The organism is Plantibacter flavus (assembly GCF_051487245.1).
Classification (GTDB): Bacteria; Actinomycetota; Actinomycetes; order Actinomycetales; family Microbacteriaceae; genus Plantibacter; species Plantibacter flavus_B.
In genome coordinates this window covers 1-57,671 of record NZ_JAHVDH010000007.1, presented here as the reverse complement: position 1 = coordinate 57,671, position 57,671 = coordinate 1, and the positions used below count along the sequence as shown (strand labels likewise).

The window sequence follows — 57,671 nt, the reverse complement described above, 5'->3', positions numbered from 1 at the left end:
CGGAGGTGAGCGACCGGGTGTCGGTGCCCTTCTTCAGGTACGGACCGTATCGGCCGTTCTGAGCGAGGATCTCGTCGCCGGACTCGGGGTCGGCGCCGACGACGCGCGGCAGGTCGAGCAGTTTGAGTGCGGTGTCGAGGTCGATGGTCGCGAGGTCCATCGACTTGAAGATCGACGCGGTGCGTGGCTTCTCAGCCGCGGCCTTCTTCTTCGCAGGGGCCTTCTTCGCCGGCGCCTTGGCGTCGGTCACCTCACCGGTCGCCGAGTCGACGACGATCTCGGCTTCGGGCTCGGGGTCGACCTCGGTGATGTACGGACCGAAGCGGCCGTCCTTCGCGACGATCTGCTTGCCGGTGTCGGGGTTCAGTCCGATGACGCGGTCGCCGACGACGGGTGCGTCGATGAGCTCGTGGGCCTTCTCGGGCGTGAGTTCGTCGGGAGCGAGGTCTTCCGGCAGGTTGACGCGACGAGGGGTCGGCGCTTCCTCACCCTCGGCCGGCGGCGGGCCGTCGGGGGTGACCTCGAGATACGGGCCGTACTTGCCGATGCGCAGGGTCACGCCGTCGTCGATGACGATCGAGTTGATCCGACGGGCGTCGATGTCACCGAGGTTGTCGATGACCTGGCGGAGGCCGCGGCCCGCTTCGTCGCCGAAGTAGAAGCCCTTCAGCCAGTCGACCCGGTCGACCGAGCCACCGGCGATGCGGTCGAGGTCGTTCTCCATCTCAGCGGTGAAGTCGTACTCGACGAGTTCTTCGAAGTACTCCTCCAGCAGCCGGACCACGCTGAACGCGACCCAGCTCGGGATGAGCGCCTGGCCACGTTGCGTGACGTAGCCGCGGTCGATGATGGTGGAGATGATCGACGCGAAGGTCGAGGGGCGGCCGATGCCGAGCTCCTCGAGTCGCTTCACGAGGCTGGCCTCCGTGTAGCGCGGCGGCGGGGACGTCTCGTGGCCCTTGGCCTCCGGGTCCTCGATGCCGAGCTGCTGACCTTCCGTCAGCGGCGGGAGCTTCGCGTCGGACTGATCGTCGCTCGCGTTCCGGTCTTCGTCCTGACCTTCCTCGTAGGCGGCGAGGAAGCCTCGGAAGGTGATGACCGTTCCGGAGGCGGTGAACTCCGCACGCCCGACCTCGGTCGCGGCCTCCAGCGTGATCGTCGCGGTGGAACCCTTCGCATCACCCATCTGGCTGGCGACGGTGCGCTTCCAGATCAGGTCGTAGAGCTTGAAGTCGTTGCCACGGAGCGTCGATGCGAGCGAGGACGGCGTGCGGAAGGTGTCACCGGAGGGACGGATCGCCTCGTGCGCCTCCTGCGCGTTCTTGCTCTTGCCCGAGTACAGACGCGGCTTGTCGGGGACGGTCTCTGCGCCGTAGAGGTCTGCCGCCTGCTTGCGTGCCGCGTTGATCGCCTGTTGGCTGAGCGACGGCGAGTCGGTACGCATGTAGGTGATGTAGCCGTTCTCGTACAACGACTGGGCGACGCTCATCGTCTGGCGCGCGGAGAAGCGCAGCTTGCGGCCGGCCTCCTGTTGCAGCGTCGAGGTCGTGAACGGTGCGGCCGGCCGCCGCGAGTAGGGCTTCGACTCGACCGAGAGCACGGTGGCCTTCGACTGCTCGAGCGCTGCGGCGAGCGCCGTGGCTCGCTGTTCGTCGAGGGTGACGGCGCTGCCCTTGAGCTTGCCGAGGTCGTCGAAGTCGCGGCCGGTGGCGATGCGTTCGCCGTCGAGGCGGACGAGGCGCGCGCTGAACGGCGCCCCGGTGGCGTCGGCGCCGGGCAGGAAGCGGGCGATGACGTCCCAGTACGAGGCGGCGCGGAAGGCCAGGCGCTCGCGTTCGCGGTCGACGACGAGACGGGTCGCAGCGGACTGCACGCGGCCGGCGCTGAGACCTGGGCCCACCTTGCGCCAGAGCACCGGCGAGATCTCGTAGCCGTAGAGGCGGTCGAGGATGCGGCGGGTCTCCTGTGCGTCGACGAGGTCGGTGTCGAGCGGACGGGTCTTGTCCTTGGCGGCGAGGATCGCGTCCTTGGTGATCTCGTGGAACACCATGCGGCTCACGGGGACCTTCGGCTGCAGCACCTGGAGCAGGTGCCAGGCGATGGCCTCGCCTTCGCGGTCCTCATCAGTCGCCAGGAGGAGTTCGTCGGCGTTCTTGAGGGCCCGCTTGAGGTCAGCGACGGTCTTCTTCTTCGCGTCGGAGACGACGTAGTACGGTTCGAAGCCGTTGTCGACGTCGACCGAGAACTTGCCGAGAGAGCCCTTCTTGAGCTCGGGCGGAAGGTTCTTCGGCTCGATGAGGTCGCGGATGTGACCGACCGAGGACAGCACCTCATAGTCATCGCCGAGGTATCCGGCGATGGACTTCATCTTTGTCGGTGACTCTACGATCACGAGTTTCTTGCCTGCCACGAGGCTCCTTCCATCAGCCACACCATACACACGTGCACAGCAGGCTTGTCCAATCGGGTGTGAGTCGGGACGGGTGTCCATCCCCTTGCGTTCTGCGGTGTTCGGAGCAGAATGTGTGCCATGAGTACCCAGACGAGCAGTTACACCGTGAAGTTGACCGACGGTCCGCTGGAGGGCAAGACCATCTCCGCCCAGCTCTCCGATGCCGGTTCGCCGACGCCGACCGTCGACGTACCGAGTGGCACGTCCGGCAAGGTCTACCGCTATGCGCGGACCACCGGGCAGGAGTACGACGACTCTGGCGCGCCGAGCGCGGTCGACTACCGCTTCTTGGAGGCGGTGTTCACCTCCTCGGAGAGCAGCTGACGATCCGTCGCCACTACCTCTTTATATAGGGCGGCTCCGGGCACGCTGACCAGCGCCGCTGCTTCACGGCGGTGGTCCGGCCCTCGCAGCGACAGTGATCGAGCCCCAGTGGGTGTCGACCGAGGCATCGACGCGCACCGTCGGCCCGTCGACGACACAGGTGTCGAGGACGGCCCGATTGCGTGCGGCGACCCTCCAGGCAGTCTCGCAGGGGAAGCCTGGGAGTCGGCCCGACACCGTGTCTGCTGCGGCGAGCGCTGCGGCGTCTGCGGCGTTGGCCGCCTGCTGGTGTGCGGCGAACAGCGAACAGACCGGGATCGCCGCCAGCAGCAGTGCGACGAGGGCCCCGAGGACGCCGATCGCGAGGATCGAACCGGACCCGCCCTCGTGATGCAGCGAACGGGTCGTCATCGTCCGGCATCCATGGCGCAGGCCTCGGCTTGCACAGGGATCCATGCGGCCGCTCCGGAGGCGGCATCCGCGCTGACCCGGACACAGACGAGGTCGCCCTCCGCCCCGCTCGTCATGCTCGCGCCGGGAAGCGCCCGTTCGACCCGGGCCGCTGCGGTCCCGTGATCGTCGCCCCGCCCGAGACTGCGTGCTCCGTCGGCGGCGGCATCGGCCGCCCGCAGCTGCAGCACGCCGAGTTGCAGGGCTGACAGCCCCATCGCGAGCACGAGGACGACGGCGGGGACCACGACCGCGAACTCCGCGGTCACCGCACCGTCCTCCGAGGCGGCGGCCATCCGTCGGATCCGCACGGTTCAGCCGTTCGCGGTGAGGGCACGGCGGATCAGGTCGGTGAGGATGCCCCGCACCTCGTCGCCTCGGAGGATCGCCACGAGGAGCCCGGCGAAGCCCACGGCCGCCATCGTCGCGACCGCGTACTCGGCCGTCGCCGAGCCTCGCTCGTCGTGCAGCAGACGCTGCAACGCGCTGCCCGCTTCCCGCCCCATCCCCCGGATGCTGATGCTCATGGTGTTCCTTCCTCGGCACCGAAGTGCACTGCTCGTGGCACGAACCCTTCCATGGTGACCGCCCCGCCGCGCTGCTGGCGTCGACTCCGGCCGATCCGCGAAAACAGACACGCGGGATTGCTCTGTGGAGGACGCTCCGGCGGCGCACACGCTCAGAACCCCAGGGCCGTCGAGCTGAGCACACTGAGCAGGAGCGGTGCGACCCCGACGAGCAGGAACGCCGGGAGCACGCAGACACCCAGCGGGATCATCAGTCTCGTCGCGAGCACAGCCGCCGCGCGCTCACCATCGGACCGCGCCTGATCACGCAGTTGTTCCGCCTCGCTCCGCAGGAGTTCCCCCGCTGGGATTCCCGCACGAGCCGACAGGGCGATCACCCGGGCGACCACCCGGTCGTCGTGCGGGACGGCGAAGCGTCGGCAGGCGTCCTGGACGAGTGCCTGCGCGGCCGACGCGGAACCGCCGCCGGCCATCGCGACCGCGACGAGGTCGAGCGACAGCCCTGGCGCCGGGTCGCGCCGTGCCGCGCGCGCGGTGAGCGCGGCACTCCACCGACCGCCGGCGACGAGGAACCCGATTCCGAGTGCCGAGCAGCACAGACCGGGCACCGTGGTGAGCAGGGTTCCCACCGTGTCGAAACCGAGCATCATTCCGAGGACGATGGCGACGAGGGGCAACCAGAGCACGAGGCGGGCTGTGGCGGCCGGTCCCGCCATCGCCGTGCCGACATCGCGGCCGATGCGGTCGAGCTCCCGCAACGAGCCGGCCAGGTCTCTGAGGCACACACCGAGTGGCGCTCCTGACGCCGCGGCGACCTGCCAGGCGGCGGCGAGCGCAGCCCAGGCCGTCCGGACGCCGTCGCCTGCCTCCCGATCGACGACCATCTCGATGGCCGCAGCGACGTCGCCGCCCTCCGCTGCAGCAACGGCCACGGCGTGCAGACTCCGGGCATCCTCGTGGCGATCGTCTGTTCCACCCGGGTCTTCCTCCGATGCCGCGTCATCCCCTGTGCCCGTTGCCTCCTCGGCGAGGTGCGACCAGGCGCTCGCCGGTGCGACGCCCGCGCCCAGGAGGACGGCGAGTCGTCTCGTGAGGAGTGCGACCCGTGCCGCACCGTCGTCGTCGGGCGGCTGCGCCCCGGGGAGCGATGAGCGGACCCTCGCCAGCACCGCGAGCGGCGTCACTGCAGCTCCGCCACCGAGAGCCGCCCGTGCGCATCGAGGACGAGTCGTCCGACCGCGTCTACGCGCCGACCGGCGGGCGTACGAGCGAGGTGCACGATCAGTCCGATGGCACTCGTCGCCTGTCGGGCCACGGCCTCCTGGCTCATTCCGGCAAGCGCACCGAGCGCTTCCAGTCGAGCGGGCACGTCGGTCAACGAATTCGCGTGGAGGGTGCCGGCGCCGCCGTCGTGGCCGGTGTTGAGCGCTGACAGGAGCTCGCGCACCTCCGGTCCACGGCATTCCCCCAGGACGAGTCGGTCGGGCCGCATTCGCAACGCCTCTCTGAGCAGACGCTCGAGGTCGATCCCGCCCGCTCCCTCGAGGTTCGCCTGCCTCGACTGCAGCGCGACGACGTGCGGGTGGAGGATGCGCAGCTCGGCGACGTCCTCGATGACGACGAGGCGCTCGGCCGTCGAGGCGAGCCCGAGCAGCGCACCGAGCAACGTCGTCTTCCCCGAGCCTCCCGCGCCGGTGATCAGGATGTTCGTTCGTGCCGCGACAGCTTCGCGCAGGAGTTCCGCCACAGCAGCAGGGAACATGCCGACGCGCTCCAGGGCGTCGAATCCGAGCGCCTCGTCACGTGGCACGCGGATCGACAGGAGGGTGCCGCGCGAGGACACCGGTGGGAGCACCGCATGCACTCGGACACCGTCCTGCAACCGGACGTCGACGCAGGGTGTCGCTTCATCGACGTGCCTGCCGCCCCGGGCGACGAGACGGGTCGCCAGCGCACGGATCGTCGCCTCATCCGAGCACCACCCGGCCTCGCGCACGAGCCCGGCACCATGGTCGAGCCACAACCCGGACTCACCGTTGACGAAGAGGTCGGTCACGCCCGGGTCGGCGAGGTACGGGGCGAGCGCACCGAAGTCGGCGAGCGCAGCGGGGCCTCGGGAGGGCTGGTCCCCGCCTCCGGCTTCCGCCGGGTCGACGTCGTCCTCCTCCTCCGGTGGGCACGGCGGACGGGCGGCGACGAATCGATCGGACATGCTGGCGAGCGTAGGGCGCGGTGCGGCACCCGAATCCGCCGGCGCCGGTCATCGACGACAGACGAAGCGGTCGAGCATCCTGTGGAGGACGGTCGCGCCTAGCGACCGATCGTGGAGGCGCGGACGATGAGGTCCGCACCGATCACCGGCGCTGCCTCGATCTCGCGCCCCTCGATCCGGGCGAGCAGCTGAGCGGCTCCCGCGCGCCCGAGGGCCTCGCCCGGCAGTCGCACACTCGTCAGCGGCGGGTCGCTGATGACCGACGACGCGAGGTCGTCGAACCCCGCGACCGCGAGTTCCCCTGGCACCGGCATACCCATCAGTCGCGCCGACTGCAGCACGCCGTATGCGTGGGTGTCGGTCGCGCACACGATGGCGGTGACGCCGACGTCCCGCCACCGCGGCCAGCTGTCGACGAACGCGGCCGACGCCGCATCGACGTCGATGATGCTCTCCGCACGGTCGTCGACGTGCACGCGCATGCCACGGACGGCGGCCTCGCGCTCCAGCAGGAGGCGTCGGAGGAGGAAGGTGTCCGTCGCCGTCCGCCCGCCGAGGTAGCCGATCTGGCGATGGCCGAGCACGTGGAGATGGTCGAGGAGCTGCCGGACCCCACCGAGCAGGTCGAAGTCCACCGATGCAGCCCGGTACCGAGCCGACGACGCGGACGGCGCTGCTGCGGTGGCCGAAGACGGCTCGACGGCCTCAGCAGCGACGTCCGGCAGCCGCGGGGCGTCGAGCAGGACGAGGGCGGCATCGAGTCGCAGCTCGTCGAGGAACGCCTCACTCGGCGCGTCGACGACGACACCGGCCGGTCGCAGCGCCGCCAGCCGGCTGAGCGCGGACACCGTCGGGACGTCGCCCTCGCCGGTGACCGACACGAGGAGTTGATACGCGTCGCCGAGGCCCGCCCGCAAGCCACGGATGACGGCACCGAAGTAGGGGTTCGAAGCGTCGGGTGTGACGAACACGACGAGGTTGCTCGAACCGCTCGCGAGCGCACTGGCGGCATGGTCGACGACGTAGCCGAGATCGGCGATCGCCTGACGCACGCGTTCGGCGTTCTGCGCCGACACGTGCCCGGCCTCCTTGCCGTTGGCGACGAGCGAGACAGCGGCGACCGAGGTCCCCGCGCGTTCGGCCACCATGGCGGCCGTCACGCGGCGAGGGCTGCGCGGGCTGGGTTCGTTCGTCGCTGCTGGCACCTGTCGATCGTATCGGCAGCACCGGAACCACCTGTGGAGCATGGTCGATTGGCGAACCTAAAGCGCTTCACGTATGCTGCCAGCAGCGAACCTGAAGCGCTTTACGCACTTTGGGCGAGAACCCCCGCAACCCCAACGATGTGGAGAACCATGCCCCGCAAGATCATCCTCGACTGCGACCCAGGACACGACGACGCGATCGCCATCCTGCTCGCCCACGGCAACCCCGAAGTCGAACTGCTCGCCGTGACGACCGTCGTCGGCAACCAGACCCTGCCGAAGGTCACGAGGAACGCCCTCGCCGTCGCGCGCATCGCCGGGATCACCGACGTGCCCTTCGCCGCCGGCGCAGACCGCCCCCTCGTCCGCCCGCTCGAGAACGCGCCGGACATCCACGGGGAGTCCGGCATGGACGGCCCCGTCCTGCCAGAGCCCGCGATCGAGCTCGACGGACGTCACGCCGTCGACCTCATCATCGACCTCGTCATGTCGCACGAGCCGGGCGAGATCACGCTCGTCCCCACCGGCGGCCTCACGAACATCGCCCTCGCCGCCCGCAAGGAACCACGCATCGTCGAACGGGTGCGGGAGGTCGTCCTCATGGGCGGCGGCTACCACGTCGGCAACTGGTCTGCAGTGGCGGAGTTCAACATCAAGATCGACCCGGAGGCCGCCCACATCGTCTTCAACGAGGCGTGGCCCGTCGTGATGGTCGGCCTCGACCTCACCCACCAGGCTCTCGCGACCCCCGCGGTGGCCGAACGGATCGCCGCCATCGGCACCGGCCCGTCGCGCTTCGTCGGCGAGCTCCTCGAGTTCTTCGGCACCACGTACAAGGACGCACAGGGCTTCGACAGCCCACCGGTCCACGATCCGTGCGCCGTCGCCTACGTGATCGACCCCACGATCGTGAAGACCGTCAAGGTCCCGATCGACATCGAGCTCACCGGCACCCTCACCCTCGGCATGACCGTCGCCGACTTCCGGAGTCCGGCTCCGGACGACTGCTCGACGTGGGCGGCGACGGAGCTCGACGCCGACCGCTTCTGGGCCCTCGTCACCGACGCCCTCGAGACCATCGGGGAGGTCGAGCTGTGAGCACCGAGTCGACTCAGAACCGTCTGAGCTCCACGAAGCCCGCCGTGCGCGTCGGCGCCCTCATGACCGCGCTGCTCGCAGCCTGCGTCGCCTTCCAACTGAACGCGAGCATGCTGAGCCCCGCGCTCGTCAGCATGGCCCGTGAACTGAACACCGACGACGCCACCATCGGCCTGTCGCAGACGATGTTCTTCACCACCGCGGCATTGTTCTCCGTGTTCCTCCCCCGACTCAGCGACATCATCGGCCGTAAGCGCGTCCTCACCGCGATGCTCGTCATCATGCTGGTCGGAACCGTCGTCGCAGCGCTCGCCGTGAACGTCGAGATGCTGTTCGTCGGCCGCATCATCCAGGGCGTCTCCGGGCCCGTGGTGCCGATCACGCTCCTGATGCTCCGCGCCGAGGTCACCGACCCGAAGCGCTACGGCGCGATGATGGGCCTCATCACGGCGGTCAACGGCGGAATCGCCGGGATCGACGCGCTCGCCGGCGGCTGGCTCGTCACGAACCACGGCTTCCGTTCCGTGTTCTGGACGATGGCCGTGGTTGCGGCCGTCGCGATCGTCTTCGTCATCCTGTGGGCGGCGAACTCGCAGCCGTCCAAGGGGACCCGGATGGACTGGTGGGGCGTGCTCCCGTTGGTCGTCTCGATCGCGGCGCTGCTCACGGCGTTCAACGAAGCCGGCAAGTTGGCAGCGGCGAACTGGCTGCTCGTCGGCGGGTTCATCGTCCTCGCCCTGGTCGCCTTCGGCGTCTTCTGGACGATCGAGAACCGCGTCGCCGAGCCGCTGGTCGCGACGAAGTACCTGCGCCAGCGCAGCACCTGGGCGCTCCTGCTCACCACACTGCTCACGATGACCGGCGTCTTCGCGGTCGCCAACGGTCTCGTCACCTCGATCGCGCAGAACGCCGACGCAGGGTTCAGCATGGAAGCCGACCTCGCGTCGCTCGCCTTCCTCACGCCGTACGCGCTCGTCGGTTGGCTCGTCGGACCGTTCGCCGGCCGCCTGGCACCCACCCTCGGCTACCTGAACGTGCTGCGGATCGGACTCATCGGTTCCATCGTCTCGATCGTCATCATGGCGCTCGTCGGCGTGCACTCGCTGCCCGTCCTCATCGCGACGACGGTCCTCATCGGCGCGACCTACGCGGGCATCGGCAACATCATGTTGAACGGCCTCGGCATCGTGCTGTCGCCGAAGGACAACCCCGGGTTCCTCCCGGGCCTCAACGCCGGCGCGTTCAACCTCGGCGCCGGCCTGAGCTTCGTGGTCCTCCCCGCGGTCCAGATCGCCGTCGCCCCGGCGGGCGGCACTACCACCAGCGGCTACACGAGTGCGATGCTGGTGGGCGCAGGCATCACCGCGGTCGCCCTGCTGGTCTCGTTCCTCATCCCGAAGCCGGTGAACGCCGAGGTCGGATCCGCCGACACCGTCGACGCGACCCCCGCCCGCGCAGAGAGGTAGCAATGCAGAGCTCACGCATCGTCGTCGTCGGTTCGTTGAACGCAGACCTCGTCGTCAGGACACCCCGATTCCCGCAGCCGGGTGAGACGCTCACCGGCTCGGAACTCGTGGTCATCCCGGGCGGCAAGGGCGCGAACCAGTCGGTCGCTGCCGGCCGATTGGGTGGCGACGTCACGATGATCGGCGCGGTCGGCGACGACGCGAACGGAACCCTCCTGCTCGGTTCGCTCTCCGAGGCCGGTGTCGACGTGAGCCGCGTCGCGAAGCGCACGGACGTCGCGACCGGCACCGCCGTGATCACCGTGGACGACGCCGGGGAGAACACGATCATCGTCTCCCCCGGCGCCAACGGAACGCTCAGCACCGAGCGCATCGGCGACGCCTGGCAGGCGCTCGACGGCGCGGGCGTGCTCTGCCTGTGTCTCGAGGTGCCGTTGCCCACGGTCCTCGAGGCGGCACGGCGAGGCGCTTCGGCCGGGGCGCTCGTCCTCCTGAACCTCTCGCCCTACGGCGCGGTGCCGACGGAGCTGCTCGCATCGACCGGTGTCCTCCTCGTCAACGAGCACGAGGCCACAGACCTCGCGGGAGTCGATCCGCAGACCGCGGGCTGGCCTGCCACCGCGGAGGCCCTGCGCGAGCGCGGCATCACGAGGGCCGTCATCACCACGGGCGCGGCCGGCAGCATCGTCGTGGACGGCGATGCGGCAGTGGTCGCCGTGCCGTCGCCGAAGGTGGACGCCGTGGACACCACGGGGTGCGGCGATGCGTTCATGGGGTCGCTCGCGCTGCGACTCGCGGCCGGCGACGCGCTCGTCGAAGCGGCACGCTACGCGTCGACGGTCGGCAGCTACGCCGCGACCGGCGAGGGCGCGCAGGCCTCGTACCCCGACGAGGCCCAGCTCACAGCGTTTCTCGAGCAGCACCCGGTGGCCGACGCGTAGCCGGCAGCAGGAGCGCAGCAGAGCGCCCGCGACGGCCTGGAGACAGGTCGCGGGCGCTCTGCGTCGCAGCCTCCCGGCCGTGTGGCCGTCCAGCCTGCAGACAGAAGAAGGCGGCACCCATTGGGGGGAATGGGTGCCGCCTCTACGGTGCCGGATTGGGGGGAATCGCTGGCACCGCACGCACGAATGTGTATTCGGCCGAATGCAAGTCTACGCCAGTCGACCTGGATTGCAAGACACGTGGTGACCCCAGATCGAGTGGTTTCCCTACCATCCCCCAGTGCGCTCCCAGCTTCACCCCTGGTTTGTATGGACGAGTGACAAACCTGCAACGCAGAACGCGCTACGCTCGTGCATGGCACGGACGCGGCCACCTCGGGGTGGACCGGGCCGGACCGCGGATTCGCAAAGGAGCGAGAGACACACGATGAGCACTCAGATCGACAGCCTGCTGCACGAGGACCGACGATTCCCACCCTCCGAGGAGTTCGCAGCGGGCGCCGTCGCGAACGCCGAGCTGTACGAGCGGGCGGCATCAGACCGCGTCGCGTTCTGGGCTGAGCAGTCCCGCGAGCTCCTGCACTGGGACACCCCCTTCACGAAGACCCTCGACTGGTCGAACCCGCCGTTCGCCACCTGGTTCGAGGACGGCTCGCTCAATGTCGCCTACAACTGCCTCGACCGCCACGTCGAAGCCGGCAACGGCGATCGCGTCGCCCTGCACTGGGAGGGTGAGCCGGGCGACTCCCGCTCCGTCACGTATGCCGAGCTCACGGCCGAGGTCAAGCGTGCCGCGAACCTCTTCACGAGCCTCGGCGTCGAGGCGGGCGACCGCGTCGCGATCTACCTGCCGATGATCCCCGAGGCGATCGTCTCGATGCTCGCCGTCGCGCGGATCGGTGCCGTGCACTCGGTCGTCTTCGGAGGCTTCAGCGCCGACAGCCTGCGCTCCCGGATCGACGACGCTGAGGCGAAGCTCGTCATCACTGCCGACGGCGGCTACCGCAAGGGCAAGGTGTCCGCACTGAAGCCTGCCGTCGATGCCGCGCTCGCGAGTCGGGGCGACCTCCCCGTCCAGGCGACCGTCGACCACGTGCTCGTCGTCCGTCGCGGCGAGAACGACGTCGACTGGACCGAGGGTCGCGACCTCTGGTGGCATGAGGCGATCGCCGATGCCGCCCCTGAGCACGAGGCGCAGGCGTTCCCGGCCGAGCACCCCCTCTTCATCCTCTACACCTCGGGCACGACCGGGAAGCCGAAGGGGATCCTGCACACCTCGGGCGGCTATCTCACGCAGACGGCGTTCACCCACAAGAACGTCTTCGACCTCCGTCCCGAGACCGACATCTACTGGTGCACCGCCGACATCGGGTGGATCACCGGCCACAGCTACGTGACGTACGGTCCCCTCGCCAACGGTGCGACGCAGGTGCTCTACGAGGGCACGCCGGACGCGCCGCACCCGGGCCGCTGGTGGGAGATCATCGAGAAGTACGGCGTCAGCATCTTCTACACGGCACCGACGGCGATCCGTTCGTTCATGAAGCTCGGGCGCAAGATCCCGAAGCAGTTCGACCTGTCGTCGCTGCGCCTGCTCGGCTCGGTGGGTGAACCCATCAACCCCGAGGCCTGGATGTGGTATCGGAAGATCATCGGCGGCAAGCTCGCACCGATCGTCGACACGTGGTGGCAGACGGAGACCGGTGCGATCATGATCTCCGCTCTCCCCGGCGTCACCTCGACGAAGCCCGGCAGCGCGCAGGTGCCGATCCCGGGCATCTCGATCGACGTCGTCGACGACGCAGGCGACCCGGTCGGCGCCGGCGGCGGTGGACTCCTCGTCGTGACCGAGCCCTGGCCCTCGATGCTCCGAGGGATCTGGGGCGACCCCGAGCGGTTCAAGGAGACCTACTGGGAGAAGTTCTGGGACGTCCCAGGCGGGCCCTTCTACTTCGCGGGTGACGGCGCCCGCCTCGACGGCGATCGCGACGTCTGGCTGCTCGGCCGCGTCGACGACGTCATGAACGTGTCCGGGCACCGGCTCTCGACCGCCGAGATCGAGTCGGCGCTCGTCGCGAACGAGATGGTCGCCGAGTCCGCCGTGGTCGGCGCTGCGGACGAGACGACCGGTCAAGCGGTCGTCGCGTTCGTCATCATCAAGGAGTCGCACCTCGAACAGGCCTCCGGCCTCGCCGACATCACTGGCGCGCTCCGCAGCTGGGTGGGCGAGCAGATCGGCCCGATCGCCCGACCGCGCGAGGTGTACATCGTCAACGAGCTCCCGAAGACCCGCTCCGGCAAGATCATGCGCCGACTCCTGCGAGACGTCGCAGAAGGCCGTGAGGTCGGCGACACGACGACCCTCGCCGACACGACCGTCATGCAGATCATCACCGACAAGATGGTCAAGAACGCGTAGTTTCGCGTTGAACGCACGAGAGCCGGATGGAATCCCTGATCCCATCCGGCTCTCGTGCGTCCGGCCTCTGCTCCCCACCTCGCGGCGCGCCGGCACTTCTCCACATCCATCGTGCTGCCGCCTCGGAGGCGCGCTGCCCTGCGGCAAGCTGCAGCCATGGACCTCATCAGCTGGCTGGAGAGACGCGACGGCATCGCCGAACGACGGGAAGCGATCGAACTCGGCGCGACGCGTTCGCAGATCGACTCGACCCTCCGCGATGGAGCGATCCGACTCATCCGGCGCCGGTGGCTCGCGACATCGTCCGCGCCGGCGGATCTCACGGTCGCGGCCACGCACGGCGGTCGCCTGACGTGTCTCAGTGCGGCTGCGCGGCTCGGTCTCTGGACGCTCGGCGATGGATTGATCCACCTCAGCGTGAGGGCGAGTTCATCGGAACCGTGCCCGCCTCGCGTCAAACGCCACTGGATGAACACGCCGAGCGGCACGGTCGGACGCCGCTTGATCGAACCCGTCGAGACGGCCCTCATCCACCTCGCCGCCTGTCAACCGTTCGAGTCGGCCCTCGTCGTGCTGGAGTCGGCTCTTCGTGGTGGCCTCGTCGATCGCGAACACCTGCTGCGCCTGGAGACCCGCTCGACGCGCTTTCGCGCCGTCGTGAACGAGTGCACCGGCCTCGCCGATTCAGGCATCGAGACCATCCCACGCATCCGGCTCCGGAGGCTCGGCATCGACATGCGCCAGCAGGTGGTGATTGACGGTCACCGGGTCGACGGCATGATCGGCCGAAGGCTCGTCCTGCAGTTCGACGGACACGCTCCACACCAGCAGGTGGAGCAGCGCAGTCGCGACCTGCGCCAGGATCGCCGATTGCTGCTGCTCGGCTACACCGTGCTCCGGTTCAGCTATCAGCAGGTCATGTACGACTGGGATCACACCGAACGAGCGATCATCGCAGCCATCGCCCATGGAAAACATCGTTGAACGCACGAGAGCCGGATAGAATCCCTGATTCCATCCGGCTCTCGTGTCGAGGGCTACGCGAATTCGACGATGAGCTCCACCTCGACGGGCGAGTCGAGCGGGAGGACGGCGACGCCGACGGCGGAGCGCGCGTGCACGCCGAGGTCGCCGAAGATCTCGCCGAGGACCTCGGACGCACCGTTGATGACGCCGGGCTGGCTGGTGAACGCCGGGTCGGAGGCGACGAAGCCGACGACCTTCACGACGCGCGTCACGCGGTCGAGCGAACCGATGACGTTCTCGACCGCGGCCAGCGCGTTGAGCGCGCACGTGCGGGCGTACGCCTTGGCGTCCTCCGCGGACACGAGGCCCTCCCCGTCTCCGACCTTGCCGGTGGCGGGCAGCTTGCCGGCTACCATCGGCAGCTGGCCGGACGTGAAGACATGGTCACCGGAGACGACGGCCGGAACGTAGGCGGCGACGGGCGGCACGACGCTCGGCAGCGTGATGCCGAGTTCGGCGAGGCGGTCAGCGATCTGAGACATGGGTTCCTTCCGGGAACGGTGGGCTGGATCAGGAATCGGCGATGGGGCGCTTCAGGTAGGCGACGAGCCCACCCTCAGGTCCGGTGACGACCTGGACGAGCTCCCAGCCTTCCCCGCCCCAGTTGTTCAGGATGGCCGCCGTGTTGTGGATCATCAGCGGGGTGGTGAGGTACTCCCAGCGGGTCATGGCTCTCCTCGATCGGGCGCGCCGCACGGTGGGGTGGACGAGCAGAAGGTGATGCAGGGCTGTTCAGAGCGAACGTCGAGTGAAGCTCGCTCACAGTTTCCCCGCTTACCGTCGATCCTATGCCTGAACAACGAACCTCCGCGAAGACGGTCGCCCAGGGCGTCCTCGGCTTCGTCGGCCTGAGCGTCGCCGCCGGTGTCCTCGCCACCGCAGCGGTGACCCCTGCCATCGCCGTGACCGGGCTCGCCACCTCCACGAGCATCTCCGTCTTCGACGGCCTCCCCGACTACCTGCAACTCGACTCGCTCGCGCAGAAGTCGAGCATCTACGCCAAGGACTCCGCCGGCAACCCGGTGCTCCTCGCCTCGTTCTACGATCAGAACCGCATCGAGGACAGCTGGGAGCAGATCTCGCAGTTCGCGAAGGACGCTGCCGTGTCGGCCGAGGATCCGCGCTTCTTCGAGCACGGCGGCATCGACCTCGCGGGCACGGTCCGCGCGGTCGTCAACAACGCCACCGGCGGCTCCACGCAGGGCGGCTCGTCGATCACCCAGCAGTACGTGAAGAACGTGCTCGTGCAGAAGGCCGAGGCGATCCCGGACGCCACCGAGAGCAAGGCGGCCTACGAGGAGGCCACTGCGACGACTCCTGAGCGCAAGCTCAAGGAGATGCGACTCGCGATCGGCCTCGAGAAGACGTACAGCAAGGAGGACATCCTCCGCGGGTACCTCAACATCGCCGGCTTCGGTGGTCGGGTGTACGGCATCGAGGCGGCGTCGAACTACTACTTCAACACGACGGCCGCGAACCTCACGCTCGAGCAGGCGGCGACGCTCCTCGCGATCGTGAACAACCCCGAGAACCTCCGCATCGACCGACCCGACAGTACCGACAACGGTGCCGCGAACGGGTACGCGCTGACGCAGACGCGGCGCGACTACGTCCTCAAACAGATGCTGTCCGAGGAGAAGATCACCAAGGAGCAGTACGACGCGGCCGTGGCGATCCCGATCACGCCGACGATCGTCGCGCCGGTGACGGGCTGCACCGCGGCCGCCTCGGCCGCCTACTTCTGCGACTACGTCACGAACGTGCTCCAGAACAACGAGATCTTCGGCTCCACGCAGGAGGAGCGCTGGACGAACTTCAAGCGTGGCGGCTACAGCGTCTACACCACACTCGACCTCGACCTGCAGGGTGCGTCCCAGGCGGCGATCGACGAGTACGTCCCGAAGACGACGACTGAGCTCGACCTCGGTGCCGTCGCGGTGAGCGTCGAACCCGGCACGGGCCGCATCCTCGCGATGGCGCAGAACAAGGACTACTCGCAGGACCCGGACGTCATCGCGACGGGCGGCAACTACAGTGCGATCAACTACAACACCGATCAGGCGTACGGCGGGTCCGCGGGTTTCCAGCCCGGATCGACGTACAAGATCTTCACGCTCACCGACTGGTTGAAATCCGGGAAGGGCGTCAACGAGTCGATCGACGCGAACCGCAGATCGAACTGGGGCACGTTCACCGACAGTTGCGTGGACGGCGGAACCGTGACGGCCGACGCCGGATGGAACCCGCAGAACGACGAGGGCGAGTCCGGCTACTACTCGGTGCGGCGTGCGACCCAGCAGTCCATCAACACCGCGTTCATCTCGATGGCCCAGCAGCTCGACCTCTGCGACATCATGAAGACCGCTGAGTCGATGGGTGTCCACCGAGCCGACGGCGCTCCGCTCGACAACGGCCCGGCCTCGGTGCTCGGTACCAACGAGGTGGCACCGTTGAGCATGGCGACCGCGTTCGCGACCCTCGCCGCGGGCGGCCTGACCTGCGACCCGATCGCGATCGACACCATCACGAAGCCCGACGGCTCGGCCTCAGCAGTACCGTCGGCGAACTGCAGACAGTCGGTCGATGCGAAGGTCGCCGCTGCGGCGGACGACGTGCTGCAGGGTGTCGTTTCGAGCGGCACGGCTTCGGCTTCCGGCAGCCGCACCGACGGTGTCGGCGAGCTCATCGGCAAGACCGGCACCACCGACGACGCCGAGGCGACGTGGATGAGCGGCGCGAGCACCACCGTCGCAACCGTCGTCGGCACGTTCAACGTCTCCGGCCACGTGAACCTCCGCAACACGTACATCGGCGGGACGCAGGTCGCGTCCATGCGGCACTACATCTGGCCGCAGATCATGTCCGCCGCGCTCGCGAAGTACCCTGGCGGTGACTTCCCCGCAGCCGACCGCGCCACCCTCCAGGGCGACGGCACCGGCGGGAGCGAGGAGGAGTCGACTCCGACGCCGACACCCACCCCCGAACCGTCGCAGGTGCCGAGCGAGACTCCGACGCAGGCTCCCGACGACGGTACGGGCAACGGTGGCACCGGAGACGGCAACCCGGGCGACGGCGCCGGTGACGGCACCGGCAACGGCGGAAACTCCGGCAACGGCAACAGTGGTGGCGGTACGGGATAACGATTCCCTGAGCGTCTCGATCGTCGCCGATCAGCGGAAAACCGGGCGACACCGGCCCGCTGATCGGCAACGATCGACCCTCAACGCGCCTCTGAGCGGGCCTTTTTCAGGATTGTCGCTTAGCATCGATCCATGCCTCAACAACATCGCACGGCCACCGGTGTGCTCGGCGGTCTCCTCGGATTCCTCGGTCTGAGCGTCGCCGCCGGTGTGCTGGTCACCGCTACCGTCACGCCGGCTCTCGCCGTGACCGGTATCGCGACGAACAGCACCATCAACGTGTTCGATGGTCTGCCCGACTACCTGGCGCTCGACGAGCTCGCCCAGAAGTCGAACATCTACGCGACCGACAGCGCGGGAAACCCGCAGCTGCTCGCCTCCTTCTACCAGCAGAACCGCATCGAGGTCGGCTGGGACCAGATCAACCAGTTCGTCAAGGACGCGGCGATCTCGGCTGAGGATCCGCGGTTCTACGAGCACGGCGGCGTCGACCTCACGGGTACGATCCGCGCCGTCGCGGTCAGCGTGTCCGGCCGCGACCTGCAGGGTGGTTCGTCCATCACGCAGCAGTACGTGAAGAACGTCCTCGTGCAGAAGGCGGAGGCGATCACCGACGAAGCCAAGATGAAGGCGGCGTACGAAGAGGCGACGAAGACCACTCCGGAGCGCAAGCTCAAGGAGATGCGCTTCGCCATCGGCCTGGAGAAGCGCTACGGCAAGCAGGACATCCTGCGCGGCTACCTGAACATCGCCGGTTTCGGCGGCCGGGTCTACGGCATCGAAGCCGCCGCGAACTACTACTTCAACACCACTGCCGCGAACCTCACGCTCGAGCAGGCGGCGACGCTCCTCGCCGTGGTGAACAACCCGTCGAACCTCCGTTTCGATCAGCCCGACAACGAGGTGAACGGTGCGGCCGACGGCTACGCCAAGACGAAGGAACGCCGCGACTACATCCTCGGCAAGATGCTCTCCGAGGGCAAGATCACGCAGGAGCAGTACGACGCGGCGATCGTGACCGTCATCACGCCGACGATCACCCCGTCGAGCACCGGGTGCATCACGGCGGCCAACATCAGTCCCGGCGCAGGCTACTTCTGCGACTACGTCACGCGGGTGTTCCAGAACAACGAGATCTTCGGCGCGACCGAGGACGAGCGGTGGTCGGCGTTCAACCGCGGCGGCTACGACGTCTACACGACCCTCGACCTCGACGTGCAGTATGCGGCGCAGACGGCGCTCAACGACCTCATCCCGAAGGTCAGCGACCAGCTCGACATCGGTGCGGTGGCCGTGACGGTGCAGCCGGGCACGGGACGCATCCTCGCGATGGCGCAGAACAAGGACTACGCCAGCGACGAGGAGACCCTGGCGCTCGGCGCGAACTACTCCGCCGTCAACTACAACACCGACGTGGACTACGGCGGGTCAACCGGCTTCCAACCGGGGTCCACGTACAAGACCTTCACGCTGGCCGAATGGCTCAAGGAGGGCCACGGCCTCAACGAGGGCGTCGACGGCCGCAAGCGTTCGCCGTGGGGCACGTTCAAGGACTCCTGCGCCGACGGTGGCACGGTCTACGCCGGCTCCGATTGGAACCCCGGCAACGACGAGGGCGGGAACGGTGGCCAGTACACCGCACTGCAGTCCACGAAGCAGTCGATCAACACCGGCTTCATCGCGATGGCGAAGCAGCTCGACCTCTGCGGCATCCGCAAGACGGCCGAGTCGATGGGCGTCCACCGTGCGGACGGCGGCCCACTCCTCCAGTCCCCCGCCACCGTCCTCGGCACGAACGAGGTCGCACCGCTGAGCATGGCCACCGCCTTCGCGACCTTCGCGGCCGGCGGCATCACCTGCGACCCGATCGCGATCGACAAGGTCGTGAAGCCTGACGGCAGCGAGATCCCGGTCCCCTCCGCGAACTGCCGACAGGGGCTCGAGGCCAACGTCGCCGCGACGGCGAACGTGGCCCTGCAGGCCACCTTCAACGGCGGTACCACCAGCTCCTCGCGCATCGGCGACGGCGTCCCGCTCATCGGCAAGACCGGTACGACGGACAACAACGAGGCGACGTGGATGAGCGGCGCAAGCACCACGGCGGCCACCGTCGTCGGCGTCTTCAACGCGACGGGCCACGTGAACCTCCGCCGCACCTACTTCGATGCCGGCCAGGTCGCGACGATCCGCCACAAGATCTGGCCTCGGGTCATGGCAACGGCGAACGCGAAGTTCGGTGGTGGCGAGTTCGGTGAACCCGACCCGTCACTCATCAACGGCCAGTCCATCCAGGTCCCCGACATCGCCGGGAAGTCCATCGAGGAGGCTCAGCAGCTGCTCGAGGATGCCGGGTTCGGCTTCGAGAACGGCGGCGCCGGTGACTCCGCGCTCCCCGCCGGCCAGGCCGCGAGCACCAACCCCTCCGGCACCGTGCCGAAGGGCTCGATCGTCACCGTCTACACGAGCAACGGCCTCCTCGCCGTCGTCCCGGATGTCAGCGGCGCTGCGAGTTACGAGGATGCGAAGTCGGCCATCCAAGGCGCCGGGTTCGCCAACGTGGGCCAGAAGTGTGCCGTGGATCCTGCGGCGACAACGCCGAAGGTGACCGGCGTCGATCCCCCGGCCGGCACGCCGGCGCGGAAGGACGGCAAGGTCACGGTGACGGTCTCGAAGACCAGCTGTTGATGTCCTGAAGCACGATCCGAGGGCCTGTTCTGCGCGCAGAACAGGCCCTCGGTCGTTGTGCGTGCGACGGCGTCGCTCCGAGCGTCTTCGGAGGGCTCACCGGGTACGCTCGGGGGACGGCCGTATCCGACGGCCGCGGAGGAGGGTTCGATGACGGCACGGGTGAGCACGGGGGGCAAGCTGGGCATCGGGGCTGCGGCAGTCGTCGGGGCGGGTGCGTTGACGTTCGCATACGCCTCACTCGTCGAACGCAACGCCTTCACGCTCCGCAGGGTGACCGCTCCCGTCCTTCCGCCGGATGCGCAGCCCATCACCGTCCTGCACCTGTCAGACCTCCACATGGCGCCCTGGCAGCGCCGGAAGCAGGCGTGGTTGCGCTCCCTCGCAGACCTCCAGCCCGACCTCGTCATCAACACGGGCGACAACCTGGGCCACGAGCAGGGTATTGACGGCATCCGGGCCGGCCTGTCTGTCTTCGCCGGCATTCCCGGCGCCTTCGTGCACGGCTCGAACGACTACTACGGGCCGAGCGCGAAGAACCCGTTCAAGTACTTCGTCCAGACCTCGTCGAAGCACGTGGCGCCGACCTCGCTCGACACTGCTGCCCTCGAGCGGTTCTTCGCACAGGACCTCGGCTGGCTGGACCTCAACAACGCCGTCGGCGAGATCACGGTACGGGGTACCCGACTCGACCTGTTCGGCGTCGACGACCCGCACAAACACTTCGACCGACTCGACACGCTCACCGCGCTCATCGACGAACGCCTCGACGCTCAGACGCAGGAGACGAGCGACGTGTCCCCCGCACACACCGTGGCCGTGGGTGTCATGCACGCCCCGTACCGCCGGGTGCTCGACGCGTTCGTGACCCAGGGGGCGGAGTTCATCTTCGCCGGGCACACGCACGGCGGGCAAGTGTGCGTGCCAGGGTTCGGCGCACTCGTCACCAACTGCGACATCCCCCGCAAGCAGGCGAAGGGCCTCAGCGTGTGGCGGCATGCGCTGCGCTCGGCGTACCTCAACGTCTCGGCTGGACTCGGCACCTCGATCTACGCGCCGGTGCGGTTCGCCTGCCGACCCGAGGCGACGCTCGTCACATTCCTTCCGCGTCGCACGGTGGTCTGAGCGCTCCGGGACGGGAGCCGGTGCTGTGCGAGCGAACGACGGCCGAGAAACAGAGAAGCCCGGTCAGGTGAACTGACCGGGCTGTGCTGTCGGGGTAGCGGGATGTGTAACCCCCATCCCAACGAACCGCCGAACGACGGCCGAGAAACAGAGAAGCCCGGTGGATACTTGCGTATCCACCGGGCTTTGCTGTCGGGGTAGCGGGATTTGAACCCACGACCTCTTCGTCCCGAACGAAGCGCGCTACCAAACTGCGCCACACCCCGATGGCCCGAAGGCCTTGTCTAGGATAGCCGATTTTTCAGCGGCTGTTTGCCACTTCCTCGAATCGACCCATCCCGGACGCGTGAGGAGACCTGATCGGCCGGGGGCGCCGTTGCCACCCGACCGATCGGTGGTCTCACGCCTGCTGGCGGCGCCGGACGACGACGACCCCGAGGGCTGCTGCACCGGCGGCCAGAAGGCCGCCTGCGAGCCACGGGAGCGTCTCACTGGCGAATCCGGTGTCGGCGAGCGCCTTGCCACCGGCGGACGGGTCGGCCGCCGAAGCTGCTGCGGCGTCTGCCGGGTCGAGGACGGTGAAGTCGGACGAATCGGAGACGGCGCCCTGCGTCGCGGTGAGCGTGTAGGTGCCGGCCGGGTCTGACTGGGTGTCGATGGAGACCTCGATGTTGCCGGTCTCGTCGGCGACGGTCGACAGCGTGCGGGCCTCGGCACCCTCGGCGGAGATCGAGATCGCAACACGCTGGCCGGCCGCCCAGAAGTCGGTGCACGAGTAGGTGACCGACGCGCCGCGGGCGACGCTCGCGGGGGTGATCGAGTTGCAGCTGCCGGGACCGTAGCTGTCCTGACCGGCCGCGTTGGCAGCGGTCGGGAGTGCGACGACGGCGAGCAGCACGAGTGCGGCGGCGGAGAGAGTTCGTTTCATGGCAGACCCCTTGGAGACGGTGCGGACAGAGAGCCGGGAGTCGAGCTCGGGTCGCTCGCGGCCTCCGTGGCCGTCATCATGCTAGGGGAGATCCAGGTCCGGTCACGATCAAAAACCCCGGAATTCCGCGGATGTGACCACCTTTGGGGGTACGAGTATGCCCGCCGCGGCATGCGCCGGAAGCTGAGGACAGCGCCGGACCCTTGTCCAGGAGGATCCGGCGCCGTCCCGTCTGTCCACGGCCGGAGGCATCGCCTCCGGCCGTGAATCCTTGAACGCCTAGGCTGCGTGACAGCGACGGACGCCGACGACAGCGAAGGCGGCGATGCCGGCGACGAGCAGGCCTCCACCGATCCAGGGCAGGAGTGCGCCGCTGAAACCGGTCGATGCGAACGCTCGCTCCGAGACCTGGAACGACGCGGTCTCAGTGGTCGTCCCCTGCGTCGCGGTGACCGTGCAGGTGCCGGACTCGGTCTTGCTCGTCTCGATCTTCACGGCGAAGGCCCGTGTGGCGTCAGCGGCGTAGGCGGCGGAGGTCAGGACGGCGCTCTGCTGCGTGCCGGACTGCGCGGTCGCGCCGGCGGTCGTCGGCTCTGCAGCAGGCAGGTGGCAGCCGGGACCAGCGACGGTCACCGTCACGGGGGTGTCGGGCGTGAACGTGTCGTCGCAGCTGAACGTCGCCGACTCCCCCTGGGTCACGGCCACCGGGGTGATCGTGGCACAGCCCATGGGGCCGTAGGTGGATTCGGTCGTTGCGTTGGCAGCCGTCGGGACGGCGAACACAGCAAGGAGGCAGAGTGATGCCAGGACAAGGGTGCGCTTCATGATGTTTCCCCAAGGAACGTCAATTACCCCTACGAACGCCGATTTCGGGTGGGCGTGCGCCGAGGGCCTCGAGGGTCACGAATTCGGGTGCGTGGCTTCCTGAGGTGGTTCGATGCTACGTCAGGAGCCGCATCGGGGGAAGGCTGAAATCGTCGTTTTCCCCGTAATTCCGGGGGTTGTGACCAGGTTTGGGGGTACTTCTGGGGCGTCTGGGGCGAGCAGCGTGAAGACCAGTTCCTTCGATTGCCCCGGTTCGAGGGTCACGTCGGTCTGGGCGTAGAGTCGGCCTGCCGGATCGGTCACCGCTTTGACGGCGAGGTCGTCTCCGTCCTTCGCTGCGAGCAGCGCCCCGCCCAGGGGGCCGTGGATCACGACACGCGTCGCGATGCTGCCCGGAGCGGTCCCGAAGCGGCCCTCGGCCGTCACGTAGGGAGGCAATGAGGTGGCCGCGTCCGCCGGGGCGGTGGACGTGAGCGTGACCGCCACCGTGTACACCGGGCCCTGAGCCGTGCACCGGGCGTAGTAGACCTCCGCCTTCGATTCGAGGTAGTAGTCCATCTTCGCGCGGGTGAGATCCTCGAGGTACACCCCCGTGTACACGCCCTCATCGTCGTCGGCGGGCGGGATGCCGGCGAGCGTCGTCTCGGCCAGGCGTTCCTGTTCGGCAGGGTGGGCGCTCCAGACGTGGAGCCGGTTCTCCTCACCGGACGCGGCGAGGGCGGCACCGAGGGCCTTGGGATCAGGGCTGCGCGTGAGCATCTCGTCGAACACGGCGCCGGAGACCGTGGCGAAGAAGGCGTCCTGGTCGAGCCGGTCCGGGAACCGCGCGTACACATCGCTGAGCAGCGTCCGGACGGTGTTCTCGGCCGTCAGCTCGCTGCCGTCGGGAAGGGCGATGGGGCCGGTCGCCTCGAGCAGGTTCGCCAGGACGTACGGATCGATCGCGATCACCGCGTCGATCGGGACGCCGAAGACCTGCGTGCCCATCGCTGCCGCCAGTTCGCCGGTGCGGCTGAAGTCGACGGTGAGGTTGGTGTCCTGGATGTACGTCCCGAGGTTGTCGGTGTACACGTTCTGCTCGAAGGGACTCAAGGGGAGCACCGGTGTCGGGAAGCCCGTGAAGTCGTCGCTGCTGCGGGTCCCGCCGAAACTGATCGTGCCGTTCTCGGCGTGGATCAGCGCCACCGCACCGGCGATCCCGCCACTCGAACGGAGTTCCGCATTGTTCTGGATCATGACCATGATGTTGCGCGGCCCAGCACCGCCGGCCATGTCGGGGAGCAGCGCGGTCGCGCGGGCGGCCGTGTCGAGCATGCTGCTCGTGTCGTCGACGGTCGTGCGCAGCTTGTCGATCGCATCGCCGACGATGGGCAGGGTCCAGTCCGTGCTGATGGCATCCACCCGCTTCGCGACGGCCAGAGCGGCGGTCGACGCCGTTGCGAGACGCGGGGCCACGGCGCGCAGCTCCTCGGTCGCGATCGATCCTCCGCCAGGCAGCAACGACGACAGTGTGACCGAGTCCGCGAGCCCGATCACGTCGGGGAGGACGTCGACCGCGATGCTGTCGGTCGCGGCGGCAGCCTCCCGGACAGCGGTGAGGTTCGCTCCGAGGAAGGGCACGAACTCGGTCACGCGCCAGACGGGATCACTGGTCAGTCCGACCGCACGTCGGGTGTGCTCGGCGAGCGAGCGCTGGCGGTCCTTCAGGTCCGCATCGTCGCCCGTGAGCACCGCGCTCTGCAGCACCCGTGCGTCGGACTGGGCGGCTTCGAGGGCGTTCTTCGCGAGGTACGCGCGAACGCCGATCCAGGCTGCGACCCCCACCACGACGAGGAGGACCACGGCGGAGATCCACCACAGTCGGGTCGGGCGGCGACCACGGATGCGGGTACCGGGCTTCGCCGGGCGTGGGTCAGCCAAGGGTGCTCCTTCGTCGGGTACGCACATCCTAACCGCCGGTCGCCCCTCCGAACCGGCGGTTGGATACCCCCTTCCAGGGGGCGACGGGAGGTCGCCGTCGACGTCGACGATGCCCGGAGGGCGTAGCATTGCCGGATGCCGTCGGCATCCGAACGTCCGCTGATCACCCTGGAGACGACCCGCCGATGAGCCGCACACCCCGCATCGTGATCGGGGCCCTGCTGGTGATCTGTCTGGCGATCATGATGGCGATCGCGTTCTGGCCCACGCCGGTCGACGCCGCGGGTCGAAGCACCCTGCTCGCGATCATCGACCGGCTCCAGGAGGCTGGCGCGCCGAGCTGGTTCGGCTACGCGTTCGTCGAGTCGGCAGCGAACGTGCTCCTGTTCATCCCCCTCGGCGCGCTCCTCGCCCTCGAGCTGCCGTTGCGCCGCTGGTGGCTGGCACCCGTCGTGACGACGCTGCTCTCAGCCGCGATCGAGCTCGGACAGACCCTGCTCCCCGAGCGTGTCGCGACCATCGCCGACGTCTACGCCAACGCTGCGGGCGGCCTGTTCGGCGCGCTCGTCGTCCTGATGGTTCGGTTACTCGTCCGCCGTCACGGCCGGCCGAGCCCGACGTAGCGCCACCCGGCACCGCGCCACGCGTCGACGTCGAGGCAGTTGCGACCGTCGACGACGATCCGTCCGGCGACGAGCTCTCCGACGGAGACGGGGTCGAGCTCACGGAACTGCTTCCACTCGGTGACGACGACGACGATGTCCGCCTCCGCGACCGCCGCTTCCGCCGAGTCCGCGAACTTCAGCTGCGGGTGCAGTCGGGCGGCGTTCGCGACCGCCTCTGGATCGTAGGCGAGGACCTCCGCACCGAGGCCGTTGAGACCCACGGCGACGTCGAGCGCCGGCGAATCGCGCACGTCGTCGCTGTCCGGCTTGAACGCGAGACCGAGCACCGCCACACGCTTCCGGTAGGCGCTGCCGCCGAGCTCTTCGACCACGAGGTCGACGACCCGCTGGCGACGACGGAGGTTGATCGCGTCGACCTCCTTGAGGAACGCGACGGACTCGCCCCGACCGAGCTCCTCAGCCCTGGCGGTGAACGCCCGGATGTCCTTCGGCAGGCACCCGCCGCCGAAGCCGACGCCCGCGTTCAAGAAGCGACGACCGATGCGGGCGTCGTGCCCGATCGCGTCCGCCAGCTGGGTCACGTCTGCGTCGGTGACCTCGGCGATCTCCGCCATCGCGTTGATGAAGGAGATCTTCGTGGCGAGGAACGCGTTCGCCGCGACCTTGACGAGTTCGGCGGTGGCATAGCCGGTTGACACGAGCGGCGTGCCCGTTCCGAGCGCCACGCTGTACACCTCGTCGAGCGCTGCCTTCGCCTGCGCAGCCTCGGCGGTCGCCGGCGGCAGACCGTAGACGAGGCGGTCTGGGGCGATCGTGTCCTGGACCGCGAACCCCTCGCGCAGGAACTCCGGGTTCCAGGCGAGCACGGCACCGGTCGGCGCCACGAGCTCTGCCAGACGTGCGGCGGTGCCGACGGGAACCGTCGACTTCCCGACGACGACGTCACCGGGCGACAGGAACGGCACGAGGGCCGTCGTCGCAGCGTCCACGAACCGCAGGTCGGCGGCCTGCGAGCCGGCTTTCTGAGGCGTGCCGACCGCGATGAAGTGCATGGTGGCCTCGGCGGCATCGGCCATGTCCGTGCTGAAGCGCAACCGTCCCGACTCCACACCGGCGAGCAGCAGCTCCGGCAGGCCTGGCTCGAAGAACGGCGCGCGTCCCGCGGACAGGGCTTCGATCTTCGCGGGGTCGACGTCGATGCCGATGACCTCGTGGCCGATGGAGGCCATGGCGGCCGCGTGCACGGCTCCCAGGTAGCCGCAGCCGATGACGGAGAGCTTCATTCGGGTGATTCCTCACTGATGTTGGTGGAGCGGGTCGGTGTGGAGAGGCGACCGCCTGACTCCTGCAGGTAGCAGACGCCGCACAGGGATTCGTAGGTGACGGTCGTCCCGTCGATGGCGACCTGGTCGCCATCGAAGACGAACGTGTCCCCGAAGCGTCGTCCGTTGAAGATCGCCTTGCGCCCGCAACGGCAGATCGTCTTCAGCTCCTCGAGGCTGTGCGCGACTTCGAGGAGCCGTCGACTGCCGGGGAACGCGACGGTCTGGAAGTCGGTCCGGATGCCGTAGGCGAGGACGGGGATCCCCTCGAGCAGTGCGATACGCAGCAGATCGTCGACCTGTTCACCGTCGAGGAACTGCGCCTCGTCGACGAGCAGGCAGCTGACGTCCTCACCCGTTTCGTGCGCCACGCGCCGTCGGTGCTCGGTGAACACCTCGAGCGCACTGTCCGCGGGCGCGAGCAGGAAATCGGCGTCGCGCGTGACACCGAGGCGACTGAGGATCGCCGCGTCACCCTTCGTGTCGAGGGCGGGCTTCGCCAGCAGGACTCGATGGCCGCGTTCCTCGTAGTTGAAGGCCGCCTGAAGCAACGCCGTGCTCTTACCGGAGTTCATCGCCCCGTATCGGAAATACAGTTTCGCCACCAGGCAAGCTTAGGGTTCCCTGCGGACAGCTGTCGCATTCACGGGTCCCTGGACCTCGATGCTGCACCCGTTTTGGGGTGCAGTGGCACCTACTTCGAGATGTTGAGGGCCTCTGCGGTGACCTCGAGGACCTCGGCGGCCTTCGCCGGAGCGCTGTTCAGGGTGGAGCCGTACGTCGGGATCATTTCGCGGATCTTGGGCTCCCAGCCGTCGATCTTCGACGGGAAGCACTTGCGCAGGACGTCGAGCATGATCGGCACGGCGGTCGACGCCCCGGGGGACGCGCCGAGGAGACCGGCGATCGTGCCGTCTGCGCCGGTGATGACCTCGGTGCCGAACTGCAGCACGCCGCCTTTGTCCTTGTCCTTCTTCATGACCTGAGCGCGCTGGCCGGCCTCGATGAGGTACCAGTCCTCGTCCTTCGCGGTCGGCAGGAACTCGCGCAGGCTGTCCATCTTCTGGGCCCGCGACTGCATGAGCTGGCCGACGAGGTAGCTGATGAGGCTCGGATTGTCCTTCGCGACGGCCAGCATCGGCAGCAGGTTGCCCGGACGGACCTGCGCGACGATGTCGAGCAGCGAACCGCGCTTCATGAACTTCGGCGAGAATGTGGCGTAGGGGCCGAACAGCAGGCTCGCCTGGCCGTCGACCACGCGCGTGTCCAAGTGCGGGACCGACATTGGCGGTGCACCGACCGAAGCCTGGCTGTAGACCTTCGCGCGGTGCTTCGCGACGACTGCCGGGTTGTCGGTGCGGAGGAACTGCCCGCCGATCGGGAAGACACCGTATCCCTTGATCTCTGGGATGCCCGACTTCTGCAGCAGCTTGAGGGCCCAACCCCCGGCGCCGACGAACACGAACTTCGCGTCGACCTCGAACGGAGTCCCGCCGAGCGCGTGGCGCCCGCGGAGCTTCCAGGTGCCGTCGGCCTGGCGCTTGAGCTTCCGGACCTCGCGGTTGAGGTTGAGGTTCGCCTTCGGAGCGGCCTCGTGGAACAGCTTGTGTGTGAGCGCGCCGAAGTCGACGTCGGTACCGGCCGTGATGCGGGTCGCGGCGATCCGCTCGCCCACCGCGCGACGGTTGATGAGCAGCGGGGCCCACTCGGCGATGACCGCCGGGTCTTCGCTGAACTCGATCCCCGCGAACAGCGGCTGGTCTTTGAGGGCCTCGTACCGCTTGCGCAGGTACTCGACGTCCTTGTCGCCGCGCACGAAGGTCATGTGCGGTGTCGCGTTGATGAAGGTGTCGGGCTCGCCGAGCACGCCCTGCTCCACCAGGTAGGACCAGAACTGGCGGCTGAGCTGGAACTGCTCGTTGATGCTGATGGCCTTGGCCGGGTCGACCTGGCCGTTGGCGTCCTGTGGCATGTAGTTGAGCTCGCAGAGCGCGGCGTGCCCCGTCCCGGCGTTGTTCCACGGGTTGGAGCTCTCCAGCGCGACATCGCTCAGGCGCTCGTACACCTCGACCTTCCAGTCGGGCTGCACCTGGTGGATGAGGGCGGCGAGCGTGGCGCTCATGATGCCGCCACCGATGAGGGCTACGTCGACAGATTCGGTCACCAGAGCAGTCTAGTCGCGACCGGGCTGCACCTTCCCATCCGCGTCGATACAGCGGACGCCGACGCCGAGATCGCTCGACATCGAGACAGTTCGGCGCGGAGACCGGCGCAGCAAGTTGGACGACTGACAGTTAATATGCCACACTGCTGAAACCTCACATACACGTGGGAGAGAGGTCTGTCGAAGGGGACACCATGAACCGAAACGTCAAGAAGTCAGCCGCCCTCGCCGTGTGCGCCGCCGCGCTCACCGTGCCGCTCGTCACCGGCGCCGCGGCCCAACCGGGCTCCGAGACGATGGCGTCGAGTGGCACCCGGACCCTCACCTGCACCGCCCACTCCGGGACTGGTGTCGGCACGGGAACCGCGGAGGTCAGTTGGTACACCGCGGGATCCGACCGGATCGTGACGGTCGAGCGCTATCGGATCACCTATGACGGCGCGCCGCACGGGAACAGCGCCAACATCAATCTCGGGTTGAACAACGGCTCCTCCACCTGGTCATACTCGCCCGATTCCATGAAACAGGATGGTCAGTGGCACGACCTCGATCTGCGTGGGGTGCAGGCATCGACGCACACCGCGACCGTGGAGTTCATCTTCGATGCGTCGGTCGGTTCCGACCCGCGCTGCTTCGCCAGCGTGGCCGTCTCCTAGCGGACCAGGTGTGTGCCCGAGGTCGATGCGCGACGCATCGACCTCGGGCACACGTGCGCGGGCCGCGTCGCGACGACCGCACCGTCTACGGGAGGGCGGGCGACAGGGCGTCGAGCTCCTCCAGCATGCGCTGGGCGAGGTGGGCGTAGCCGGCGTCGCTCGGGTGCAGGCCGTCCTCGGAGATCCACGCGCCCGGGTTCTCATCCAGCCAGTGCGACGCCCCCGAGATGTAATCGGCGTCGATCGCCTCCGCAGCGCCGTGCACCCAGCCGATGATCCGCTCGACGGACTCGGGCCGGTCGGCCGTGTACCACCACGGTTCGACCACGACGATGCGCGTGTTCGGCAGCCCATCGCGCAGACGCTGGAACTCCGGGAGCACCGCGTCCTGGATCGCCTGCTCGTTGCCGGCCCAGACGAAGTTGTCGTTGATGCCGAGCGCGACGATGAGCACCTCGGGGTGCTGCGCGATGACGTCGCCCGCGACGTCGCCGACCTGGTCGCGCTTGCGAACGAAGCCGAGGCCTGGATACCCGGCGTTGTACTCGGTCCACCCCTCGGCCTTGGCGACGAGCGACGACCAGCGGGCGCTCGGCGAGGACGCGGCCGAACCCTTCGTGTACGAGTCGCCGTAGAAGGCGACGAGCGGCCCCACCGCCACGTCAGCACCGGTGTCGGCTCGTGCCACCGTGGTCTGCTGCACGTCCGCCCGGAGACCGCTCACCGCGATGACCGCCGTGACCGCGACGGCCGCCGCGATGAACGCGGCGAACCAGCGCTTGCGCAGACGCGGGCGCGCCATGTGATTCCCAGCCCCGAAGCCCGGACGACCGGTCAGACCGCAGCCGGCTGCGCGAGCAGCTCAGCCGCGACGAGCTCGGCGATCTGGACCGCGTTCAGCGCGGCACCCTTGCGGAGGTTGTCGTTCGAGATGAACAGCGCGAGACCCTTGCCGGCGGGCGCGCTCTGGTCCGCGCGGATCCGTCCGACGAACGACGGGTCGGCACCAGCGGCCTCGAGGGGCGTCGGCACCTCGGAGAGCTGCACGCCGGGGGCGTCACTCAGGAGCTCGATCGCACGTTCGGGCGAGAGGTCCCTCGTGAACTCGGCGTTGATCGCGAGCGAGTGACCGGTGAAGACCGGGACGCGGACGCAGGTGCCGGAGACGAGGAGCTCGGGAAGCTCGAGGATCTTGCGGCTCTCGTTGCGGAGCTTCTTCTCCTCATCGGTCTCGCCGAGGCCGTCGTCGACGATCGAACCGGCGAGCGGGATCACGTCGAAGGCGATCGGAGCGACGTACTTGTCGGGGGCCGGGAAGTCGATGGCCGAGCCGTCGTGCACGAGGCGCGTGAGGTCGCCCTGGGCGACAGCCGCCTCGATCTGACCGGCGAGCTCAGCAGCCCCGGCGAGGCCGGAGCCGGACACCGCCTGGTAGGTGTTCACGATGAGACGCGACAGACCGGCCTCGGCGTCGAGGACCTTCAGCACCGGCATCGCAGCCATCGTCGTGCAGTTCGGGTTCGCGACGATGCCCTTGACGGCGTCCTTGATCGCGTGCGGGTTCACCTCGCTGACGACGAGCGGGACCTCAGGGTCCATGCGCCACGCGCTCGAGTTGTCGATGACGAGGGCTCCTGCAGCGGCGAAGCGTGGGGCCTGCGCGCGCGAGCCCGTGGCACCGGCCGAGAACAGGGCGATGTCGAGTCCGCTCGGGTCGGCGGTCTCGACGTCCTCGACGACGACGTCCTGGCCGCGGAACGGCAGGACCGTGCCCGCGGACCGCGCGGTCGCGAAGAAGCGGATCTCGCTGATCGGGAACTCGCGCTCCTCCAGCAGGCGGCGCATGACCTTGCCGACCTGGCCGGTTGCTCCGACGACACCGACACGTACACCGTTGCTCATGGGGATTCCTCTGGTTTCGGGGATGCTACGAACCATCTTGCATCACGATCACTGCTGATGTTTCCCTGACGTCGTCCTTCGACAGGCTCAGGGTCCGGGGAGGCTGCGCTCGGGCTCCGAGCGCCGAACCGCGAATCCCCGAACCTGTCGAGAAGCGTCGGAGGGAGGGACCGCTAGCGGCCGGTGCCGCCGTGGACGACGGCTTCGTCATCGCCGTCGAGACCGAACGCGGCGTGGACCACGTTCGCAGCCTTCGCGAGCGTGTCGGCGCGCGTCACGACCGAGATGCGGATCTCGCTGGTGGAGATCATCTCGATGTTGATGCTGGCGGCGCTCAGAGCCTCGAACAGCTTCGCCGAGACACCCGTGTTGGTGCGCATGCCCGCACCGACGAGCGCGAGCTTGCCGATCTGGTCGTCGTGCTGGATGGCGGAGAAGCCCACCCGTTCCTGCTCGGCCGCGAGCGCACGCAAGACCTGCTGGGCCTCGGGCTTCGGGAGCGTGAAGGAGATGTCGGTGACCCCGGACACGGCGGTCGACACGTTCTGCACGATCATGTCGACGTTGCCGCCGGCCTTCGCGACGATCGTGAAGATCTCGGCGGCCTTCCCGGGGAGGTCGGGCACGCCGACGACGGTGATCTTCGCTTCGCTGAGGTCGGTCGCGACTCCGGCGACGATGGGCTGCTCCATGGGTGCGTCACCCTCTCCTGGGTTGTTGAGGACGAGCGTGCCCTCGTTGTTGTTGAAGGACGAACGGACGTGGAGGGTCACGCCGTGCCGGCGTGCGTACTCGACGGCGCGGATGTAGAGGACCTTTGCACCGGACGCCGCGAGTTCCAGCATCTCCTCGCTGGAGATCCGGTCGATCTTCTTGGCCTTCGGCACGACCCGGGGGTCAGAGGTGAAGATGCCGTCGACGTCGGTGTAGATCTCGCAGACGTCGGCGTCCAGCGCAGCGGCGAGCGCCACGGCCGTCGTGTCCGAGCCGCCGCGGCCGAGGGTGGTGATGTCGCGGGTGTCGCGGTTGAACCCCTGGAAGCCGGCGACGATGACGATCGCGCCGTCGTCGAGGGCCTCGCGCAGGCGGACGGGCGTGACGTCGACGATCCGGGCCGCGCCGTGCTGGGCGTCCGTGATCATGCCGGCCTGGCTGCCGGTGAACGAACGGGCGACGTACCCCATGCTGCTGATCGCCATGGCGAGGAGGGCCATCGAGATGCGCTCACCGCTCGAGAGCAGCATGTCGAGCTCACGCGGGGCGGGGATCGGGGTCACCTCGTGAGCCAGGTCGAGCAGTTCGTCGGTCGTGTCGCCCATCGCCGAGACGGCGACGACGACCTCGTTGCCCGCCTTGCGGGTCTCGACGATGCGTTTTGCGACGCGTTTGATGCTCTCGGCGTCAGCGACGGAGGAGCCGCCGAACTTCTGCACGATCAATGCCATCGGATCTCCTGGGGAAGTCGGTGCGGGCACGAATGGCCCTGGATCATCCTACCCATCGGAGCATTCCGGGCCGGTCATGTGACGGATAGCCGACAACCGCTGCGGCGGCGGGCGCCGAGCTCAGGCGTCGTGGATGAGGAACTGCGCTGCGGCGACCAGCGCGGTCGTCGCCTCGTCGGAGCGCAGCCCCGCGAGGTCGGATCCGACGACGGACGACCCCTCCACGAGCGTGACGAGCGCAGCGGCGATCCCCGCTCGGCGAGCGGGCTCCACACGGGGTCTCGCCTGCCCCACGAGGTCGCCCGCGAGGTGCGCGTATCGCTCGTAGAACGATCGGAGGACCTCGGCGATCCGGGCGTCACCGGCGGCGATCGCCCAGATCTCGACAGCCAGTCTCACGGCGTGCGTCTCGCCCTGCGCCTGCAGCAGCGCCGCGACCATACGTGACGTGTCCTCGCGCTGCAAGGGCACCGCCGTTCCCTCCGGGCCACCGATCGCCCGCTGCGCGACGGCCTCGAGGTGGCCGAGCGAGCGATCGAGCGTGCGCTCGAGGACCGCTTGGAGAAGGTCTGCCCGTGTGGGGTAGTAGTGCTGCAGATGCCCGAGCCGGACGCCGGCCGCCGCCGCGAAGTCGCGCATCGCTGCGGCCGCGTTGCCCTGGGTCGTCAGGACCGCTTCGGCGGCGTCGAGCAGTTCGGCACGGCGGAGGTCACCTTTGCCGACGGCAGGCGCGCGGTCCGTCATGACACCAGCACCTCCACCTCGAGCTCGCGCAGCTGCGCGAGCACCGTCGCCGGGTCGGTGACGGACTCGGGGAAGACGATACCCGGCCGAGCCGCGTCACCGAGCACGTGCTGGAGAGCGAGGAACCCTCCGACGGCGGTGAGGTGCGCTTGGCCGGCGGGATCGGACACCATGGCGGTGCGATGCCCGGCCGCACCGTCGACATCGATCCGGAGGTGAGCCGTGCCGCCCGCTCCCGGTGCGTACAGCATCGACCGGCGGACCCGCTTCCAGCGCGGACCGCTCGCCCAGCGGAAGAACCCGATGCGACGAAGCGCCAGCAGCATCGCGGTGGAGGAGTTCGCGCTGAAACCGATACGTGTCGTGACCGTGTCGACCCCGAGCGTGATCGGGAGGGTGAGCTGTTCTGGCGTGTCGAGCCCGGCGACTCTCGTGCGATGTCCCGCGATGTCGATCCACCCTGCCGACGTGAGTGGCCGCACGAGCTCGGCCGAACCGCCGCGCACCACCTCGAAGTCCTGCCCGAGACGGTCGACGAAGTCCACCGAGTCGGCACCCGCGCGGTCCGCCATGTCGTAGCGGATCGCGACGTCGACCCGGTGGGCGCCGCCAAGCTCGGCGATGAGCGCCGCCGCGACGAGACTGACCACTCCGCCCATCCACGCAGACGACAGGAGGACTGGAGCGGTCGGCTCGAGCTGTGTGGCCGTCACCGAGGCGCGTGCGAGGCGACTCGTCCACCGGGTGATGTCGACGTAGGGGATCCCCGCGCGCACGGCAGCGCGCAGCACGCGATCCTCCGGGTCGTTGACGGCGCTCACGACGGCGCGGACGCTCGCCTCGAACGGCGCAGGATCGCGCAGGTCCCAGCGGGCGAGGCTCGCGCCGTGGCGCTCGGCGAGTGCCGCACCGTTCGCCGGGGTCCGGCCAGTGAGCAGCAGTGGCAATCCGGCTGCCGCGACGAGTGCGCTGAGTTCGGCCCCGACGGTGCCGTAGCCGCCCACGATGAGGACGGGACCGTCGGGCTGGTGGAAGAGGTGATCGATCATGATCACAGCTTATAGGTCATTTGACCTATAAATGACCACGCCGGACACCAGTGCGCCCGCTCGATAGGGTGAGCGTATGCAGCCCGAAGACGCCAGAGTGCTCGCGACCGTGCGACGCCTGTGGCAGGGGCTCGCCTCGCCGACGGCCCGTTTCTCCCCCGGCCGCGTGGCGGTCGTCGTCAACGCCGGCTCGATGGCGTGCCCTCCCGGATGGATCGGCGTCGTCGAGATCGACGGCAGCGCCCTGGCGATCGTGCCCGACGACGACACGGCCAGGCGCCTCGCGATCGACGCCGAGCAGCCGAGGACGGTCGGAACGCTCGAGTTCCTGCGGTCGCGCGTCCAGATCGCCGACGTCCTCGGCCCCGCGACCCTCGACTACCTGCTGCCCGGCAGGTTCACCCCGGCCGAGGAGATCGACGTCGTCGCGAGCAAGGCCAGCGACCCGGCCATCGAATCACTGCTGTCGAAGGTGAGCGAGGAAGAGGCGTCCGAGAGTGGCATCTTCGGCATCACCTCGCCGCTGTTCTCCGTCAGGCAGGGCGGCAGGGTCCTCGCGGTCGCGGGCTACCGGTCCTGGCCACTGCGCGTGGCACACGTCACCGCGCTGACCGCTCCGGAGGCACGTGGGACAGGGCTCGCGACCCGGCTCGCGTCGACAGCCGTCGAACACGCGCTCGCCGCCGGACTGCTGCCCCAGTGGCGCGCCGCCGACACGAATCCCGGCTCACGCGCTGTCGCGCGCAAGCTCGGGTTCTCCGCGGTCGGCCGCCAGCTCTCGGTGCGTCCGGTCGTCGCTGAGTGGCCTGCACCCTCCGCCGAGTGAGCTCGGCTGTCCTGCCCGCGCGTTCCCAACCCGCGACCGACCGCAACTCAGGATGTTCATGACTCGGGAACGTATCGGCGCGTCCCGGTCGCAGACGGCCCTGCTGGGCGACACACCGGCGAACGTCCTGAATTGTGGACGCACGGCGAGCGGGCAGGCCGCGGGTGGGGTCAGCCGCTGACGACGGTGCGGCCCTCGAACGCCCGACCGAGGGTGACCTCGTCGGCGTACTCGAGGTCGCCACCGACGGGCAGGCCTGAGGCGAGCCTCGTGATCCGGATGCCCATGGGCACGAGCAGACGACTCAGGTAGGTGGCCGTCGCCTCGCCCTCGAGGTTCGGGTCGGTCGCGAGGATGACCTCGGTGACGGTTCCGTCGGCGAGGCGCTGCATGAGACGCCGGATGTTGAGGTCGTCGGGACCGACGCCGTCGATCGGGCTGATCGCCCCACCGAGCACATGGTAGAACCCGCGGAACTCGCGGGTGCGCTCGATCGCCACGACGTCCTTGGGCTCCTCGACGACGCAGATGAGCGCGGGGTTCCTGCGCGGATCCCGACACACGCTGCAGAGGTTCTGCTCGGAGATGTTGCCGCAGATCTCGCAGAACTTCACCTTCTCGCGCACGACGGTGAGCAGCTCGGCGAGCTTCGAGACGTCGAACGACTCCGTCTGGAGGATGTGGAACGCGATGCGCTGCGCCGACTTCGGGCCGATGCCGGGAAGCCGGCCGAATTCGTCGATCAGGTCTTGGACGATGCCTTCATACATGGACTACCGCCCTCCAGAGCGAGGTTCGTGCGGCTGCTCCTCGATGAAGGTCGCACCGAGGAGTTCCCGCACGACGCTCTCGCCGTAGCGGTTGTCGCCGGCCGGGTGCGAGGTGGGCGCGGGAGGCGCCTGACGCATCTTGGCCGGCGGCTGACGACGGTCGGGAGCCGGTGTGCTGGGCGGATCCGCGACAGGCTCGGCGGAGGACGCCTGTGCCGCGGGTGACGCCTGTGCCGCGGGGGCCGGGCGGACCGGCGACACCGGTTCAGCCCGCTCGAACGGGTCCGGGTAGGGCGGTTCGTCGTCTGCGGGAGGTGCGTCGTCGTCGGAGGGGATGGACGCGACGTCCCACGTGACCGTTCGCGAGCCGAGGGCGTCGCTCGCGGCGGGGCCGCGAGCCGGAGCCTGCTGGCGCGGCGCGGACTGCTGGGGGCGCTGCTGCGCAGGGGCCGCAGGAGTCTGGGACGAGGCGCGCCCGGTGTGCGGCCCGTCGACGGGCTCCGGGATCGAAGCGGGCTCCGGGATCGAAGCGGCGTCGGGGACCCGGACCTCGCCGGTCCCCGAGCTTGTCGAGGGACGCCCTTCGACGGGCTGAGGGACCGAGGCCGGCTCAGGAGCTGAAGCGGCAGACTCAGGGACCGAGGAGGATGCGGGGACCGAGGAGGGCTCAGGGACCACCACGGCCTCAGTGGACGATGCTGGCTCGGACGGCGGCTGCACCGTCGCCCAGCCGGAATCCGTGGAAACGGACGGTGCCGCGGTGTCGGCGGGTGCCGCCGTGGGCCAGGAGGGACGGGAAGCGGCAGGTGCTTCACCCGGCGTCGTCGCGGCCTCCGGCGCTGCAACCTGCTGCGGCATGCTCGGCGTGGACCACGCCGACTGCTCGGGCGACGGACCAGGAGCCGAAGCGCGACCCGCTGCCGTCTCCTCGGCGCCGGCGACCTTCGCGAGGTACTTCACGCGCACGCCGAGGACGTCGAGGATTGCCGTTCTGAGCACTTCGGCGACGCCGGTGCCCGGAGCGTGACGCGCCTTGAAGTCGGTCAAGTCGCTGTTGTTCGCGAAGACGAGCGTGAGCACTTCGTCGTCGGAGTATCCGCCGACCTGCGTGTTCAGCACGATCATCCACGCCTTGCGGTCGGCCTTCTCCACCCGGGCGACGACCTCGGGCCAGGCGTCGCGCACGAGCTGGAGCGTGACCGGGCCGACGCGAGGCGCCGGCGCGGGGGTCGGCCCTTCGACAGGTTCAGGGACCGAGGACGCACCAGCGGCCGAGGACGCACCAGGGACAGAGGGTGTGCTCGGCACCGAGGACGGACCGGGAGCCGCGGACGGCGCCGCGGCTGACGACGGCGCAGGCGCGGGGACCGAGGCCCGCGCAGGAGCATCTGCCGACGCTGCGGCCCCGGGCTCGACCGGCCCTTCGACACCGATCCGCCGTTCGAGGCGCTCGACCCGGGCGAGTGCGCCACGAGCGGAATCGTCTGCAGCTGGCACCAGGATGCGCGCCATCATGAGTTCGAGGTGCAGTCGGGGCGAGGTCGCACCCGTCATCTGCGTGAGGGCCTCGTTCACGACGTCGGCCGTACGGGAGAGTTCCGCGATGCCGAACGCACGTGCCTGGGCGAGCATCTTGTCGAGCTCGTCCTGCGGCAGTCCGCGAAGGACTGCAGCGGCGTTCTCACCGGTGGCGGCGACGACGATGAGGTCGCGCAAGCGCTCCAGGAGGTCATCGACGAAGCGGCGTGGGTCTTGACCGGTCTGGATCACGCGGTCGACCGTGCCGAACGCGGCACCCGCGTCGCGGGCCGCGAGCGCGTCGACGACCTCGTCGAGCAGCGCCGTGTGCGTGTAGCCGAGCAGGGCGACCGCGCGCTCGTAGTCGACGGAGTCACCCTCGGAACCGGCCATCAGCTGGTCGAGGAGCGACAGGGTGTCGCGCGCCGAACCGCCACCGGCCCGCACCACGAGCGGCAGCACACCGGCCTCGACGCCCACGTGCTCGCTCTCGCACAGCTGCTGCACGTAGTCGAGCATCTGCGCTGGCGGGATGAGCCGGAACGGGTAGTGGTGGGTGCGCGAGCGGATCGTGCCGATCACCTTGTCCGGCTCGGTGGTCGCGAAGATGAACTTCACGTGCTCCGGCGGCTCCTCCACGATCTTCAGCAGGGCGTTGAAGCCCTGCGGCGTGACCATGTGCGCCTCGTCGAGGATGAAGATCTTGTAGCGGTCGCGGGCGGGCGCGAAGATGGCGCGTTCGCGCAGGTCTCGGGCGTCGTCGACACCGTTGTGACTGGCGGCGTCGATCTCGACGACGTCGAGCGAGCCGGAGCCGTCGCGTGAGAGGTCGACGCAGCTCGGGCACACACCGCACGGCGTGTCCGTCGGGCCCTCTGCACAGTTGAGGCAGCGCGCGAGGATACGGGCCGAGGTCGTCTTGCCGCAGCCGCGGGGACCGCTGAACAGGTAGGCGTGATTGACGCGGTTCGTGCGCAGGGCGGTCATGAGCGGATCGGTCACCTGAGCCTGACCGATCATCTCGGCGAACGTCTCGGGCCGATACCGGCGATACAGAGCAGTGACCACCAAGCAATCGTAGCCGTCGCCCCCGACATCGGCACCCGACGGGGAGTCCTCCCCATCGTCCTCCGCGCAGCGTCTTCGTAGACTGGGGGCATCACGAACAGGGGGATTCGATGACGACGGATCAGTTCACGGTCGACACCGGCCTCATCCGCGACACGACGGCCAACCTCGCGGTCATCAAGGCCGAGTTCGACGACGCGGAGCAGAACACCTCCTCCGCCGGCGACGTCGTCCCGCACGAGCTGCTCGCGCGCACCCTCCAGGAGTTCGCGACGGGCTGGGACACCCGCCGGCGCGAGTTCTCCGAGGCGATCACCACCCTCAACGGCCTCGGAACGGCGATCGCCGATCAGGTGGAGCAGTGGGAGGCGGACGCCGCAGCGGCAGCCGAGGGTACCGACGGAAATGGAGACGAGGGTTGAGCCCCATCGCAGGAGACCCCGGCACGATCCGCACGTGGGCGGGAACGTACGGAGGCATCGCCGACACGATCGTGGCCGCCGCCGGCCAGTTGCAGTCGATCGAGCTGGGTGAGCAGACGAGCCTCGCAGTGGTCGAGTACCGCAACAACGCGGAGTACCTCGGCGAGAACATCGCCCTGACGGAACCGCGGTACCGCGCCGTCCAGGAGGCGCTCGACTACTACGCGACCGAGCTGGAGGCGGCGCAGCAGGACGAGCGCGACGCGATCGCCGCAGCGGAAGCCGCCGACAGCGAGCACGCCAGCGCGAACACCGACTACCTCGAGAAGTTCGACCTCGCGACGACCGCTGCCACGGCAGCAGCCGCAGACCCGACGCAGACCGGGGCCGCCGAGGCCAGGGAGACGTCGAACGCCGCCTGGTACCGCCTGGAACGCGCTCGGATCGCGCAGTCGCAGGCACAGGTCGACCTGGAGAACGCGAGCATCCGCGCGGAGAACGCCGGGCGGACGGCAGCGTCCATGATCACCACGGCGGTCGATGGCGACGGGATGAACGACACCTGGTGGGACGACTGGGGCAAGGTGGTCTACGACGTGCTGACCGTGATCGGCGTCGTCGTCCTCGTCATCGCGGCTGTCCTCGCGATCGCGGCCCTCGTCGTCGCGACGGTGCTGACCGGCGGACTCGCCGCCGTCCCCGGCATCCCCTTGGCCATCGCGATCGTCGGTGGCGCCGGCCTCACCATCGGTCTCCTGCAGGCCGGCATGTCCGGGGCGGCCATCGCCTCCGGCGAGCGCGGCCTCGAGACCCAGCTCACCTGGGACCTGATCGGCCTCATCCCGTTCAGCAAGTTCGCGAAGGGGCCGATCGCCGCGCTGCTCCGGAACATGGACGTCCCGCCGACGGGCATCGGCTCGCTCTCCGGGGTACCGAGGACGACGGGGACGAATGCGAACGCCGACGACTTCCTCGACACGTTGGGCCGCCAGGGCGTCGACCAGCGGGCCGCCGTCGAGTACTACCTGACCAACAAGGTCGACATCTTCGCTGCGATCAGCACCGAGGCTGGTGAGGCGATCGCCGCCGGGTCGCCGAGTGCGCTGCCCGACCTCGCGCCGAACGACGTCGCGCCGGCGGCACATCAGGAGCCGATCCCGATCTTCCCGTTGACGGGCGACACGCAGCGCGTCCCGGTCGACGAGTACGCACTCGTCCCCTCGGTGCCGGACTTCGACGGCTCGTACACGGCGACGGACTCCGGTGGCTACAACGGCGTCGTCCGTCCGGCGCCCGACGGCGCGTTCCCCTTCGATCCCTTCGGATCAGTCACGGCGCCGCCCTCGTACACCGACCTGAGCGACCTCGGCTCGGACGAGGACGGATCATGACCGCGCAGGATCACACGGACGCCGTCCCCAGCGTGTTGACGGTGCACCTCCGGGAGATCGACCTCGACCGCTGGGAGTGGATCCCGCACGTCTGGCCGTACCACGGGCACCCCGATCCCCGATCCTGGGCGGACGCGGTGTCCCGTCGCGTGGCGAAGCGCTCGCGACTGGCGTTCATGAAGCGCGGTGCGCTGCGCGACGACCTCGTGGAGCTCTCGCGCAGTCGCGACGGCGTCGGGACCGCCTGGAGCGTGGCGTACGTCCCGGACCTCAGTCGGCCGGCGCGGGTCATCCGGATCACCGCTACCGACTCCCGTCTCGGCCCCTACGCGTCGCTCGAATCGTTCCTGCAGCTCGACCAGCCAGGGCTCGACGGTGCGCCGGAGATCGAGCCGTTCACCTCTCCCCACCTGGGCCCTGGAGTGGTCGCGGTGAAGCGCAGACGCGGGGCGGACGGAACCCTGGCGGCGGTGCGCAGTTACGGGTGGACGCTCCAGACCGCCTACGTGTCGATCGCCTACGCGGACTACGACCTGGCGCTGATGGCGAAACTCCAACCCGAACTCGACGCCCTCGCGCGGGCGCTGGACGTGGACGAGGTCCTCCAGGGGCCGAGCAGCGCGACCGGGCACACGACGGCATGAGCGCCGCACCCGTCCGTCTCGCGGTCCCCCGTTGGGTGGTCGCCACACTGGTGCTCGCCGGCCTGGTGCTCATCGCCTGGCTGGTCGCCTGCGTGGTCCCGCTGGCGTTCGCCGACGACGGCGAGACCCCCTGGATCCCCCAGGCCTGGTGGTACGTCGCCGTGCCGATCGGCCTCCTCATCGTGACCCTCGGCCTCGCCTGGTGGGGGCGACACCGCCGCACGGCGCAGGCGTTCGCCGGTGTGCTGGGCGCCGTCCAGCTCGGTGCCGTGCTCGTGTCGCAACGCATCGAGGCGAAGCGTCCGTTCGATGCGGACTGGCCGCACGACCTCGACGTCGCACTGTGGACGGGCGTCGCCGCGATCGCGGTCGGGCAGCTGTTCGCGTTCTGGGCCGAGCGGCACGCACAGGACGTGGCGCGTCGTGCAGCCCGGGCAGGCGCCCGGTGAACCACGACACGGCGACGCCGACCCCAGCGGACAGCATCGGCCGCGACACCGGCCGATACCGCTTCGTGCTGCCTCCGGCGTGGGCGCACCTGCCTGCCGACGAGCCGGTCGAGGCGGTCGTCCGACGACTGATACCGAGCACCGGCTCGGAGGTCGGATCATCCGAGCTCGCCGTGCTGCGGTCGGCGCTCCGCCGACAGGTACGCGCGCTGCGGGATGCGGCCCGGGCGAGCGGCGGCGTCGACGTCCTGCTTCCGGTCGCGCCCAGAGGCGGAGCGGTGATCCCGGCGAACGTCCTCGTCATGAACGCGCCGGCCTCATCGCGGGCCGCCTATCTCGACGGACGGTTGCCCGAGGCATGGGCCGTCCCCCCGGTCGGCGGCCGACCCGTCACGATCACGGAGGACCGTTTCGGCGACCTCCCCGTGACCCGCGCGCTGCGCATCGACCGAGAGTCACCAGACGGCGAGCCGGTCGATCTCATCCGGATCGAGTACTTCGTCCCCCGAGCGGCAGCGGTTCCGCGCGCTTTGGCCCTCGTGATCAGTTGCACGGTCGTCGGTCGGGTCGGTCCGGAACGCCTCCCCCAGTCGACGATCGAGGTGCTCGTCGCACTCGTCGACGCGATCGCGCACACGTTCCGCTGGCTCGACGAGCACGGCGATCCGATCGGGCCGTAGCCGTCGAGCACCCGCGGGCGCTGGGCGCTCCCCCGCCCCGAAGCGGGCGAGGGAGCACTGCGCTCAGCGACGCACGATCATGATCCACGACAGCTGCACGTCGGTACCGCCGCCGGAACCGACCGGGTCGAGGGTGATCGACAGCCGGCCGTCGGCATCGGGTGCGACGCCCGGGAGACTCGCGACCGTCGGCGTGCCGGTGATCGGCTGGGCGTCGAGGAGCTTCGTCCCGTTCACAGCGATGTCCGCCCGCCGGTTGTTCGCCCACTGCGACCACGGGTCGTACAGTCCGACGTAGACGTCGTACGTTCCCGCTTCGAGTGAGTCGAACGAGTACTCGAGCGTCCGGTCGGTCGCCGTGCTCGCCACATATCGCAGCGATTCGGCGAACGGGCCGTCGGTCGTGCCGGTCTCGGCCCCGACCACGCCCCAGCTCGCGCCGGTCCCCGCGTCCACCCCGAGCGTCTGGTCGAACGTGGAGTTCAACAGGGCACCGTCAGCCTCGGCGACCTCGCGGATCGCGTCGAACTTCGGCGACCCGGAACCACCGGCGTCCACGAGGTAGACGAGGTCGTTCGGGACGACGACGACCTGGCGCGTGATCGGGCGGGAGACGCCGTCGATCGTGCCGGTGAGGGCGACCGGTCCCGGCACGGCGAGCGCCGTGGTGTCCCAGGTGATCGCCTTCGTCGTGGTGGCGCCGCCCTGCGTGACCGAGGCCTCGGTCGGCAGGCTGCTCGCATCGTTCAGGCGCACCGTCGCCGCCATGTCGACGTCCACGGCGACCTTTCCCTTGCCTTCGAGGTCGGCGAGCGTCCACTCCTCGTACCACTTCAGGCTGAGCGAGCCGTCGTCACCGAACTCCAGCGGCAGCCAGACCGCCGGGGCGTTCTTGAGGTCGGACGGGGTCCAACGGTCTCCGAGGTAGATGAACTTCCCCGCCGCCGCGTCGATCGTGAGCACCGAGGTGCTCTGACTGCCGTGGGTGGTCGAGTCGCCCGGGCCGCTCACCGGGTTGCCGTGGTCGGTCCATTCGCCGAGCATCGAATCGGCCGTCGCGTACTTCGCCGGGTTGGCGTTCCATCCCGTGGCACCCGAGGTGATCAGGTAGTACGTGCCGTCGTAGACGAAGACCGCCGGTGCTTCCCGGTGTCCGCCGATGTAGGTACGGGTGAAGTCCTCACCCTTCACCGCGCGCTCGACCGGGGCCGAGAGGTACATGAAGTTCGTCGACAACTTCGAGATGAACATCGTCGCGTTCTCCTCGCTCGCGTAGATGATGTAGCCCGTGCCGTCGACATCGGTGAACAGGTTCATGTCGCGCGCCATGCCGGGGCTGTCCGGCTGGTGGTTCGGTTCGCCCTCCGGTGCGACGTTCAGCCGGTAGCTGTCCACGTAGCGGAAGGGGCCGGTCGGCGAGTCGGAGACGGCGACACCCGCGGTCGCCTTGGCGTACTGGGCGTTCGAGGTCGTACTCGGGCCGTCGGTGTGGATCCACATGACCCACTGGTCCGTCGCCGCGTTGTACACGACCTTCGGGCGTTCGAGGATCGCCGCCGGCACGTCGGGGTCGCTCGGCACGGTCACGAGGTCGCGGACGACGGCGGCTCGCTGCTGCGCCGTGTAGTCGGCGTAGAGCTCGGCGGTCGCCGGGTCGGTCGTGATCTGCTCGGCAGTCGACAGGGCCTGGAGCGCGAGGCCCTCGTCGGTCCAGTTGTACAGGTCGCGCGAGGAGTACACGTGGACGCCGCGGCTGCTCGCGTAGCCGTTCCACCGGTCCTCGCCGTACCAGTAGTAGATCGGCTGACCGTCGGCGTCCGTCGACGGCACGACCTGCCCGCCGTGCGCCTGGATCGGGTTGCCGTGGTCGTCGACCCACGCCTGACCGGGCCGGAACGTGTCGTACTCGACGATCGGCCGGAGCGCGGTGTGTGCCGCCGCGAGGGCGTCGTAGGCCGCGGTCAGCGCCGCGGTGTCGGTGGAGGCGGCATCGACGAGCGCCTGCGCTTCGGCGATCGCCGCGTCGAGGACGGCGAGGGAGTCGGCGACGTAGCCCGCGCGCTGCCCCTCGTCGAGCGTGACCGCGCGGATCTTGGCCGCCAGCACCTCGGTGCTCGCCGTGTGCGGTGCCCTGACGATGATGTAGTTGACCGCGGGGTCCGTGTAGGTGTTCGTGCGGCCGGCCGGGCTGTGCACCTCGAGGTCGAGCGTGCCGTCCTCGACGTGCACGGCGAGCTGCTGCTCCAGGAGCGCTCCAGACGGCGCGGTGACCTGGGCGAGCGTCTGGCCCTCGGCCTTCAGGTCGAGCGGACGGGCCGCCCAGCCGCTCGGCAGGTTGAAGCCCAGGGTGACCTCGTAGTCACCGGCGGACAGGTCGAACGAGTAGTCCACGGACCGGGTCGGCAGCGAGCTGCCGCTCGGCGGCGCGTCGTAGCGCAGGGACGCAGTCTTCTCGGTGCCCGTCGACGTGTTCGCCGTCGGCTTCGAGTTGTCGTCCGTGACGTACCCCCAGGAGGCGCCCGTGGTCGCATCGACCCCGAACGGCTGGTCGGTCCTGGCCTGGTAGAGCCCGAGGTGGTCGCCGGGCGACACACTGTCGGTGACGGTCGTGCCGGCGTTGGCGAAGTAGAGGACGAAGTCGTTCGCGACGAGTTCGTCGACGGTGGGCGTCGGATAGGCCGGTGCCGCTTGCGCATGCGGGGCGTCCGCGGTGACGAGACCGGCGGACAGGGCGAGGGCGATCGCGACCGCGCCCGCGACGCCGGTGCGACCGGCGCCCGTGCCGTCGGTGCCTGCATCGGCGGGGAGCAGCACTCCCGCTGCCGCACGCCGGCGTCGGACGAGGAGGAGCGCGCCGGTCATCAGGAGCACCGCGGCGACGATGACGCCGGCGGCGATCGAGACACCGGACGTCGCGAGCGAGCCATCGGTCGTCGAGCCGCCGGTGGTCCCTGAACCGGACTGGCCGGTACCTCCACCGGTGCCAGGGGTGGTGCCTGGATCGGTCCCCGGGTCGGTCCCCGGGTCCGTTCCGCCCGGCAGGGAGTCGACCGTGTTCCCCGGCCCGCCGGAGGTGCCACCCCTGGTCGGAGCGGCACCCGACGCGGCGAACGCACCCGTCTCACCGACGGCGACACCGGCGGCGAGCAGCGCGTCAGGCAGGGCGGCACGGGCGTCCGCGGCGCCCCACACCGTCACCGCGCCGTCGGCCGCGATCGCACCGGACAGGTAGGGGCCGGCGAAGACCCGGACGACGTCGACACCGTCGAGCGAGGCCGGTACGTCGGTCTGGCCGGCGTCGTCGGCCCCCCAGGCGAGGACGGTGCCGTCATCGGCGAGGGCGAGCGCGTGATCGGTCCCGGCGGCGAGCTGCACGACGTCCTCGTCGGCGAGCGTCGCCGGGAGTTCGAGCTGGCCCGCGTCGCTCCGGCCCCAGGGCACGACCTCACCGTCGTCGGTGAGGGCGACGGTGAAGCCGGAGCCGATGACCACATCGGTGATGTCCGCACCGTCGAGCGCTGTCGGAAGGGTGTTCTGCCCGAAGGCGTCGTCTCCCCAGAGCGCGAGCGTGCCGTCCGCCCGGAGCGCCGCCGAGTTCGGCCCGCCCGCGGCGATGCGCAGCACGCGGTCGAGGCCCACCGGGGGTGTGGCCTGTCCGTTCGCGTCCCGTCCCCAACCGGTGACCGTGCCGTCGGAGCGGAGCGCGAGCGCGTGGTTGGTGCCGGCGGCCACCTGGGTGACCCTGCCGCCGATGGTGGGAACGGTGGACTGGCCGAAGCCGTCTGCACCCCAGGCGCGCACGGTGCCGTCCGTTCCGAGCGCGAGCGTGTGCCCGAGCCCGGCGGCCACGCCGAGGACCGGTGTTCCGACCAGCTCTGCCGGCACGGCCGGTGCGCCCCAGCCGAGGAGGGAGGCGGGAGCCGGTTCGGTCGCCGCATGCGCTGCGCCGGCGGTCAGGGCGGTCGCACCGGTGAGGGCGACCGCGACGACAGCCGCGGCGAGCCTGACCCGCCGGACTCCCCCGGCACCTCCGTCCGGCCGTGGTCGTTCGGTTCGTCTCATCGCTCGTCGCATCGTGCGGCGTCCTTTCACGTCATCGTGGGGTGCTGCGGGGGTGGTGCAGGTGGTTCCCTTCGACACGCTCAGGGACCGGGGTTGGGGTCAGGGACCGGGTTGGGGGTCAGGGACCGGGAGTGGTAGGCGGAGGGCTCGGGGCGCGGCTAGAACTCCACCGGGCCGAGGGACGGACGGGCGAGGAACGACAGCTCCGGCTCGGTGAGCGCGTGGAACTCGAGCACCGTGAAGCGGTTCTCGCCCGACTGCAGCTGCCCACCGGGCACGTACAGCGTGTGCTGCGGGCCGCGCGACCAGTAACGGCCGAGGAGGAACCCGTTCACCCACACGAGGCCCTTCCCCCAGTGCTCCGTGTCGAGGAAGAGGTCGGTCGGAGCGTCGAGTGTGACGGTCGCCGTGGCGACCAACGGACCGGCACCCGAGACGCGGGTGGACCGGGTGCCGATCGCAGCGACTGCGGCGTCGACGACCGCGTCGAGCTGGTCGAGGACGACCGGTGCGATCCCCCACGAGGTGAGCTCGACGCCGTCGAGCGACACCGCCCCGATGATGCCCTTCGGCTCTCCCAGGCGCTTGCCGTAGTTCACGCGGCCCTGGTTCTCGAGGAGCAGTTCAAGCGTCTCACCGGCAGGGATGACGATCGACCGTTCGTGGAACTCACGCGTGAGGGCTCCCACCTGCACACCGTCGACGGACACGACCACGCGGTCGCGGACCTCGCTGAAACGCAGCACGCCTCCGCGACCACCGAGCGACGCCCGATACCTGGCAAGGCCGGAGAATGCGCCGAGCTCGTCCATCGTCGGAATGCGGTCGTACTCGACGAGCGGTGCGAGCACGTCGGCGACGTCGGCGAACGACACCTCCTGCTCGAACGGCACCGAGAACGCCGGAGCGTCGGTCGCACTCGGCGGGACCTCCGCCGGGACGTCCGCGTACTTCGCGATCACGTCGCGGAACGCGAAGAACTTCGCCGTCGGGTGGCCGGCCTCGTCGAGCGGGGCGTCATAGTCGTAGGAGGTGACGTGGGAGCGGTACTGCCCCTTGTCGTTCGCACCACCGGTGAACCCGAAGTTCGTGCCGCCGTGGAACATGTAGATGTTCACCGAAGCACCGGTGGCGAGGAGCGCGTCGAGGTCGGCGGCGGTCTCGGCGATGGGCGTGGTGTGGTGGTGCTCGCCCCAGTGGTCGAACCAGCCGTCCCAGAACTCGGAGCACATGAGCGGCCCGGTCGGCTGGTGTTCGCGCAGGGTGGCGAGGCGTTCGAGCGAGCGGCTGCCGAACGAACCCGTCTTATGGAGTTCGGGGATACTGCCGTCCTCGAGCATCTGAGCCGTCGGCTGGTCGACACTCGTCAGCGGCACGGTGATCCCGAGTTCACACGTCCAGGCGGTCAGCGTGCGGAGGTAGTCGTGGTCGTCGCCGTACGCGCCGTACTCGTTCTCGACCTGCACGAGGATGACGGGTCCACCGCGGTCGATCTGCAGCGGGGCGAGGAGCGGGAGGAGGGCCTCGAAGTACTCGCGGACGGCGGCGAGGTACCGCGGTTCGCTGCGACGCAGACCGAGCTCGGGGTCGTGGAGGAGCCAACCCGGCAGTCCGCCGTTGTCCCATTCGGCGCAGATGTAGGGCCCCGGACGCACGATCGCGTACATGCCGGCGTCGGCGACGAGGCCGAGGAAGCGTTCGAGATCGTTCACGCCGCTGGTGTCGAACACGCCGCGCTCGGGGCTGTGCTGGTTCCAGGCGACGTACGTCTCGATGGTGTTGAGCCCCATGAGCTTCGCCTTGGCGATGCGGTCCGCCCACTGCTCGGGGTGCACCCGGAAGTAATGGAGGGCTCCGGAGATGATCCGGAACGGCTGACCGTCGAGCAGGAAGTCGTCGTCGCCGATGGAGAAGGTGGGCATGCGGGGGCTCCGTGATGAAGGGGTGCGGATGGAGCGACCACGGCCGGCCGGAGACGAGCCTCGATGAGGATCTTCCGACCGGCCGCGGTCGATGGTGCTGGTGGAACAGGCGCTGAGCTGCGCTCCCGACTACTTCTCGGTGACGGTGAAGCCCTGCGTGTTGCCGTACTCGACGAGCTGCTTCTGCCAGTCGGCGAGACCGTCGTTCAGGTCTGCCTTGTTGGCGTAGGACTGGCCAACGGTGTCGGCGAAGATGCTGTTCGCGTACACCTGGTAGGGCAGGTACTGCCATCCGGTGGACACGTCCTTGGCGCCCTGCACGAGCACCTCGTTGATCTTCTGGCCACCGAAGTAGTCAGGCGCTGCCGAGAGGAACTCGTCGGAGTTCAGGTCGGCGGTGGTCGCCGGGAAGCCGCCAGCGTCGAGGAACACCTTGACGCTGTCCTCGTTGTTGTTCAGCCACTTGAGGAAGCCGGCGGCGAGCGCCGGGTTCTTGCTGTCCTTCAGCACGACCTGGCCGCCGCCACCGTTCTCGGCGTTGGCGGGCTTGCCGTCGTACGTCGGGATCGGTGCGACTCGCCACTGACCGGAGGCCTCAGCAACGGACGACTCGAGCACACCGGGCATCCAGGCGCCCGTGATGAGCGTCGCGATGCTGCCGTTGCCGAGCGACTTGTACCAGTCGTCGCTCCAGCCGGGGACGGTGGAGAGCAGATCGCCCTCGACGAGCTGGTTCCAGCTGTCGGCCCACTTCTTCGAGCCCTCGTCGGCGAGGTTGATGCTCACCTTGGTGCCGTCGGCACTGAACGGACGGCCGCCGGCCTGCCAGATCATGCTCGTCGCGAAGCCGGAGTCACCGGAGTCGTTGGTGATGTACTTCGACGGGTCTGCGGCGTGCAGCTGCTTCGCTGCCGCGATGTACTCGTCCCAGGTCGTCGGCACGGCGATGCCGTACTGGTCGAAGACCGTCTTGTTGTAGAACATGGCCATGGGGCCGGAGTCCTGCGGGAGGGCGTACAGGCCGTCGCCGATGTTGACGGAGCTCCACGGGCCGGGGCTGTAGTCGTCCTTGAGGTCGCCGAAGCCGTAGGCGTTGAGGTCCACGAGGGAGTCGCTGAGCGCGAACTGCGGGATCGCGTAGTACTCGACCTGGGCGACGTCGGGGCCACCCTTGCCGGCCTTGATGGCGTTCTGCAGCTTCGTGTACTCGGTGGTGTTCGTCCCGGCGTTGACGAGGTTGACCTTGACCTTGGGGTAGGCCTTCTCGAATGCTGCGACCTGGGCCTCAGCGGACGGGGTCCACGACCAGTAGGTGAGCTCGCCACCGGCTTCGAGGGCGGACTCGACGTCTTTGGCGTCGCCCGAGGCGGTGCTGCCGGTGCCGGACGAGCACGCGACGAGCGAGGCTCCGATCATCGCGGTCGCGACGGCCGCCGTGGCCGTGCGGCGCAGAACCGTGCGAGACGGTGAGATGCGCTTCATGGGTGTTTCCTTTCACTGCGTTGGGAGGAGGAGGTGATGCGGGTGGTGCGGTGGTGCTGGTGGGAAACGGCTCCTGAGCTTGTCGAAGGCCAGGGACCGGCGGGAGAGGTTTCGGTGTCGGTGGGATCAGCCCTTGACGCTGCCGGCGCTGAGGCCGGACTGCCAGAAGCGCTGGAGGAACAGGAACGCGATGACGATCGGGACGATCGTGAGCAGCGACCCGGTGATCACGAGGTTGAAGATCGGCTGCGCGGCGACACCCGTGGCCTGCGCGCTCCACTGGCTCAGACCGACGGTGAGGGGATACCACGTCGGCTCGCTCAACATGATGAGCGGGAGGAAGTAGTTGTTCCAGGTCGCGACGATCGCGAAGAGCAGCACCGTCACGATGCCGGGGCCGAGGAGTCGCAGCGAGATCGTGAAGAAGGTGCGGAACTCCCCCGCACCGTCCATGCGGGCGGCTTCGAGCAGTTCGGTCGGGACCGCGTCGACCGCGTAGGTCCAGATGAGGTACAGGCCGAACGGACTCACGAGGGAGGGCAGGATGACCGCCCACGGCGTGTTCGTGAGGCCCATCTGGCTGAACATGAGGAACGTCGGAACCGCGAGCGCCGTCCCCGGCACCGCGATCGAGCCGAGGATGATCGCGAACACGGCGCGCTTGCCCGGGAAACGGAACTTCGCGAGGCCGTAGCCACCGATCGTCGCGAGGAGCGTGGCACCACCGGCGCCGACGACCACGTAGAGCAGCGTGTTGCCGAACCAGCCGACGAACTGGCCGTCACGGTAGGTGACGGTGTCGACGATGTTCTGCCAGAGGTTGAATCCGCCGTTCCCGAACCAGAGGCCGAAGGAGGAGAACAGGTCGGGCTGCGACTTCGTCGCGTTGATGACCAGCCACAGGATCGGCACGATCGAGTAGAGGAGGAAGACGGCCATGACGATCGTCAGGACGATCGAGCGACGACGGCGTGGGTCGTGGCGCTTCCTCGTCGGGCGGTCGAAGGCGCGGGCGTTGCGGGCCGTGCGAGTGGACACGGTCTGCGGGCGGACGGTCGGGTTCGAGACGGTGGCCATCAGCTGTTCTCCTGTCGGGAGCCGCGCACCTGCACGACGTAGGCGATGACGGCGGTGATGACGCCCATGACGATCGCGACCGTTGCCGCGTAGTTGAACTGCTGGCCGGCGAAGGACAGGTTGTACGCGTACATGTTCGGGGTGAAGTTGCTGGTGATGACGTTGGGGGCGAGGTTCTTCAGCAGGTTCGGCTCGTTGAAGAGCTGGAACGAGCCGATGACCGAGAAGATCGACGCGATCACGAGTGCACCGCGGAGCGCGGGGATCTTGATGCTGAAGACGGTGCGGAACTGGCCGGCGCCGTCGATCTCGGCGGCCTCGTAGATCTCCCCCGGGACGACGCGGAGCGCGGCGTAGAAGATGAGCATGTTGTAGCCCATGAACTCCCAGGTGACGATGTTGCCGATGGAGGCGAGGACCGCCTGCGAGCTGAACGGCTCGAGGATCTTGGCGCCGAGCAGATCGTTGAACGATCCGGCGAGTCCGAACTGATCGCCGTAGATGAAGCCCCAGATGAGCGCCGCGACGACGCCCGGCACCGCGTAGGGCAGGAACAGCGCGATGCGGAAGAAGGCCGCACCGTGGAGTCGGGCGCTGTCGAGGGCCAGTGCCGCCGTGAGCGAGAGCGCGAGCATGATCGGCACCTGCACGACGAAGAAGAGCGCGACGCGGCCGAACGGCTCCCAGAACTTCGCGTCTTGGAACAGGGCGATGTAGTTGTCGAAGCCGACGAAGGCGTTGCCGCCGATGAGGCGGTCCTGGAAGAAGCTCAGGTACAGCGCGTAGACGAGCGGCGCGATGATCATCAGCGCGAAGACGATCATGAAGGGGGCGATGAACGCCCAGCCCTTCCAATCCCGACGATCGCGGCGATGCACGCGGACCGCTGGTGGCCGGCCGGTTCGGGCGGTCGTGGTGGTCATGGGCAGCTTCCTTGCTGGGCAGCGGAGCGGTTCCGTGGAGGCGCTCGGTGGTGGATCGGGTGATGATGCTGACGATGTTTACGTCAACATCTGCTCGGTACCATAGCATGTTCACGTCAACATGCAAGGATGGATGCGACGATAGGGAGACCATGACGGACACGACGCAGAAGCCAGCGGGCCGCACGAGACGCGCGCCGTCGATGGCAGACGTCGCCGCTCACGCCGGCGTCTCCTCGCAGACCGTCTCCCGGGTGGCGAACGGCCTGACCAACGTCGACGACGGCACGCGCGACCGCGTGCTCGAGGCCATGACGGAGCTCGGCTACCGCCCCAACAAGGCCGCACGCGCCCTGCGCTCCGGCCGCACGCGCAGCATCGGCATCACGATGTTCACCCTCTCCTCCTACGGCAACATGCGCACCCTCGACGCGATCACCGTGCAGGCGGCACGCGCCGGCTACTCGGTGACCGTCGTGCCCGTGGAGTACCCGACCCAGCGCGACGTCGCCGTCGCGCTCGACCGGCTGCGCGAGCAGGACGTCGACGGCCTCATCATCGTCATCGAGTCGCACATCGTCGACGGCGCCGACGTCGAGCTCCCCGTCGGCCTGCCCGTCGTCGTCATCGACTCCGCCGCGCGGACCGACTACCCGGTCGTCGACAACGACCAGGCCCAGGGTGCAGCCCTCGCCACGCAGCACCTCTTGGACCTCGGCCACCGCGGCGTCTGGCACATCGCCGGGCCTCGCACCTCGTACTCCGCCGCGCGCCGTGAGCAGAGCTGGGCCGACACCCTCCGCACGGCGGGCATCACCCCGCCGCCCGTGTTCCGCGGAGACTGGTCGACGGCGTCGGGCTACGAGATCGGCCTGCAGATCGCCGAGCGCCCCGAGATCACGGCGGTCTTCGCCTCCAACGACCAGATGGCCCTCGGACTCCTGCGCGCCCTCCATGAACGCGGACGCGCGGTACCCGGCTCCATCAGTGTCGTGGGCTACGACGACATGGCCGAGTCCGACTCGTTCTGGCCGCCACTCACGACGGTGCACCAGGACTTCGACGAGATCGGCCGCCGCGCGATCACCACACTGCTCCGCGAGATCGAGGAGGGGCCGTCGCTCACCGCCGAGCCACTCACCCCGACCCGCCTCGTCGTCCGCGCGAGCACGGCGGCTCCGGCCGGCGACTGACGCCGTCTGACGCCGTTCGACAGGCCCAGGGACCGAGCGAGGCACTCAGGGACCGAGGGACGGAACCGACTCCGGGATTGGTCGTCGAGCCTGTCGAGACGCGCCGGAGCGGCGCGGATCGCTTGACACCCACGCAGGGGTCACTCCATACTCGTCGGAAATGTTGACGTGAACACCCAGCGCGCATGTCGCGAAATGTTTACGTGAACATCACCACGCACCACGGCCTCCAACGAAGGAACCACCGATGACACTGCCGTCACCAGTCCGCCGACGAACGATCGGAGCGACCGTCGCCGTCGCTCTCGGTATCGCCGCGATCTCCCCCGCACTCGTCACCGCGAGTGCCACTCCCGCACTCGCCGCGGAGAGCACTCCCCTCACGATCACCCCGAACCCCGCGTATCAGAACGAAGCCTTCGAAGGCTGGGGCACGAGCCTCGTCTGGTTCGCCAACGCCACCGGTGACTACCCCGAGGACGTCCGCCAGGACCTCTTCGACAAGGTCTTCGGCGAGGACGGTCTGAACCTCAACATCGCCAGGTACAACATCGGCGGCGGGAACGCGAGCGACGTCCCCCCGTACCTCCGTGCCGGTGGTGCGGTCGACGGCTGGTGGAACCCGGACCTCGAGGCGAGCGACGCCGATGGCGCGATCACCTCCGACTACGCCGACCGCGACCGCTACGCGGCCGCGTGGGACGCGGACGACCCGCAGTCGTACGACTTCGATGCCGACGCGACGCAGCGCTGGTGGCTCACGGCCCTCAAGGACAAGATCACCAAGTGGGAGGCGTTCAGCAACTCCCCGCCCTACTTCATGACCGAGAGCGGCTACGTCTCCGGCAACTACAATGCCGCATCCGAACAGCTGAAACCCGAGAGCGTCGACGACTTCGTCGCGTACCTGACGACGGTGGTTGACCACCTCGAGGCGGACACCGGCATCTCGTTCGACACCATCGACCCGTTCAACGAGCCGAACACCAACTACTGGGGTACGACGATCGACCAGTCCACCGGCTGGCCGTCGGGCGGCCGCCAGGAGGGCGCGCACATCGGCCCCGCCATGCAGGACACCGTCATCAAGGCGCTCGCCGAGCGGCTCGCCGCGGAGGGTACCTCCACGGAGGCGGTCATCTCCGCGATGGACGAGACCAACCCGGGCATCTTCGCGACGAACTGGAACGGCTGGTCGCAGCTCGCCAAGGACCTCGTCACGCAGCTGAACGTCCACAGCTACGGCCAGGGCGGCAGCGTCGTCGCACGCGACATCGCGAAGACCGCCGACAAGCCGCTCTGGATGAGCGAGGTCGAGGGCAACTGGGACTCCAGCGGCAAGCACAACCTCACGAACATCGACAACGGCATCGGTATGGCCACGCACCTCATCGACGACCTCCGCAACCTGGAGCCGACGGCGTGGGTGCTGTGGCAGCCCGTCGAGGACCTCTACAACATGGAGAAGGTCGAGAAGCTCAACTGGGGCAGCGTCCTGATCGACTTCGACTGCAACGCCGAGGGAGTCTCCGAACGGCGCATCGCGGACGGTGACGCCGACCCGAGCTGCTCGGTCAAGACCAACGCGAAGTACAACACGCTCCGCAACTTCACCCACTACGTGCAGCCCGGCGACCACCTGATCCCCTCGACCGACGCGCAGACCACCACCGCGCTGCGGGCCGACGGCACCGGCGCGACCCTCGTGCACGCCAACCCGTCGACCACGGCGCGGACCATCACGATCGACCTGTCGAAGTTCGCGGACATCGCCGCCGGTGCGACGGTCACCCCGATCGTGACGACCGAGTCCCCCGCGGACGACGTGACCGCCAACGCACTGGTGCAGGGCCAGGCCGTGTCGATCGACCCCGTCACGAAGCAGGCGGTGCTGACCGTCCCGGCGAAGTCGGTCACCACCTTCCTCGTCGACGGTGCGACCGGTGTCGCGGCCGATGCCGCACCGTTCCAGGACGGCCACCGCTACCAGCTCGTCGGGAAGCAGAGTGGGAAGGCGTTCACCGCATCCGCCGCCTCCGGCACCACTCCGGCAGGCACGATCACGCCCCGCGCGTCCGACGCCACCACCGGCGCAGCCCAGGTCTGGACCCCCGAGCTGCTCGCCGGCGGCGGGACGAACACCGACCGGTACGCCCTGCGCAGCAGCTCCGGCGCACTGCTGGCGGCGAGCTCCGCCGGCTCCTCCCTCGTCTCGGCGAGTCGGGAGCAGGCAGCGGCCGACCCGTCCCTCCAGTGGATCCCGACCACCACGAACGGTGCCGACTGGAGCCTCGTGAACGTGGCGACCAGTCAGGCCCTGGAAGTCGGCGGGCAGTCGACCGCCACGGGCGCTGCCGTCGGTGTCTACCAGTCGAACAACGGCGCGAACCAGACGTGGAGCTTCGTCGACACGTCACTGACCGGCGTGCAACCGGTCGTGACGCAGACCGTCGCCGGCGTCCAGGCCTCGCTCCCGTCAACGGTCATCCCGCTCTACGGCGCCGTCCAGGGCGCTCCGGTCGGCGTGGCCTGGGACACGGCCGCAGTCGACTGGAACACTCCGGGCACGATCGTCGTGAACGGCTCGGGCACGGACGGCTGGGGTGCACCGTTCACGGTGCAGGCCACCGTGGACATCGGCGGATTCACGACCACCGAGCCCGTGTCACTCACGGTGGCGGCCGGTTCACCGGCGAGTGCCGTCATCGCTGCGGCCCCTGCCACCGTCCCGGCACAGATCGGAGCCAGCAGCAACCGTTTCGACGCGGCCGTGACCTGGGACTTCAGTTCGCTGACCGACGCCGACCTCGCCGAGCCCGGCGCGGTGCGGGTGAGCGGCACAGCGGCGTCGAACGACGAGGCGGCGGCACCGATCGAGGCGCTGCTGTCGATCATCGTGACGGCCCCCGGCGAACGCAACATCGCGCCGGACGCCACGACGATCGCGAGTGCGACGTCCACCGAGTCCGGTTACCCGGCGAGCAACACGAAGAACTCCGTGCGCACCGACAAGGGCTGGTCGAACTGGCGCTCGTCGAACAAGCCGACGAGTGACACGCTGAGCTACGAGCTCGGTGGTGAGCACACCGTCGAGCACGTCACCTTCTACGCCTACAAGGACGGCAGCACGACCAGCTGGCCGAGTGCGCTGACGGTGCAGTACCGCGACGCCGAGGGCGCCTGGGTCGACGCTCCCGGTGGTGCGGTGTCCGTGCCCGTCCCGACCGACGGCACGGCTCCCGTGGTCGACGTCGACCTCGGTGGGGTCACCACCTCGGCGGTCCGAGTCGTGATGACGGCCTACGCGAACACGCACATGGTGGTCTCCGAGGTCGAGATCTACGCGCTCGCGCCGACCGTCTCGACCGAGGCCGGCCTCGCCGCGCTGCGCGTGAACGGCACCCCGATCGACGGCTTCGATCCGACGGTGTTCGAGTACGAGGCCGCGCTGTCGGGCTCGAGCGACCCGGTGATCGACGCGATCCCCGCCGACCGCGACGCGACGGTGTCGATCGAACCGCTCACGAACGCTCCCGTGGCAGCACGCGCTGCTGCGGACGCGAGCACCGGCGTGGTGGTGACGGTCACCGCCGCCGACGGCTCGACCACGCAGTCGACGACGATCACCTTCGCCCGGACGGCTGCCGCTACCGCGGTGCTCTCCGGTGTGGCGCGTGAGGGCGTCGCGACGACGGCCGGTGTGACCGTCGACCCTGAGGACGCGACGGTCGCCTACCGGTGGCTGCTCGACGACGAGGTGGTGCAGGGCGCCGACGCGGCGACGTTCACGCCTCCCGCAGGGAGCGCCGGTGCGGCGCTCACGGTGAGCGTGACGGTGTCCGCCGAGGGCTTCGCCGACGTCGAGGTCACCTCGGCGCCGGTCACCGTGCTCGCCGCGGTGGTCGATCCCGGCACCGATCCCGGCACCGACCCAGGCACGGACCCCGGGACCGGTCCCGGAACGGGCACGGACCCCGGCACGGGCGGCCCTGGCGACGGCTCCAGCTCGCCGTCGGGCGGTTCGGCAGCAGGTGCCGACTCGCTGTCGCGGACCGGTGTCGATGTCTCCACCTTCGGTCTCGTCGCTCTCGTGCTCGGTCTGCTCGGCTTCGCCTCGGTGCTGATCGCGCGCCGTCGACGAGCCTCGTAGGCGCGTCACGACGAACCCCGCCGTCCGAGAGCGCTCGGGCGGCGGGGTTTTCGCGTGCGGTGACCCTTCGACAGGCTCGGGGACCGGAGAAGCGACGACGGTCGCTCTCTTCGGTCCCTGAGCCTGTCGAAGGGCGGCGCTCAGGAGACGAGGAGCAGAGGGTTCACCTTCGCGCCGGTGTTCTCCATCGTGTTCCCACTCTGGGTGAGGGATACCGTTGGGAACGCGGTGAAGGGGCAGGAGGACACGACCCGGTTGGGTCCGAACTGGTTGTTCGTGACCGTGGCCTTCTGCGTCCAGCTCTTCTTGACCTGGAGTTTCAGGGTGCAGTGTCCGCCGTCGAGCCAGTTGCCGTCGACGGTGAGGGTGACGTTGTTCTGTTCCGCGCCGCCGAGGATCGCGAAGTTCGTCGCACCGCGGATCGTGTTGCCGAGGATGCGGAT

Annotated in this window: 47 protein-coding genes and 1 tRNA gene (1 of these 48 running past the window's edge); 19 read left to right on the top strand and 29 right to left on the bottom strand. The window is 69.1% G+C overall.

The window, feature by feature from the left end; genetic code table 11:
• Positions 1–2,368, bottom strand: the 5' portion of a protein-coding gene (gene topA / locus KXS11_RS17600) for a type I DNA topoisomerase (protein WP_437386980.1). It extends 467 nt beyond the left edge of the window; the window shows 2,368 of its 2,835 coding nt (coding positions 1–2,368); it begins with the start codon at positions 2,366–2,368; its stop codon lies off the left edge, out of view.
• Positions 2,369–2,530: 162 nt separating this feature from the next.
• On the opposite strand from topA, the gene KXS11_RS17595 reads away from it, so the two are divergent.
• Positions 2,531–2,776 (top strand): hypothetical protein, encoded by a 246-nt coding sequence (locus tag KXS11_RS17595; protein ID WP_437386979.1) that lies wholly within the window; start codon positions 2,531–2,533, stop codon positions 2,774–2,776.
• Positions 2,777–2,839: 63 nt separating this feature from the next.
• Here the strand turns inward: KXS11_RS17595 and KXS11_RS17590 are convergent, their stop codons facing one another.
• The 6 genes from KXS11_RS17590 to KXS11_RS17565 form a co-directional block, all read right to left on the bottom strand.
• Positions 2,840–3,187: an Rv3654c family TadE-like protein gene (locus KXS11_RS17590; RefSeq protein WP_437386978.1), complete on the bottom strand. Its 348-nt coding sequence runs from the start codon at positions 3,185–3,187 to the stop codon at positions 2,840–2,842.
• On the bottom strand, positions 3,184–3,522 hold the full coding sequence (locus KXS11_RS17585; protein ID WP_437386977.1) for a TadE family type IV pilus minor pilin: 339 nt from the start codon (positions 3,520–3,522) through the stop codon (positions 3,184–3,186). Before KXS11_RS17585 ends, KXS11_RS17590 begins: the two co-directional genes overlap by 4 nt.
• Positions 3,523–3,540: 18 nt before the next feature.
• Positions 3,541–3,732, bottom strand: coding sequence for a DUF4244 domain-containing protein (locus KXS11_RS17580; protein WP_437387021.1), 192 nt, complete (start codon positions 3,730–3,732; stop codon positions 3,541–3,543).
• Positions 3,733–3,905: 173 nt separating this feature from the next.
• A complete protein-coding gene (locus tag KXS11_RS17575; protein ID WP_437386976.1) occupies positions 3,906–4,937 on the bottom strand; it encodes a type II secretion system F family protein in 1,032 nt (343 codons plus the stop codon).
• Positions 4,934–5,965: a TadA family conjugal transfer-associated ATPase gene (locus KXS11_RS17570; protein WP_437386975.1), complete on the bottom strand. Its 1,032-nt coding sequence runs from the start codon at positions 5,963–5,965 to the stop codon at positions 4,934–4,936. The genes KXS11_RS17575 and KXS11_RS17570 overlap by 4 nt, the downstream gene beginning before the upstream one ends.
• A 98-nt stretch (positions 5,966–6,063) precedes the next feature.
• Positions 6,064–7,170 carry a LacI family DNA-binding transcriptional regulator gene (locus KXS11_RS17565; protein ID WP_437386974.1) on the bottom strand — a complete coding sequence of 369 codons (1,107 nt, stop codon included), beginning with the start codon at positions 7,168–7,170 and terminating at the stop codon, positions 6,064–6,066.
• 150 nt (positions 7,171–7,320) lie between these two features.
• Here KXS11_RS17565 and KXS11_RS17560 point away from each other — a divergent pair, with 150 nt between their 5' ends.
• The 5 genes from KXS11_RS17560 to KXS11_RS17540 all read left to right on the top strand — a co-directional run bounded on the left by KXS11_RS17560 (position 7,321) and on the right by KXS11_RS17540 (position 14,078).
• A complete protein-coding gene (locus tag KXS11_RS17560) occupies positions 7,321–8,268 on the top strand; it encodes a nucleoside hydrolase (RefSeq protein WP_437386972.1) in 948 nt (315 codons plus the stop codon).
• Between the two features lie 62 nt (positions 8,269–8,330).
• The gene (locus KXS11_RS17555; protein WP_437387020.1) at positions 8,331–9,734 is read left to right on the top strand and encodes an MFS transporter; all 1,404 of its coding nucleotides are present in this window, start codon (positions 8,331–8,333) and stop codon (positions 9,732–9,734) included.
• Between the two features lie 2 nt (positions 9,735–9,736).
• Positions 9,737–10,675, top strand: a complete 939-nt coding sequence (locus tag KXS11_RS17550; protein ID WP_437386971.1) for a ribokinase — start codon at positions 9,737–9,739, stop codon at positions 10,673–10,675.
• A gap of 427 nt (positions 10,676–11,102) precedes the next feature.
• Positions 11,103–13,094, top strand: coding sequence for an acetate--CoA ligase (gene acs, locus KXS11_RS17545; protein ID WP_437386970.1), 1,992 nt, complete (start codon positions 11,103–11,105; stop codon positions 13,092–13,094).
• A 156-nt stretch (positions 13,095–13,250) separates the two neighbouring features.
• Positions 13,251–14,078, top strand: coding sequence for a DUF559 domain-containing protein (locus KXS11_RS17540; RefSeq protein ID WP_437386969.1), 828 nt, complete (start codon positions 13,251–13,253; stop codon positions 14,076–14,078).
• Positions 14,079–14,131: 53 nt separating this feature from the next.
• Here KXS11_RS17540 and KXS11_RS17535 read toward each other — a convergent pair whose 3' ends face one another.
• Positions 14,132–14,602, bottom strand: a complete 471-nt coding sequence (locus KXS11_RS17535; protein ID WP_437386967.1) for a RidA family protein — start codon at positions 14,600–14,602, stop codon at positions 14,132–14,134.
• Positions 14,603–14,630: 28 nt separating this feature from the next.
• Positions 14,631–14,789, bottom strand: a complete 159-nt coding sequence (locus KXS11_RS17530; protein WP_347868113.1) for a hypothetical protein — start codon at positions 14,787–14,789, stop codon at positions 14,631–14,633.
• A gap of 119 nt (positions 14,790–14,908) precedes the next feature.
• On the opposite strand from KXS11_RS17530, the gene KXS11_RS17525 reads away from it, so the two are divergent.
• The 3 genes from KXS11_RS17525 (at position 14,909) to KXS11_RS17515 (ending at position 21,070) form a co-directional block, all read left to right on the top strand.
• Positions 14,909–17,260, top strand: coding sequence for a transglycosylase domain-containing protein (locus KXS11_RS17525; RefSeq protein ID WP_437386966.1), 2,352 nt, complete (start codon positions 14,909–14,911; stop codon positions 17,258–17,260).
• A 132-nt stretch (positions 17,261–17,392) separates the two neighbouring features.
• On the top strand, positions 17,393–19,945 hold the full coding sequence (locus KXS11_RS17520) for a transglycosylase domain-containing protein (protein WP_437386965.1): 2,553 nt from the start codon (positions 17,393–17,395) through the stop codon (positions 19,943–19,945).
• Positions 19,946–20,095: 150 nt separating this feature from the next.
• Positions 20,096–21,070: a metallophosphoesterase gene (locus KXS11_RS17515; RefSeq protein WP_437386963.1), complete on the top strand. Its 975-nt coding sequence runs from the start codon at positions 20,096–20,098 to the stop codon at positions 21,068–21,070.
• 192 nt (positions 21,071–21,262) lie between these two features.
• On the opposite strand, the gene KXS11_RS17510 is transcribed toward KXS11_RS17515, so the two are convergent.
• The 4 genes from KXS11_RS17510 to KXS11_RS17495 form a co-directional block, all read right to left on the bottom strand.
• A tRNA-Pro gene (locus tag KXS11_RS17510) sits at positions 21,263–21,336 on the bottom strand.
• A 134-nt stretch (positions 21,337–21,470) separates the two neighbouring features.
• Entirely contained in the window at positions 21,471–21,998 is a 528-nt protein-coding gene (locus KXS11_RS17505) for a hypothetical protein (protein ID WP_437386961.1), read from the bottom strand.
• A gap of 279 nt (positions 21,999–22,277) precedes the next feature.
• The gene (locus KXS11_RS17500; RefSeq protein WP_437386960.1) at positions 22,278–22,823 is read right to left on the bottom strand and encodes a hypothetical protein; all 546 of its coding nucleotides are present in this window, start codon (positions 22,821–22,823) and stop codon (positions 22,278–22,280) included.
• A 120-nt stretch (positions 22,824–22,943) separates the two neighbouring features.
• Positions 22,944–24,743 carry a DUF4012 domain-containing protein gene (locus KXS11_RS17495; RefSeq protein ID WP_437386959.1) on the bottom strand — a complete coding sequence of 600 codons (1,800 nt, stop codon included), beginning with the start codon at positions 24,741–24,743 and terminating at the stop codon, positions 22,944–22,946.
• A gap of 185 nt (positions 24,744–24,928) precedes the next feature.
• On the opposite strand from KXS11_RS17495, the gene KXS11_RS17490 reads away from it, so the two are divergent.
• On the top strand, positions 24,929–25,366 hold the full coding sequence (locus KXS11_RS17490; protein ID WP_437386958.1) for a VanZ family protein: 438 nt from the start codon (positions 24,929–24,931) through the stop codon (positions 25,364–25,366).
• On the opposite strand, the gene KXS11_RS17485 is transcribed toward KXS11_RS17490, so the two are convergent.
• The 3 genes from KXS11_RS17485 to KXS11_RS17475 form a co-directional block, all read right to left on the bottom strand.
• Positions 25,342–26,652 carry a UDP-glucose dehydrogenase family protein gene (locus KXS11_RS17485; protein ID WP_437386957.1) on the bottom strand — a complete coding sequence of 437 codons (1,311 nt, stop codon included), beginning with the start codon at positions 26,650–26,652 and terminating at the stop codon, positions 25,342–25,344. The genes KXS11_RS17490 and KXS11_RS17485 overlap by 25 nt on opposite strands.
• Entirely contained in the window at positions 26,649–27,296 is a 648-nt protein-coding gene (locus KXS11_RS17480) for a thymidine kinase (RefSeq protein ID WP_437386956.1), read from the bottom strand. Before KXS11_RS17480 ends, KXS11_RS17485 begins: the two co-directional genes overlap by 4 nt.
• 89 nt (positions 27,297–27,385) lie before the next feature.
• Positions 27,386–28,858: a malate:quinone oxidoreductase gene (locus tag KXS11_RS17475; protein ID WP_437387019.1), complete on the bottom strand. Its 1,473-nt coding sequence runs from the start codon at positions 28,856–28,858 to the stop codon at positions 27,386–27,388.
• 191 nt (positions 28,859–29,049) lie between these two features.
• On the opposite strand from KXS11_RS17475, the gene KXS11_RS17470 reads away from it, so the two are divergent.
• Positions 29,050–29,511 carry a hypothetical protein gene (locus tag KXS11_RS17470; protein WP_437386955.1) on the top strand — a complete coding sequence of 154 codons (462 nt, stop codon included), beginning with the start codon at positions 29,050–29,052 and terminating at the stop codon, positions 29,509–29,511.
• Positions 29,512–29,596: 85 nt separating this feature from the next.
• On the opposite strand, the gene KXS11_RS17465 is transcribed toward KXS11_RS17470, so the two are convergent.
• From KXS11_RS17465 to KXS11_RS17445, 5 genes are all read right to left on the bottom strand, one after another.
• Positions 29,597–30,313 (bottom strand): SGNH/GDSL hydrolase family protein, encoded by a 717-nt coding sequence (locus KXS11_RS17465; RefSeq protein ID WP_437386953.1) that lies wholly within the window; start codon positions 30,311–30,313, stop codon positions 29,597–29,599.
• Between the two features lie 32 nt (positions 30,314–30,345).
• Positions 30,346–31,413 carry an aspartate-semialdehyde dehydrogenase gene (locus tag KXS11_RS17460; protein WP_437386951.1) on the bottom strand — a complete coding sequence of 356 codons (1,068 nt, stop codon included), beginning with the start codon at positions 31,411–31,413 and terminating at the stop codon, positions 30,346–30,348.
• 173 nt (positions 31,414–31,586) lie between these two features.
• Positions 31,587–32,858 carry an aspartate kinase gene (locus tag KXS11_RS17455; protein WP_437386950.1) on the bottom strand — a complete coding sequence of 424 codons (1,272 nt, stop codon included), beginning with the start codon at positions 32,856–32,858 and terminating at the stop codon, positions 31,587–31,589.
• 120 nt (positions 32,859–32,978) lie between these two features.
• Positions 32,979–33,602, bottom strand: a complete 624-nt coding sequence (locus KXS11_RS17450; protein WP_437386949.1) for a TetR family transcriptional regulator — start codon at positions 33,600–33,602, stop codon at positions 32,979–32,981.
• Complete coding sequence (locus KXS11_RS17445; RefSeq protein WP_437386947.1) at positions 33,599–34,651, bottom strand: saccharopine dehydrogenase; 1,053 nt, start codon at positions 34,649–34,651, stop codon at positions 33,599–33,601. The genes KXS11_RS17450 and KXS11_RS17445 overlap by 4 nt, the downstream gene beginning before the upstream one ends.
• A gap of 76 nt (positions 34,652–34,727) precedes the next feature.
• Between KXS11_RS17445 and KXS11_RS17440 the strand changes: the two genes are divergently transcribed.
• Positions 34,728–35,477 carry a GNAT family N-acetyltransferase gene (locus KXS11_RS17440; protein ID WP_437386946.1) on the top strand — a complete coding sequence of 250 codons (750 nt, stop codon included), beginning with the start codon at positions 34,728–34,730 and terminating at the stop codon, positions 35,475–35,477.
• A gap of 170 nt (positions 35,478–35,647) precedes the next feature.
• On the opposite strand, the gene recR is transcribed toward KXS11_RS17440, so the two are convergent.
• Entirely contained in the window at positions 35,648–36,247 is a 600-nt protein-coding gene (gene recR / locus KXS11_RS17435) for a recombination mediator RecR (protein ID WP_437386944.1), read from the bottom strand.
• Between the two features lie 3 nt (positions 36,248–36,250).
• On the bottom strand, positions 36,251–38,833 hold the full coding sequence (locus tag KXS11_RS17430) for a DNA polymerase III subunit gamma and tau (RefSeq protein ID WP_437386943.1): 2,583 nt from the start codon (positions 38,831–38,833) through the stop codon (positions 36,251–36,253).
• A gap of 110 nt (positions 38,834–38,943) precedes the next feature.
• On the opposite strand from KXS11_RS17430, the gene KXS11_RS17425 reads away from it, so the two are divergent.
• The 5 genes from KXS11_RS17425 to KXS11_RS17405 are packed head-to-tail and all read left to right on the top strand — an operon-like array spanning position 38,944 to position 42,419.
• Entirely contained in the window at positions 38,944–39,255 is a 312-nt protein-coding gene (locus KXS11_RS17425; protein WP_437386942.1) for a hypothetical protein, read from the top strand.
• Complete coding sequence (locus tag KXS11_RS17420) at positions 39,252–40,646, top strand: hypothetical protein (protein ID WP_437386941.1); 1,395 nt, start codon at positions 39,252–39,254, stop codon at positions 40,644–40,646. The genes KXS11_RS17425 and KXS11_RS17420 overlap by 4 nt, the downstream gene beginning before the upstream one ends.
• On the top strand, positions 40,643–41,290 hold the full coding sequence (locus KXS11_RS17415; protein ID WP_437386940.1) for a hypothetical protein: 648 nt from the start codon (positions 40,643–40,645) through the stop codon (positions 41,288–41,290). The genes KXS11_RS17420 and KXS11_RS17415 overlap by 4 nt, the downstream gene beginning before the upstream one ends.
• Entirely contained in the window at positions 41,287–41,739 is a 453-nt protein-coding gene (locus KXS11_RS17410; RefSeq protein ID WP_437386939.1) for a hypothetical protein, read from the top strand. Before KXS11_RS17415 ends, KXS11_RS17410 begins: the two co-directional genes overlap by 4 nt.
• Positions 41,736–42,419 carry a hypothetical protein gene (locus tag KXS11_RS17405; protein WP_437386938.1) on the top strand — a complete coding sequence of 228 codons (684 nt, stop codon included), beginning with the start codon at positions 41,736–41,738 and terminating at the stop codon, positions 42,417–42,419. Before KXS11_RS17410 ends, KXS11_RS17405 begins: the two co-directional genes overlap by 4 nt.
• Before the next feature lie 63 nt (positions 42,420–42,482).
• On the opposite strand, the gene KXS11_RS17400 is transcribed toward KXS11_RS17405, so the two are convergent.
• From KXS11_RS17400 to KXS11_RS17380, 5 genes are all read right to left on the bottom strand, one after another.
• Positions 42,483–46,481 carry a family 43 glycosylhydrolase gene (locus KXS11_RS17400; RefSeq protein WP_437386936.1) on the bottom strand — a complete coding sequence of 1,333 codons (3,999 nt, stop codon included), beginning with the start codon at positions 46,479–46,481 and terminating at the stop codon, positions 42,483–42,485.
• A 158-nt stretch (positions 46,482–46,639) separates the two neighbouring features.
• Positions 46,640–48,403: a glycoside hydrolase family 35 protein gene (locus KXS11_RS17395; protein WP_437386935.1), complete on the bottom strand. Its 1,764-nt coding sequence runs from the start codon at positions 48,401–48,403 to the stop codon at positions 46,640–46,642.
• A 129-nt stretch (positions 48,404–48,532) separates the two neighbouring features.
• Positions 48,533–49,885: an ABC transporter substrate-binding protein gene (locus KXS11_RS17390; RefSeq protein ID WP_437386934.1), complete on the bottom strand. Its 1,353-nt coding sequence runs from the start codon at positions 49,883–49,885 to the stop codon at positions 48,533–48,535.
• Positions 49,886–50,011: 126 nt separating this feature from the next.
• On the bottom strand, positions 50,012–50,962 hold the full coding sequence (locus KXS11_RS17385) for a carbohydrate ABC transporter permease (RefSeq protein ID WP_437386933.1): 951 nt from the start codon (positions 50,960–50,962) through the stop codon (positions 50,012–50,014).
• Positions 50,962–51,885: a carbohydrate ABC transporter permease gene (locus tag KXS11_RS17380; RefSeq protein WP_437386932.1), complete on the bottom strand. Its 924-nt coding sequence runs from the start codon at positions 51,883–51,885 to the stop codon at positions 50,962–50,964. The genes KXS11_RS17385 and KXS11_RS17380 overlap by 1 nt, the downstream gene beginning before the upstream one ends.
• A gap of 152 nt (positions 51,886–52,037) precedes the next feature.
• Between KXS11_RS17380 and KXS11_RS17375 the strand changes: the two genes are divergently transcribed.
• Positions 52,038–53,078: a LacI family DNA-binding transcriptional regulator gene (locus KXS11_RS17375; RefSeq protein WP_437386930.1), complete on the top strand. Its 1,041-nt coding sequence runs from the start codon at positions 52,038–52,040 to the stop codon at positions 53,076–53,078.
• A 247-nt stretch (positions 53,079–53,325) separates the two neighbouring features.
• Positions 53,326–57,228, top strand: a complete 3,903-nt coding sequence (locus KXS11_RS17370; protein WP_437386929.1) for a glycoside hydrolase — start codon at positions 53,326–53,328, stop codon at positions 57,226–57,228.
• Positions 57,229–57,368: 140 nt separating this feature from the next.
• Here the strand turns inward: KXS11_RS17370 and KXS11_RS17365 are convergent.
• Positions 57,369–57,671, bottom strand: a 303-nt coding sequence (locus KXS11_RS17365) for a hypothetical protein (protein WP_437386927.1), incomplete at its 5' end; no start/stop codon positions are given.

Coding starts and splice junctions, on each gene's coding strand:
- KXS11_RS17595 (WP_437386979.1), top strand. CDS start 2,531: ATGAGTACCCAGACGAGCAGTTACACCGTGAAGTTGACCGACGGTCCG.
- KXS11_RS17590 (WP_437386978.1), bottom strand. CDS start 3,187: ATGACGACCCGTTCGCTGCATCACGAGGGCGGGTCCGGTTCGATCCTC.
- KXS11_RS17585 (WP_437386977.1), bottom strand. CDS start 3,522: ATGGCCGCCGCCTCGGAGGACGGTGCGGTGACCGCGGAGTTCGCGGTC.
- KXS11_RS17580 (WP_437387021.1), bottom strand. CDS start 3,732: ATGGGGCGGGAAGCGGGCAGCGCGTTGCAGCGTCTGCTGCACGACGAG.
- KXS11_RS17570 (WP_437386975.1), bottom strand. CDS start 5,965: ATGTCCGATCGATTCGTCGCCGCCCGTCCGCCGTGCCCACCGGAGGAG.
- KXS11_RS17560 (WP_437386972.1), top strand. CDS start 7,321: ATGCCCCGCAAGATCATCCTCGACTGCGACCCAGGACACGACGACGCG.
- KXS11_RS17555 (WP_437387020.1), top strand. CDS start 8,331: ATGACCGCGCTGCTCGCAGCCTGCGTCGCCTTCCAACTGAACGCGAGC.
- KXS11_RS17550 (WP_437386971.1), top strand. CDS start 9,737: ATGCAGAGCTCACGCATCGTCGTCGTCGGTTCGTTGAACGCAGACCTC.
- acs (WP_437386970.1), top strand. CDS start 11,103: ATGAGCACTCAGATCGACAGCCTGCTGCACGAGGACCGACGATTCCCA.
- KXS11_RS17540 (WP_437386969.1), top strand. CDS start 13,251: ATGGACCTCATCAGCTGGCTGGAGAGACGCGACGGCATCGCCGAACGA.
- KXS11_RS17535 (WP_437386967.1), bottom strand. CDS start 14,602: ATGTCTCAGATCGCTGACCGCCTCGCCGAACTCGGCATCACGCTGCCG.
- KXS11_RS17530 (WP_347868113.1), bottom strand. CDS start 14,789: ATGACCCGCTGGGAGTACCTCACCACCCCGCTGATGATCCACAACACG.
- KXS11_RS17525 (WP_437386966.1), top strand. CDS start 14,909: ATGCCTGAACAACGAACCTCCGCGAAGACGGTCGCCCAGGGCGTCCTC.
- KXS11_RS17520 (WP_437386965.1), top strand. CDS start 17,393: ATGCCTCAACAACATCGCACGGCCACCGGTGTGCTCGGCGGTCTCCTC.
- KXS11_RS17515 (WP_437386963.1), top strand. CDS start 20,096: ATGACGGCACGGGTGAGCACGGGGGGCAAGCTGGGCATCGGGGCTGCG.
- KXS11_RS17505 (WP_437386961.1), bottom strand. CDS start 21,998: ATGAAACGAACTCTCTCCGCCGCCGCACTCGTGCTGCTCGCCGTCGTC.
- KXS11_RS17500 (WP_437386960.1), bottom strand. CDS start 22,823: ATGAAGCGCACCCTTGTCCTGGCATCACTCTGCCTCCTTGCTGTGTTC.
- KXS11_RS17490 (WP_437386958.1), top strand. CDS start 24,929: ATGAGCCGCACACCCCGCATCGTGATCGGGGCCCTGCTGGTGATCTGT.
- KXS11_RS17485 (WP_437386957.1), bottom strand. CDS start 26,652: ATGAAGCTCTCCGTCATCGGCTGCGGCTACCTGGGAGCCGTGCACGCG.
- KXS11_RS17470 (WP_437386955.1), top strand. CDS start 29,050: ATGAACCGAAACGTCAAGAAGTCAGCCGCCCTCGCCGTGTGCGCCGCC.
- KXS11_RS17465 (WP_437386953.1), bottom strand. CDS start 30,313: ATGGCGCGCCCGCGTCTGCGCAAGCGCTGGTTCGCCGCGTTCATCGCG.
- KXS11_RS17460 (WP_437386951.1), bottom strand. CDS start 31,413: ATGAGCAACGGTGTACGTGTCGGTGTCGTCGGAGCAACCGGCCAGGTC.
- KXS11_RS17455 (WP_437386950.1), bottom strand. CDS start 32,858: ATGGCATTGATCGTGCAGAAGTTCGGCGGCTCCTCCGTCGCTGACGCC.
- KXS11_RS17450 (WP_437386949.1), bottom strand. CDS start 33,602: ATGACGGACCGCGCGCCTGCCGTCGGCAAAGGTGACCTCCGCCGTGCC.
- KXS11_RS17445 (WP_437386947.1), bottom strand. CDS start 34,651: ATGATCGATCACCTCTTCCACCAGCCCGACGGTCCCGTCCTCATCGTG.
- KXS11_RS17440 (WP_437386946.1), top strand. CDS start 34,728: ATGCAGCCCGAAGACGCCAGAGTGCTCGCGACCGTGCGACGCCTGTGG.
- recR (WP_437386944.1), bottom strand. CDS start 36,247: ATGTATGAAGGCATCGTCCAAGACCTGATCGACGAATTCGGCCGGCTT.
- KXS11_RS17425 (WP_437386942.1), top strand. CDS start 38,944: ATGACGACGGATCAGTTCACGGTCGACACCGGCCTCATCCGCGACACG.
- KXS11_RS17415 (WP_437386940.1), top strand. CDS start 40,643: ATGACCGCGCAGGATCACACGGACGCCGTCCCCAGCGTGTTGACGGTG.
- KXS11_RS17410 (WP_437386939.1), top strand. CDS start 41,287: ATGAGCGCCGCACCCGTCCGTCTCGCGGTCCCCCGTTGGGTGGTCGCC.
- KXS11_RS17400 (WP_437386936.1), bottom strand. CDS start 46,481: ATGAGACGAACCGAACGACCACGGCCGGACGGAGGTGCCGGGGGAGTC.
- KXS11_RS17395 (WP_437386935.1), bottom strand. CDS start 48,403: ATGCCCACCTTCTCCATCGGCGACGACGACTTCCTGCTCGACGGTCAG.
- KXS11_RS17390 (WP_437386934.1), bottom strand. CDS start 49,885: ATGAAGCGCATCTCACCGTCTCGCACGGTTCTGCGCCGCACGGCCACG.
- KXS11_RS17385 (WP_437386933.1), bottom strand. CDS start 50,962: ATGGCCACCGTCTCGAACCCGACCGTCCGCCCGCAGACCGTGTCCACT.
- KXS11_RS17380 (WP_437386932.1), bottom strand. CDS start 51,885: ATGACCACCACGACCGCCCGAACCGGCCGGCCACCAGCGGTCCGCGTG.
- KXS11_RS17375 (WP_437386930.1), top strand. CDS start 52,038: ATGACGGACACGACGCAGAAGCCAGCGGGCCGCACGAGACGCGCGCCG.
- KXS11_RS17370 (WP_437386929.1), top strand. CDS start 53,326: ATGACACTGCCGTCACCAGTCCGCCGACGAACGATCGGAGCGACCGTC.